The following is a 53709-nucleotide window of genomic DNA, read 5'->3' as shown; positions in this document are numbered from 1 at the left end:
CGTGATAGTGGGCGCGGGGCAGGTTTCTTTTCAGGAAAAAATGAGTAGAATATAAGAAACCCGTCCATTCTGCTTATTTCCTGTGAGGAGCTCCACTGACGATGCGCCGCCGCTCTCTGCGTCTCGGTATTACGACGCTCCTGTCTGCCACCTTGCTCGGTGGCGCCACGCCGGCCGTGGCCTATGAGATGCAGCGTGATTCTGCCACCTCGTTGCGCATCATTTTGGATTCGGGCGAAAAGATTGAGCAGGATAACGCGGCTGCGGCCATCCTGGCTATTGCTACCCAGCGCAAGGAAGCATTGGTGGCCGATGGAATTTTGTCTCAGGAAAAGGCGGATGCCGCCTTCGAGTACTACTTTGGCAAAGCCCGGCTCAATACCGCGCGCACCGATGGCAATATTTATTCCACTCCACTGGACTTCCCGTGGGAGCCAGAGGAGCGGACGCAATCCCTAGACGGCAAGGAGTACACCGAAGCGGCCGTATTGGATTACCTCGACATGCTGGGCGCCAACTATGCCCAGGCGGTAATTCGCGCCGAGCTGGGCGAGTTTACCAAGGACTTGCCGCAGGCCCCCGCCGGCAACGCGGCTACCTCTCAAAGTAGCCAGCTGCCGACCCTCGGGGAAACTGGCTCCGCCTTCCCGGATGAGTTCCCTTCCTATGCGGCGGCGCTGTGCGATATTGTCACCATCACCAAGCAGGTCAATGCACCCTTGGAGCAGGCCGCCGTCTCGCACCGTGATGCGGGAACCGTGCCTGAGGAGGCGACGGCGAACGAGCATTCCGGTCTATCCGCCTTTGAAGGCGGCCTCCTAGCCACCGGTTTGGCGGCGTTGACCAGCGCCGCCGGATTCGGATGGTCCGCACTCGACTGGTCCGAAATCCTTTCTCACCTGGGCCAGTTCTTTTCCTAGGCGTTAAGCCCTGCCCGCTGGGTTAGAGCAAGCGGAATGACGTTAAACCGGTGGGGCTCGCCGAGCCCGTAAATGCATGCTGCTGTTGGCCTATGTAGGCGGAGCCAAAGTACTCGCCATTGGGCCGTGCGTGCAGGCTGGTTAATTGCAGTCTGTCCGTGGCATAGGGGCTTGTGCGACGGCGCACCCACGATCCAATGTGCAGGCGGATGGCATCCGAATAGCGCGGGGAATTGAGATGGGCTAGCGGGCGATAGCCGGCGGCTACCTCCAGCGCGAAGACTACCCAGCCTTGGATGCGGTGCTGGGCGGCGACTTCCGCGGACGTCGGCAAGCGGCCATAGTGCACGCGGTGGGGTGCAATGAAGAGTTTGAGGTGCGAGTAGCCGGGGATGGGCTCGTACATGGTGGGGAAGTAGTGCTCCTGAATAAGGGCAGGAGGCGGACGCGTGATAATTGTCTCATGCCCGCCCCAACCTCGCCATTTCTGAGGGTTTCCTGAAAGGGGTGGGCGCGAATGAGCGCGCGGTTCGCTATACTCTCGGGGAGTTAAAGAGAATCGTAACCAAAGGATTTAAGTACATGCGTGGTCTAATCGTTGACTATGTCGGCGTCCTTGACGGCACCGAAGAAGACAACCGCCGCTGGAAGGCGCTGCTGGCCGGCGCCAAGGCAAATGGCGCAGCAACCGCCATCCTGTCCAATGACCCAGGCGGACTAGGCGCGGAGCACATCCGCGAGTGGGAGTACCGCGGAAACGTCGACGCAGTTGTTCTCTCCGGCGAGGTGGGGGCGGAAAAGCCTGAGGTCGCAGCCTTCCAAGCGGCAGCGGATGCCCTAGAACTGCCGCTCAATGACTGTGTCATGGTTGATGATTCCATCCTCAACGTGCGCGCCGCCGTGGAATCCGGCATGGTGGGCTTTTTGTACACCAGCTTTGACCGCGTCTCCGTTGAAATCCAGGCAGTCTTCGATATTGAAGGTGAGTTTTAGTGGCTAAAGCCCGCGTTTACATCCCTGCGACCTACGCCATGCTGGCGGAACTGGAAGAAACCGGCTCGCTGTCCGCGCGCTCCGGCTGGGGCTTTATGGTGACCCCTGCGCTGCAGGAGTTCTATACCGAGGGCGATGAAGAAGAAATTGCCTACTCGGCCTTCCTCGAGGCCTCTATGGCCTCCATGCGCCTTTTGGCCATCGGCGATGAGGAGAAGTTCCCGCACCGCCGCGTGGTTATCTCGGTAGACTTGGATGATTCTGTCCTTACCCCGCGCCCGGATATGGGCGAGCCGGTGGTAGAGCTTAAGCCGGCACAGTTCAGCAAGGATGACCTAGCGTCCATCCACGTGGATATTGCGGAGTCCGAGGAAACCACCGCGAGGGCCATCGAGGCCATCGATACCGCAGACTTGGGCGATGAAGATGCGGAGCTGGCCGTGGGCGATGCACTGGATAAGTTCATGGCCTTTTATCACCCCACCGAACTCCCTTTCCTCGTAGAATTGCTCTAAAACTCAAGGAGAAAACATGACTCAGCGTTTCAAGAACCTCGCTGCGGCCACCGTTACCGCGGGCGCAGCCCTCATCGCCGCGCCTGCCGCACTGGCAGATACCACCCCAGCTGCAGATGCGGCTGCCGACGCCGTGCCCACCACCCCGTGGCTGGCGCTGCTAGAGACCTCGTCCCAGGGCACCTGGGGCCAGATCCTCGATGTATTCTTCGGCATCGTGGATGCCATTTTGGGAGTTATGGCCGATACCGGCTTCCACCTCTAATTTTCCCACTCCACGTTGGTGCGCAGGGCCTCGAGTAGGCCGCGCACCGCGTCGCGCCGCCGCGCACTGGCGGTATCAGGGGAGATAAGCGCAGGATCATCGAGGCCGCATTCTGGGTCCGCAGGCGGGCCCATATGCGTACAACCGCGGGGGCAGTCCTCGATGGCGGCGGCAAGGTCTTCAAAGACGCCAAGCACGTCATCGGCATCCACGTGTGCGAGGCCAAAGGAACGAATGCCGGGGGTATCGATAATCCAGCCGCCGGTGAATGCATCCTCGGCGGGGAGGGGGAGCGCCACAGATTGGGTGGAGGTATGCCTGCCTTTGCCGACGCCCGATACTTCCCCTGTCTCCCTATCCGCATCCGGTACCAGCCGGTTGACCAGGGTGGATTTACCCACGCCGGAATGTCCGATGAGTGCGGTGACGTGGCCGTCGATGTGCTGGCGCACCGCCTCGAGCCCGTCGTCGACGCCGGCTTCCACCACCGTGACATCGAGATCGGCGAACTCCGCCGCGAAGGGAGCAGGGTCCGTGAGATCGGTCTTGGTCAAGCACAGGATGGGGTGGATATTGCCCACGAATGCAGCAATCAGGGCGCGCTCAACAAATCCGGAGCGCGGCGGCGGATCGGCCACGGCGGTGACGATGAGCATCTGGTCCGCATTCGCCACCACGATGCGCTCATAAGGGTCGGTGTCATCGGCCGTGCGCCGGAGGACGGAGGTGCGCTCTTCCAGCTTCACAATGCGCGCCAGGGTGTCTTTCTTGCCGGAGGTATCGCCCACGACGCCCACGCGGTCGCCCACCTCGATGGCGGTGCGGCCCAGCTCGCGGGCGCGCATGGCGGTGACCCGCGGGCCGTCGTCTAGCGCTACGCCCCAGCGTCCGCGGTCCTTGGTGATGACCATGCCGAACTTGGCATTTTTGTGCTTGGGGCGGTCCTTGGTACGCGGCCGCGAGCCTTTGCCGGGGCGCACGCGCACGTCGGATTCATCGAAAGAACCGAAACGCCTAGCCATTGCTCTCCTGTTGCTCGGGGTCCACCATCGTCTCCCACATGCGGTCGAAGCCAGGCAGGGTCTTCGCGGTGGTGGAAATGTCTTCTACCTCTACGCCCGGTACCCGCAGGCCGATAATCGCACCCGCGGTGGCCATGCGGTGATCGGCGTAGCACGGCCACTCGCCGCCGTGGAGAGGGGCGGGGTCGATATGCAGGCCGTCGGCAAGCTCGGTGACCTTGCCGCCGAGGGCGTTGATATTATCCGCCAGCGCCTTTAAACGGTCAGTCTCGTGCCCGCGCAGGTGCGCAATGCCGGTGAGGGTAGAGGGGGTCTCCGCCAGGGCGCACAACGCCGCGACGGTGGGGGTGAGCTCGCCGATATCGCCCATATTGCGCTCGATGCCCTGCAGCGCGCCGTCCTTGGCGCCCTTGGCAGTGACAAAGCCCGGCTCTTGGGTGACCATGACGCCCATATCCACCAGAATATGGCGAATGGCGTCGCCCGGCTGGGTGGTATTGGCAGGCCAGCGCTTAATGGTCACGCGGCCGCCGGTGACGGCAGCGGCGGCAAGGAAGGGCGTGGCATTGGAGAGATCCGGCTCGATTGCCCATTCCCGCCCGGCAATCGGGCCAGGGTGCACGGTCCACGTATTCTCGCCGGAATCCACGCGTACGCCGGCTTGGCGCAGCATGCCTACGGTCATCTCCACGTGCGGCATGGACGGCAGGGGGCCGCCCTCGTGGGTGACGGAAATGCCCCTTTTAAAGCGCGCGCCGGCCAGCAGGAGTCCGGAGACGAACTGCGAGGAACCAGAGGCGTCGATAGTGACCTCACCGCCTTCCGGTACCCCGTGCGAGCGCACACTAAAGGGCAGGCTATCGCCGTCCACCTCGACGCCGAGCTGGCGCAGTGCATCCAGGGTGGTGGACATGGGGCGGGCGTAGGCCTGCTCGTCGCCGTCGACAAGCACGGCGCCGTCCGCCAGGGCCGCAACCGGCGGGATAAAGCGCATGACCGTGCCGGCCAGGCCGCAGTCCACCGTGGCACCCTTAAGCGGGCCGGGGGTGACGTGGATATCCTCGCCTTCGTGCTCGAAGCGCACGCCCATAGATTCCAGGGCCTTTTCCATCAGCTGCGAATCGCGGGAGACCAGCGGCGCGCGCAGGGTAGAAGGGCCATCGGCCAACGCTGCAAGAATGAAGGCGCGGTTGGTAATAGACTTCGAGCCCGGCACGTGCTGGGCCCACGTAATGGGGCCTGCCGCTTGCGGGGCGGACCAAGGTTGAGACATATCGTCCATAATAGAGGGCATGTGCGGAAGATTCGTTCTTTTTACCGAGTCCCTTCTCGATGAAGTGGGCGCACTGCCCGGAGTTACTGAGGTCCACGCCCCACAAGGTACCCCAGGCCCGCGCTACAATATTGCGCCCACCCAGCCGGTGGCGATGGTGCGCGTGCACGAAAGCCTCGCCCAAGTCGACCCTGCGCGGTGGGCGCTGCTGCCGCACTGGAAGAAGGACCTGGACGGCCCGCCGCTGTTTAACGCCCGGGCGGAGACGGTGGCCACCAAACCCTCCTTCCGGCATGCCTTTAAGGGGCAGCGCTGCCTTATCCCCATGAACGGCTACTACGAATGGCACCAGGAAGAAGGCGGCAAGCAGTCCTATTACGTCCGCGCGGAGGAGGGCCTGTTGTGGGCGGCGGGCCTATGGGACACCGGCCTGGACCGCCTGTCCGCCACGATTGTCACCACCGCCGCCACGGAAGAAATGGAGTGGCTGCACCACCGCCTGCCACGCTTCTTGGCGGCCGAAGAAATGCGTACCTGGCTGGAGGGCAGCCCCGAGGAAGCCGCTGAGCTGCTCTTGCCGACGCCCCTGCGTGGCTTCCACACTCACCCCGCCGACAAGGCTGTGGGCAGCGTATCCAACGATTATCCGGAGCTACTCGGCGAGTAGATCAGCAAAGCTAGCAGAGCACAGCTCTGCGAGGTCCTCCGCATTGAGCTCGATATCCAGCCCGCGGCGCCCGCCGGAGATGAAGACAGTATCGAAAAGGACGGCGGTTTCCTCAACGACCGTGGGCAGCGGGTTCTTCTGTCCCAGCGGGGAAATGCCGCCCGGGATGTATCCGGAGGACTTGGACGCGTCATGCGGATCCGCCATGGCGGCCTTAGCAACGCCGTGGGCGGCCGCGGCCTTCTTGAGGCTCAGGTGGTGGGTGGTAGGGATGACGCACACCGCCAACTGCCGCTTGGACCCTTTGCCCGCCGTTAAATCGATGACCAGGGTTTTGAGCACGCGTTCCGGCTCTACCTCGAGGGCCGCGGCGGCGTGATCGCCGAAGTGATCCTTGCCCGCCTCGAAGGTGTAGACGTGGTGGTCTACGCCGGCATCTTCCACGACTTTGAGCGCTGGGGTGGCTGCATGCGGGGACTTTTTAGACATGACTGGGATCCTAACGCTACGCGTTAGGATAGAAATTGTGGCTAAAGAAACAATCAGCGAAAAGGAGCTGCAGCGCCGCTTCGAAGCGGAAGCGCTGCCCCTGCTAGACCAGCTCTACGGCGGTGCCCTGCGCATGACGCGCAATCCGCAAGATGCTGAGGACCTCGTGCAGGAGACCTACCTCAAGGCCTATAAGTCCTTTCATTCCTTCAAGCAAGGTACAAACCTTAAGGCGTGGCTGTATCGCATCATGACCAATAACTACATCAACTCCTACCGCAAGGCGAAGCGCCGCCCCACGGAGTCCTCGGCCGATGACCTAAGCGATTTTCAGCTGTATACCACTGCTGGGCACGATTCCACCGGCCTGGAATCCGCCGAAGTATCAGCGCTTAAAGAAATGCCGGACGCCACCATTTCAGAGGCCATGAATGACCTGCCCGATGACTACCGGATGGTGGTGTACTACGCGGATGTAGAGGGCTTGGCGTATAAAGAAATTGCAGAAATCATGGATACTCCGCTGGGCACGGTGATGTCCCGGTTGCACCGGGGAAGAAAATTGCTCCGGAAAGCGTTGAAAGACGTGGCACGAGAACAAGGCATTGGATTAGAACACCCAGACATGGAGGAGAAGTAATGGACCGCGCAACGGAACACAACTGTGGTGCGTGTAGCTCCCCAGAGGTACAGGCCCTCCTGTGCGAGCTTCTCGATGAATCCACCACCTATGCCCGCGCACTCGCCATCCGCGAGCACATTGCCCAGTGCGATTTCTGTCAACAGCGCCTCGAGAGCGAGGAGATTATCCGCTCTCTGGTGCGTAACTGCTGTAATGGCCAAGCCAAGGCGCCGCAGGCGCTGCGCCGCCGCATTTCGGTAGAGATCACGCGCATCGACACGGCGTGGTAGGCACTGTTGCTCACCCGCTGTCGTGGGGTCATGGTCTCCTGATCTTCCAACTTTTTGCTTGAGTCCATACTGATCGGGCCGAATTGAGGGCGGAAGGGCCGAATTGAGACCCCAATGTGTTCAATTCGGCCCGATCACATTGGACTTAAGGCACGGAGAGGTCAAGCGGGGGGCTAGGAGACGACATCGATGTGCGTCTGACATAGCAAAAGCCCGGTTCTACGGTCGAAGTGACCGAGGGAACCGGGCTTTGAGTAATGCTGTGCGTTATGCGCCAGGACGCTTGCCGTGATTAGCGGACTTCTTGCGGCGATCCTTGCGCTTGCGACCACGCTTGCTCATTGCGCACTCCTTCGTTGAGGGTATCTGAACTTTATTCAACTGTAGCGGCTAAGGGCGCCGAAACGAAAATTGGGGGCTGCTTATTAAGCGGAAACACGAGCGCGGCCACGGCCGCGGTTGCGGCGACGCTTGAGGGCGCGGCGCTCCTCTTCAGACAGGCCGCCCCAGACGCCGGCGTCCAGGCCGGACTCCAGTGCCCACTTCAGGCAGGAAGTGGCAACGGGGCAACGGTTGCAGACCAGCTTGGCCTTAGCGATTTGGGTAAGTGCAGGACCAGAATTGCCTACTGGGAAGAACAGCTCGGGGTCTTCGTCGCGGCAAACAGCTTCGTGGCGCCAATCCATGATTGATATCTCCTAACAAAAATTCGACAGCAGTAAGCACAAGTGCTTTTCATGAGAAATGAAAAGCAACCAATGCCAGGGTGGGTGGTTGTGTGAACTGGTCTGCGTGCAGTGGGGCCCGGTCTCGAGGTCGGGCCAGCGTCGCCGCCGCCAATGGTTCACATTGTGGTTACTTGAAGTTTCCTTCAAGTTAAGAAGAGGTTTACGTCCTCTTTCTTTTTGCTACCCCAGAATCATGACATGTTTACTCAGACTCCGCTAGGGGTAGAGGCGAAATTGTGGTCAACCTCACGTGAATGAAACTAGTGTGGGGGTCATTTAGGTCGACGTATGAGTTGAAAGAAGCCTGTGAGAAACGCGCTGAACTGGTGCATTGTCCAAAAAACATTGAGTGCGGTGACTGAAGAAGCGTCAAATCTACCCGGCTAACCCCTGCCCCCGCGAAACCTGAGTGGCGCACAAGGAAATGGCCTCGACCGGTGAGTAGACTGTTGGTTTGTGTCTAAGCAGAAGAAAAAGCAGGTAAACAAAAAGCAAAGTGTTTCCTCCGCGCAGCCGGCGCGTGAGGAGAAGGCCCAGCAGGGCGCGCCACAGCCGGTCCTCGTGGCCGCAGCGCTCGCCGTGGTTCAGTCCATCGCCGTCATCTGCTTCGGTATCTTCCTGATTGTGCGCGAGGTGACCGGCGCAGAAAATGGTTCCATGGTGTCGGACTCGGGCTCCGGAAGCTTTGTGGGGCTGGGCACCGCGCTATTTATCTTTATCGTCTTTGGCTTTGTCATCGTCGGTGCTTGGGCCATGGTCAAAGGAAAGCGCTGGGGTAGGGGAGCCATTATCTTGGTGGAGCTCATCTTGGCAGCGAGCTCCTTCCAGATGTTTAGCGGCGGATCGCCGCTACTTGGTGCGGTGACCTTGGCGAGCGCCGCAGTAGTCATCTTCCTGCTGATGTTCGTTCGTGCTTCCACCGAGTGGGCGGCAGCAAACTTCTAAATTCGCTGCCACGCACACTAAGGGCCGCGCCCCGGGTAAATCCGGAAGGCGCGGCCCTTTCTGTAGCGGAGGGTGTTAATCGGCGCTTAGGCCCACGACCTGATCGCCGCGGGTTTCCACGATGGTGTCGCCCGCCAAGGTGAGGTAGACGGGGCCGTGGTAGCCGCCGCGATCAACCGGTATGGTTCGCAGGGTTTTGCCGGTGGACCAATCCATGACAGCAATGCCTGCTTGGGTAGGCACCAACATGTGCTCGTCGACGGCGATGGGGGTGCCGATGGCATCTTCTACCACGTGATCCACTGCGAGGTCGCTCGGCTTGAAGAGATAGAGCCGGGAGCCATCAAACCAGGTCATATGGTGCGGCAGGTCCGCGGTTGCCGGGGCGAACGGCGAGGCGCCTGCATCGATGTCTGGAGAGGGCTCTGCCGAAGTAGAGTCCAGCTTTTCGCCCTTATTGTCATAGGACTCGATCGTGGGGTGCGGTCCTGGGCGGTAGACGGCGGCGGCCTTTTGTCCCACAGCGACAAGCCGGGCGCCGTCGGTGGCTATGTCCACATCGGCAGCGATATCGGGCTCACGGGAATCATCAGGGGTGGTGTCTTGGAAACGCAACCAAGTGGCGCCCGGTTTATCGGGGCAGGACTCGGTCAGTGCCAAATTCTCGGTACGGGTAAGGGCGGAGCTAATGGTGCAGTCTTCATGCGGTTGCTTGTCTGGCTCCTGCTTAGCTTCCACGTCACCGTATTCCACGGTGCGCACCATATCGGAGCGCCACAGATCAATCCGGTCGGTGGAGACCGTTCCTACCCGGTCATTGGAGGAAACGGGTACTACTTTCTCTGAGTTGACGGCGCTGCGGGTGCTGTCATACTCGCCAGTTGCGGCATCGATCGCCACGGTATCCCCGCAGCCCACGCCGGTTTTATACGACGCCACGATTTTGCCCCACGCAGTAGACAGCGAGCACAGATCCGCGTCCGTGCGCTCATAAGTCCAAGCCTCGGAGCCGTCCGGGTTGGTGGCGGTGAGCGTGTGATCGGCGTGCGTGATGGTCAGGCCGTGTGCCGAAACCGCCCGGTATTGGCCGGGTACTGGTTCGTTGGGGAGGTTGAAGGACTCGTGGAGGGCCTCGGGGACGTCGGCAAGCGCGGGTGCATCCTTATCCCCAGGAACGGCCGCTTGGCTGAGATGCGCTTGATTAATATTGGCGGTAATAGCCGCCCCGCCGACCGCGATGGCGCAGACCACGGCAATAACGCCGGTAGCCTTCCAATCGGCGGGGGTCGAGCGCAAAATGGGGGCTTTAGTCATCGGCGGCCTCCTCGTCGGCGCCGGGAGCTGCCGCGGCGCGCGGTGGTACGGGTAGGGGATTTCTCGCGGACAGGCACCTGGCCCACGACCTTGGTCTCAGGGCCGACAGTTTCCTCTACATCCGCGGGGATGTCTAGAGCCTGGGCCAGCTCCGGGGACGTGGAGAACCACTGCGGCGGATTCGGCTCACCCAAATCCAGCTCATCATTAATAACCTGCCATTTGCCCAGCTCATCATAGCCCACCATGGTGATAGCGGTGCCCGTATGGCCGGCGCGACCCGTGCGGCCAATGCGATGGACAAAGGTCATCGGATCATCCGGAACCTGATAGTTGATGACGTGGGTGACATCATCAACGTCGATGCCGCGGGCGGCAATATCAGTGGCGACCAAGATATCCACCTGGCCGGTGCGGAAGGCATGGAGCGACTTCTCGCGCGACTTTTGTCCCAGATCGCCGTGGACCGCGCCCACGTGGAAGCCGCGCCGGGCAAGGTCATCGGCCAACTGGGCGGCCGCGCGCTTGGTGCGGGCGAAGATGATGGTGCGCCCGCGGTCGGAGGCCTGCAGGGCGTGGGCGACGACGGCAATCTTATCCATGCGGTGGGCTTGGAAGGTGACCTTGCGAGTGGAGGAATGGGTGAAATCCTGCTCGCTGGATTCGGCGCGGATATGGATGGGTTTTTCCATAAACCGGCGGGCGAGCGTCAAAATTGCGCCCGGCATCGTGGCGGAAAAGAGCATGGTTTGGTGGGCATTGCCATCGAGTGTCTTGAGGATAGCCTCCACCGAGGGCAAAAAGCCCAGATCCAGCATCTCGTCGGCCTCATCGAGCACCAAGATAGCCACGCGATCTAGCTGCAGTTCGCCGCGTTCGTGGAGATCGATCAATCGGCCAGGCGTGCCAATGATGACATCTACGCCCTTGTTGAGCTTTTTGATCTGTTCCTCGTAGGGACGGCCGCCGTAAATGGAGGCTAAGCGCACGGGCAGGTGGGCGGCAGCCACCTGCAGGTCCTCGGTGACCTGTTGGGCAAGCTCACGGGTGGGGACCACCACGAGGGCGCGCGGGGTGCCATCGAGCTCGTCGATATCGGCGTCATCAAAAACGCGGTCCAAAAGCGGCACGCCAAAGCCATAGGTCTTGCCCATGCCAGTGCGCGCTTGGCCTATCAAGTCCTGGCCGGATAGCGCGATGGGCAGGGTTAATTCCTGGATTGCAAAAGTACGCGTGATGCCACGAGTGGCGAGACCATCGCAGATTTCGGCCGCAACGCCGAGTTCCGCGAAGCTCGGTGGCTGGGATTTTATGTCAGACACACCTTGATAGTAGCCGGGATGGTTATAGTGGGGCCATTGACAATAAAACTCTAGTTAGAGGAGGAATCTTCATGGATATCAAGTTTGGCTTCGCGGATACCGCTCGCGAGCTGGTCATTAGTGCTGCAGGTGACCAAGCCGAGCTGACGCAGAAGATCAACAGTGCCCTGGCGGATAACTCCACCCTGGAATTGGAAGATGACAAGGGCCGCAAATACCTCGTGCGCACTGACCGCGTCGTCTACGTCGAGGTCGGCATTGCAAAGAAGCACGCCGTGGGATTCGCCGGCGCCTAAGGCGAGCGCATAGGGCTGCTGATTCAGCTTTTTTAAATACAAACGGGTAACCTAAGGCCCCATGGAAAAAAGGGAGACTCGCCACGCTCACCGGAGCCAGGGCCACGCACCGGACCACCCCAATGCGGTGGTCCGGTTTGCGCGTCAATATGGCTGGTGGCGCGTGGTGGCTATCCCCCTCATGATCGCGCTGACCATTTGGTTCATCGTCGATATCGCCACCAACTCTTCCTCTGAAGAAAAGGCGGAAGCCACTAGCGAGGCTGCCCCAACGAGTACGGAGAAGATGGGCCCTGACCCTGCCGATGCTGCAGCGGTGAAGCGGGAAATCAGCGAGATGCCGCCCGGTGGCTCCTATACCAAGCAGGGCAAGGGCACCTTCCACGAGGTAGGCGAGCCTGGCGCCGTCGCGGGTAAGGGTGGCGAGCACAAGGTGCGCTATTCCATCGAGGTAGAAGATGGCCTGAACACCGCACCGTATGGGGGCGATGAGTCTTTTGCCGCCATGGTGGAGGCCACCTTGTCTGATCCGCGCGGCTGGACCGCGCATAAGGACTTTGAGTTCGAGCACGTGGCCGCTGATGCGGAACCGGATACCCGCATCCAGCTGACTTCGCTCGGCACCGCCGCAGAGCGCTGTGGCGAGAAGATTGAAACGGAAACCTCCTGCCACACCACCATTACGGGCGAGTCCACCACCATTATCAACGAGGCCCGCTGGGTACGCGGCGCCACGCCTTTTGAAGGCGATATGGGCAATTATCGCCAGTACGTCATCAACCATGAGTTGGGTCATGCCATTGGCTATACGGCCCACCAGCCGTGTGGCGGCCAAGGCAAGCTGGCGCCGGTCATGATGCAGCAGACCTTGGACCTTAACAACAAGAAATTGCACGATCGCAATCCCAGCGAGGTCTATCCTGATGAGGACGTGACCTGCTCACCGAACCCGTGGCCTTATCCGAATCCGGATAATAAGGATCCCCACCAACCCGAATAGGAGTTAAGGATGCCGCTTCCCCCAGAGCATGTTTTAAGCGCCTTCCACGCGGAAACCGGTGCCACTGGTACCCGCCGCGCGCAGGGCGATCAATTGGGTCCGGTGTGGGATAACGGCATCAAGGTGGGTGACGTGGTCTATTCCCAGGCCGGTCCGTTTGCCGCCTGGTCCGCTAAGGTGCGCGAGCGCCTCAGCGTGCAGGGGGCCCGCGTTTCCCGGCCGGTACTGTCTAGCGATGGTCGGCACACGGCCGCAGGGTGGAAGGCTACCCAGTTTATTCCGGGCCATGTTCGCGGGCGCATTGATGAAACCGCACAGATGGCGTTGCGCTTGGATACGGCTCTGGCCGAGGTGCCCATTCCCAACGGGCAGCGCAGCGATGCCTTCGCTCGCGCCGAGCGCGCCGCCTGGGAGGAAACGGGCGAGGCTTATCGCCCAGCCCTGCTTGCCGACGTCCCCCTTATCCCCGCCCACACCGCTCTTCTCACCACCACGGTTTACCACGGCGCTAACCCGCCGGGCATTGTGGACATTGTGCCGAGTGAATCCCCGCGCCCAGCCGGCTGGACGGCCGCTTTGGTCATTGTGGATGGGCTCATTGGCCAGGCTGTTGATGATGGGATTTGCCAGCGCTTCAGTCACGTACCCGGTATGCAGGAATTGCTGTTGCGCGCGGTGTCATATCGCCGTCATGTCAATGACCTGCACTCCGCATCGCGTTCAAACACGCGTTCGCACATAGAGCGGGTGGAGCAGCATCTGGTGTCGCGGGCATCTGCCATACTGGAGCGGTGAGTTACGACCCCCATTCCACCGCGCGTGCGGGAGTGGTCCTTCCACCGTCCCCGCAGGTGCGCCTCGTTCCCCGTACCCAGTCCGCCACGACCCGCAGTTGGCCTGTTGACCTGCCCGAATCCGGTACCTGGAAGGTAACCGGTGCCGCCGGCACCGGTGTGTCCAGCTTCCTTATCGATACCGTCATTCATACCTTGGATAAAGCCCGGCAGACCGGCGCGGATCCCTCCGGCATCCTCGTTATCGCTCCCTCGAAGGAATCCGGCGCCCGGCTGCGCCGCGAGCTTTCCGAACGCCTCGAGGATTACGCCGCACAAACTTCCATGGTGCGTTCCGTACACTCCCTCGCATTCGCGTTGCTGCGCACAGCGGCCGAGGAGGAGCTGCGCCTTATTACCGGTGCGGAGCAAGACGCCGTTATCCGCGAGCTGCTCACGGGCCAAGCAGAAGACGGACATGGCTCGTGGCCCGCGGAGATGCGCCCCGCGCTGGAATATGTGGGCTTCGCCCGGCAGCTGCGCGATTTCCTTTTGCGTTCCATTGAACGCGGCCTGGGACCGGGTGACCTAGAGAGCCTCGGTGCCGAGCACGGCCGCCCCATGTGGTCTGCGGCGGGTGAATTCCTGCGCGAGTACGAACGCGTGCAGCTTCTTTCCCGCGCCCATTCCTATTCCGCTGCGGAATTGGTTACCGCAGTTCTTCAGCGCCCCCAGCTACTGCGCGAGCACCCCTTCCACACCATCATTGTCGATGATGCGCAATTGCTCGATCCCACTGCGGGCAAGCTCATTCGCGAAATGGCCCCGCAGGCGGATCTCGTGGTGGTAGGTGGCGATGCCGATCAATCCGTCTTTGCCTTCCGCGGTGCTAGCTCGCGTTTCCTGCGGGACTTCCCAGCTGACCACGACATCGAGCTCACCGAGCCTCACCGCACACCCTCTCCGGCGTGCATCTCCATTGTGGATTCGGACGGCAGGCTGCGTGACGTCGTAGCCAATACCGTGCGCCGCCGCCACTTAGAAGACGGCGTGCCCTGGCGCGATATCGCCGTCATCGTTCGTTCAACCGGTGATATCGGGCAGATGCGCCGCACCCTGTTGGCCGCCGGCGTGCCCGTGCACATTAGCCCTACCGACGTCGTCTTGGCCGAACAGCGTTTGGTTTCCGCCGTGCTGCTCGCCCTGCGTGCCTTGGAGGAAGACCTATCAAACTCGGAGTTGGAAGAATTGCTCACCGGCCCCGTGGGTGGTGCCGATCCCGTCACCCTGCGCCGCCTTATCCGTGGTCTGCGGCGCTGGGATTCCACCACCCGGGGCATCGATAGCCTCCGCGGTCTTCTCTATGGTGAGCTCCCAGATTTTAATGGACAACTCACTGAGCGCGAATACTCCATTCTGGAGCGTGTACGCGCGGTTCTGAGCGCCGGCCGGAACGCACTCGCCTCCGGGGACTCTGTGGAGGAAGTTCTCTGGGCTGTATGGAGCGCAACCGAGCTCGATAGCCGCCTCCAGGCTTCGGCGCTGCGCGGAGGTGCGACCGGCTCGCAGGCCGACCGCGACTTGGATGCAATGATGGCGCTTTTTGACGCCGCAGGCGACTACGTCGAGCGCCGCCCTGATTCCTCGCTACGCACCTTCCTGACGCATGTCACCGAACAGGAACTTCCCACCGGTGTGCGTGACCGCCGCACCGCTATTCCGCAGGCAGTAGAGATCCTGACTGCACACGGCGCCGTGGGCCGCGAATGGGATACCGTCATCGTGGCCGGCGCACAGGAAGGAAGCTGGCCTTCGCTAGGGGAGACCGGCTCCATCTTTGGTCAAGAAGATCTCATCGATCTCCTCGACCACGATATTGATCCCGATACCCCCGTCAGCCACGTTGCCTCCCGTTTGGCAGAGGAGCGTCGACTCTTCCATGTCGCTACCACGCGCCACCGACAGCGCCTGCTCATTGCCGCTGTGGAGAACCCGGAAGGCGATACGGTCTCTGAGCCTTCGCGCTTCATCAGCGAATTCGCCGGCCGGGGAGTGGACGTGCCTGGTCAAGCTGCGCGTCGGCAAGCAAAGCGGGCGCTGCGCCGCACCCAACTCCCGCGCGAGCTGGGCCTCGATGTGCCCGAACCCGCACCCGTGTCAGTGCGCGATGGGCTCGAGGTGGATCCCCTCGATGTGGCGGTGCTGTCCGTGCCGGCCTTTGTTGCACAATTGCGCCGCGTGGTTACCAATCCGGAATCCGGTGAGGTTGAGCGCAAACAAGCAGCGCGCCAGCTCGCCCGCTTAGCGACAGCCGATATCCCTGGCGCCCACCCGGAGCAGTGGTGGTCTGCGCGCTCCGTTGCGGCTGAACTGCCGCTGCATACCAGCGGCAGTTTGTCACCATCCCGTGTGGAAGCATTGCTCAACTGTCCACTCAAGGCCGTGCTCGGCAATGTGGCCGAGGACCCAAGCACCGAGGAACACCTGCTCCGCGGTACTTTGGCGCACGCCTTCTTTGAAGCCATCGGCCGCGGCATGGATGCGGAAAAGGCCAAGCTATTGGTGATGGAAGCTTTCGAGCGCATTCAGGATGTGCCGCAGTGGCAATTGCGATTTAAGCTCGATGAGTTTTCCACCCTGTTGGACCGCGCTCAGGAATGGGCGCGCCAATCCGAGGTCAATCAAGAGCTTGCCGGTGTGGAAATCCCCGTAGGCGTACGCGTCAGCGAGGAGGTGCGCATCGGCGGCTATATGGACCGTCTGCTTCGCGATGGAGAGGGAAATTACTTGGTGGTGGACCTCAAGACGGGGAGAAGCAAGCCGGCTAAGAAAGAGGGCGAGGACCATGTGCAGCTGATGACCTATCAGCTCGCGCTTGCCCACGGCGCATTTGACGGCCACCAAGTTCACGACGGCGAAGGCATGCCGCGCCAGGGCGGTGTGCTGGTGTATCCGGGTGCGACCACCAAAAAGATTGGTGAGCTTTGGCAAAGCGATAAGTCGCCGGAAGCCCTGGAAGAATTCGCCGCACTTCTGCCCCCGCTGGTGGAGGAGATGCGTGGCCCGCGCATCACTGCGCGCACCAATAAAGACTGCGATAAATGCCCAATTCGCTCCATCTGCCCCGTGCAGGAAGAAGGAAGGATGACCACCGATGCCTAAGAGCAATTTTTCCCCACAGCAGATCGCTGCCGCCTTGGGCAAGGACTTTCCGCCTACCGAGGAACAAGCCCATGTCATCGAAGGCCCCTTTAGCCCCAAACTCGTGGTTGCCGGCGCTGGTGCCGGCAAGACAGAAACTATGGCCTCGCGCGTGGTGTACCTGGTGGCCAATGGCTATGTGCGCCCGGAGCAGGTTCTCGGCCTGACCTTCACCCGTAAGGCGGCGCAACAGCTGGAGCAACGTATCCGCCGGCAGCTGATTAAATTGCGCGATTCCGGCCTCATCCCACCAGGCGGTGAGGTGACAGAAGCGCTAGAAAACATTGCGCCGAAGGTAGCTACCTATGACTCCTATGCGGGAGAACTCGTTCGCGAATACGGGCTCTTGGTTCCGGTGGAGCCCACCGCACGCATCATCACCGAGGCCGAGCGTTATTCCTTGGCCTACGATGTGGTGCGCAATTACACCGGCCAGCTGGAAGACGATCGCGCCCTAGCCACGATTACCGAGACCCTGCTGAAATTCAGCCAAGATATCGATAATGGGCTGAAAGGCACCGAACACATAGCGCAGCACGCCCGAGACTTCCGCGCGGATATCGATAACCTGGAAAAGACCCCAAAAAATGGACCTGAGTACAGCAATGACCTATTAAAATACCTAGCCACGCAGGACCGTCGCGTGCAGTACGTGCCGCTGCTGGAGGCCCTCCACAAGGAACAAACTGAGCGACAAGTCATCACCTTTGGCGAGCAGATGGCCGTCGCTGCCCGCGTAGCGCGCGACCATCCTGTGGTGGGCAAGCAACAATCCCAGCGCTATAAGGTCGTCATGCTAGACGAGTACCAAGACACCTCCTATGCCCAGCGTGTGCTGCTGCGCAGCCTCTTTGGTGGCGAGCAAGAAGGACTATCCGTTACCGCTGTGGGTGATCCCATGCAGGCCATCTACGGGTGGCGTGGTGCGACCTCTGAAAACCTCACTGCCTTCGTGGAGGACTTCCCGGTCGCGCCGGGCACACCCGCTCCGAAGGACCAGTTGACCACCTCTTGGCGCAACCCCTCTGGCGCGCTGGATTTGGCAAACTTAGTGGCTGAGGGGGTATTCGAGGGAGGTGAACGCCCCGTAGATGCGCTCTCAGCCGCACCGCACAAGGGCGAAGGTGAGATTCAGCTGGCTTACTTTGACAGCGAAGCTCGCGAGCGCGAATTCGTAGCCGAACATCTTAGGAAACAGTGGGAAAAGCGCGAAGGCGATATCTTCAGCGCAGCGGTTCTGGTGCGGAAGAACAAACAATCCGCAGCAATTGCGGCGGCTTTAGACAAAGCGGGCGTACCCAATGAAATCATCGGTCTCGGTGGCCTGCTGTGGCAGCCAGAAATCCAGGACCTTGTAGCTATTGCCACTATGCTCGTGCGACCAGAAGACTTGCCTGCGGCCGTGCGCGTGCTCGCGGGCCCCATTTGTGGCCTGGGAATTAGCGATATTCAAGCACTTGCTTCCCGCCAACGAAACCTGGCCGGCGCGAGGGAGGAGCGCTTGCGCTGGGAACCGGGAATGGACCCGGAAGAATACCTGCGCGCGCAGCTGGAAGATGTCACCGCTGAGGAGCCAGATCAGCGCGTCGGCCTTGCCGACGCCCTGGCCGACCTAGGTGAGAGGGACCGCTATACCCCGCAAGGCCTCGCCCGTATGGAAGAGGTTTCTGCCAAACTGCGACACCTGCGCACCTATTCTCTTTCCAAACCGCTGGTGGATATCTTCGCCGATATTGAAGCATTGTTTAATATCCGCACCGAGGTCCTTGCCCGAGGTAGCGCAGGTGGTGCTACGCACTTGGACAAATTTGCCGATATTGTTGCTAGCTTCCATGGTGATTCCCTCTTTGCGCTCCTGGACTATTTCGCGCTAGCGCTAGAAAAGGAAGACGGTCTGGAACTCGGTGAGGTTCCTGCCGCTACCGACCGCGTGCAAATTATGACCGTGCATAAGGCAAAAGGCCTGGAATGGGAGCATGTGTGCGTAGTGCATGCAGATTCTTCGAGCTATAAAGCGCAAGCCGATACCTTCCTAAGAAGCGTGGATAAAGTCCCAGGCGATGATGACTACATCGAGCTGCCAGAAGATGCGGTGAAACGGTCGGATTTCAATAAGGCCTGCAAGGCCTTCGAAGCAGAGGATCGGGCTATTAAGGCTGAAGAATCGGCGCGCCTTTTCTACGTGGCTTTGACACGCACCGAATCCACCCTGACGGTGACAGGGTCGGGAACCAACAGGGTAGCTAATAGTTCGAAGAAGCGCCCTTATGAGTATTTGGAGCGCCTGAAAGAGCGATTCCCGCCGTACGTGGTGGAGTGGTCCGTCCCCGACGAGCCGTCCGAGGATGATCATGGGGAGAGCGCACAGTTCCCAGCGCTGCAGGCCAGCCCAGAAGCAGTTGCCGGTGCGGACCTAGTCCTTGCAGCAATGGAGGAACTCCCAGATTTGAGCCGGGGTGAAACCTTTGAGTTATGGGAGCAGGAAGCTGGCGCTCTCATTGAGGAGTACAAGGCCCTGCAACAGCCGGTGGTAGACGTTGAGCTACCCAGCGAGCTGACCGCCTCTGACATGGTTGCGCTGCGGGCAGACCCGCTTCAGTTTGCCCGCAGGCAACGCCGCCCCGTGCCGTTTAAGCCAAATTCCTATGCCAAGCGCGGTACCGCCTTCCACGCGTGGTTGGAGGACCGCTTCGGCAGCCCGGCGCTATTGGGCGAGGAAGAACTTCCGGGCATCGATGAACCGGAGGACTTCGATTTGGAAGAGCTCAAGCAGGCCTTCCTGAACTCCGAGTGGGCCGAGCGTCAACCGGAGCACGTGGAGGCGCCCTTTGAAATCACTATTGGTGAGTCTGTGGTGCGCGGGCGCATGGATGCGGTATTCCGCTTGGAGGATGGCACCTGGATGGTGGTGGACTGGAAGACCGGCCGCCCACCTCAGGGAGAAGCCATGGATGCTGCCAAGATACAGCTAGCGGTGTATGCAGAGGCCTGGCGCCGCATCCACGGCGGGGAGAAGATTCGTGCAGCGTTCTATTATGTGCACGATGGATATACCTTCGAGCCTGCCCGCCTGCCGCGTGGGGCAGAGCTGAAGAAACTCCTTGAATCGTCAGTTGAGTACCACAAGGGCTAAGGTATGTGGGCGGTTGCGTAAGCGCGCAATCTCTTGAGCAATCATTCGAGACTAGAAAAGAAGGCTGGGCTAGTGGCCAAAAAACGTGCGCAGGCAATGAAGTCACGCTTTAGAAGTCGCTTCTTGCCGCAGGTCGAGCTGTCCTCGCAGCCGGACCACGCGCTCATTGATGTCATTACGGTGCCGGGGGATGAAAATTCCAGCCCGTGGCGTCAGTTGGGCAAGCGTGTGCTGTGGGCATTTGTCATCGTTGTCTTCGTGACCACCGTGGTCTACTTGGACGGCGGTGGGTATAGCGAGGACATGTCGCTATTAGACTCCGCCTACTATGCGGCGGTGTCCCTGACCACCGTGGGGTATGGCGATATCGTGCCCGTGTCCCCGCAGGCCAGGTTCATTAACTTAACGCTTATTACCCCGGCCCGCCTGATCTTCCTTGTTTTATTGGTTGGCGCGACCTTGTCCGTGTTGACGGATAAGGCCCGCCGTACTTTCCAAATCCAGAACTGGAGAAAGCAATTGCGTAACCACACCGTCGTTATCGGATATGGCACCAAGGGCGCCGGAGCCGTGGCCGCGCTGCTGGCCGATGATGTTCCGTCGTCCCAGATCGTGGTCATCGATACCAACCGTGCGTCCCTCGCACACGCCGAGCACCACGGGCTGGTCACCATCTTTGGTTCCGGCACCAAGCAGGACGTGCTGAAGATCGCTGGGGTAGAGAATGCCAGCTCCATCGTCGTTACCCCATCTTCGGACGATACCGCGGTGCTGTGTTGCCTCTCCGTGCGAGAGCTTGCGCCCAAGGCCAAGATCGTGGCGTCGGTGCGCGAGTCCGAGAACCGTCACCTCTTGCTTCAATCCGGAGCGGATTCCGTGGTCACTTCTGCGGAGACGGCTGGTCGACTGCTGGGCCTGGCCACCGTCACCCCGACGGTGGTGGAGATGATGGAAGACCTGCTCTCACCCAACGAGGGTTTCTCCGTAGCCGAGCGCGCTGTGCGCGAATTCGAGGTGGGCTCCAACCCCCGCCACCTGGCAGATATCGTGCTGGCCGTCCTGCGCAATAACGAGCTGCACCGCGTGGATACTGCGGATGCCTCCGCGCTGAAGCCGGGCGACCGCCTGCTCTACATCAAGCATGAGATGGAGCAACCCATCGAGGTCATGGACGATGATGACGAGGATTAAATGTTCCTCCCAGTAACCCCTCATGGCCAGGTACCGGTTACGGCAGCGGGGGAGCCGGTGCTGGTGGAGAAGGTTCCCGGGGGCGTCGGCAAGCACGCAGTAGTGGACCTAGGTACCCTGCAGGCGTGCGCATATCCGGAGGACGGTGCTAGCGAGCTGGGCCGGCTAGAAAGCGCGACGTTCTTTGCGGACCAGCCGGTGATTTTGCAAGCCATTGCGCTGATCCGCAATCGGCGCGAGCAGCGCTTTGATCCGCGGACCGGCCACAAGCTGGACTACCCAGCACCGGGAATCGTGGGGCGCGATCCTGTGGACGAGCGCCGGATGGTTTTCCCACGCCTGGATCCTGCCGTCATCGGGCTTATTCGCCTCAGCGGAACCGACCGGATTTTGCTGGCGCGCAATCGTCGCCGCACTAGCTTTTTCTCCCTGATCGCCGGCTACGTTGAGCCGGGCGAGACCGCGGAGGCTGCTTTTGCACGCGAGGCCCTGGAAGAAACCGGGCGCAGGGTGGACGATATTCGCTATTGGGGCTCGCAGGCGTGGCCACCGAGTGGTTCTCTTATGCTGGGCTTTTGTGCAAGCACGGCTGATGTCCACCCCACCTGCCATACTGATGGGGAATTGGAAGAAATCCGGTGGGTGGAGCGCGCCGAGCTGCCTGAGCTTAAGCTTCCACGTCCGGGTTCAATTGCACACACGATGATTATGGAGTGGTACCACGGTGACTAAGCCGGATTTGTCCCTGCTGGATGAAGATCAGCTGCGCGCGGCCACGGCGCCGCGCGGGCCCGTGTGCATCTTGGCCGGCGCGGGTACGGGCAAGACCCGCACTATTACCTATCGCATTGCCAACTTGGTGGACCAGGGTTTTGTGAGCCCGCAGCGCGTGCTTGCGGTGACCTTCACGGCGCGAGCGGCCGGAGAAATGCGCGACCGCCTGCGCACCATGGGCGTGGCCGGCGTGCAGGCGCAGACCTTCCACGCGGCGGCGCGCCGCCAGTTGAAGTACTTCTGGCCGCAGGTAGCAGGAGATCTTCCGTGGCAGCTGCTGGATAATAAATTCCCCCTAGTTGCCCGCGCGGTGCGCTCGGTGGGGCTGGATAATTCCAAGGACATGATTCGAGACGTCTTGGCGGAAATCGAGTGGGCTAAGTCCGCGCTGGTCAGCGCCGAGGATTATGAGTCCGTGATCGCCAATACGGACCGCAGTGCGCCGGCCGATCCGGCCAAGGTGGCAGAGGCCTTCCGCCGCTATGAGCAGGCCAAGGCCACGCCGGACATGATGCACTTGGACTTCGATGACCTCCTCATGCACATCGCAGGTGCCATCGAGAATGTGCCGGCGATTGCGGAGACCTTCCGCGAGCAGTACCGCACCTTTGTCGTCGACGAGTACCAAGACGTTACCCCGCTGCAACAGCGGGTGCTCAACGCCTGGTTGGGCGAGCGCGATGACCTTACCGTGGTGGGCGATGCTAACCAGACCATCTATTCCTTCAACGGCGCCTCCCCGGACTATCTGCTCAATTTCTCCCGCACGTACCCGGATGGCACCGTGGTCAAGCTGCAGCGCGACTACCGCTCTACGCCGCAGGTAACGGACCTGGCCAACCGGGTCATCGGCAAGGCCACCGGCCGCGCGGCGGGCACGCGCTTGGAGCTGCAGGGCATGCGCGAGCCCGGCCCAGAGCCCACCTTCAAGGCCTATGAGTCCGAAGAGATTGAGGCCCAGGAGGTGGCCGGCCAGGTCCTTACTCTGCTGGATCAGGGTGTGCCGGCCTCCGAGATTGCCATCCTGTACCGCATCAATGCCCAGTCGGAGCAGTTTGAGCAGGCGCTTGCCGACGCCGGAGTGGTCTACCAAGTCCGCGGCGGCGAGGGCTTTTTCCGCCGCCCGGAAATCCTGGAGGCTATCCGCGTGCTTATCGCTGCGACCCGCCGCGAGGACCTGCCGGATGACCCGGTGGCGATTGCCCGGGCCGCGTTTGTCGAGCTGGGCTTGAGCTCCACCGAGCCGCAGGGTGCCCAGGCCCGCGAGCGCTGGCAGTCCCTCAACGCACTGGTAGGGCTTATTGAAAAGATTGTGGAATCGACTCCTGGCATTGATCTCAACGGGGTGCTGGGGGAGTTGCGCCGGCGCTCCACCGATAAGCAGGCCCCAGCTATGGAAGGCGTGACGCTGGCTACCGTCCACGCCGCCAAAGGCTTGGAATGGGACGCGGTATTTCTCGTGGGGCTAACGGAAAAGCTCATGCCCATCAACCACGCCATCAAGGCTGGCGACGAACAGGTAGAAGAGGAGCGTCGCCTGTTTTACGTGGGCATTACCCGCGCTCGTGAACATCTGGCGCTGTCGTGGGCGCTGGCGAAGACTACCGGCTCGCGGGCTTCGCGCGAGCGCACCCGCTTCCTCGACGGCATCGTCCCGGCGCCCGAAGATGCCTCCGGTGGTGGGTCTCGCTCGCGCCGCCCAAAGCGCTGCCGCGTGTGCTCTGGCCCGCTGGGAACACCGGCGGAAAAGGTCATTGGCCGCCATGAAGATTGTGAAGGCGGCGGCGATGAAGAGGTCTTTGCCGCCTTGCGCTCGTGGCGCTCCCAGGTAGCGCGCCAGGAAAAGGTGCCGGCTTATGTCATCTTTTCCGATGCCACCCTGCAAGCGATTTCGGAGGAACTACCCTCCGATGAGGCAGAGATGCTCTCCATCTCCGGCGTAGGCCCTAGCAAGCTGGAGCGCTACGGCGCCCAGGTACTAGAGGTTATTCGTTCGGTTCGCAGCTAGCTAGGTTGGTCTTGCCGCCGAAGCACACCGGGCAGCGTGGATGCGCAATGACGGTGCGCTGCTGATGGTGTCCGTAGATATCGACCTCCCATTGCTGTCCGGGGCGCGGCTTAGGGGTTGGCGCGCCTGGCGGCAGCGGACGCCCCATCAGCCGCCGGATGATCACCTGCGAATGCGCCGCAACCGCATCGAGCACCACGGCTTCTGGCGTGCGGCGCACGCGGGTGAGCTGGGTACTGATGATATTCCAGAGTGGGTCCATATCCACGCGCGCCAAGTGCGCACACAAGGGGCAGGGGCCTTGGCCCTGGATGCGTACCGGCCCGATGACGCCACGATTGTCCAGCAAAGATACCGGAATCCACGTGGTTGCTGTGCCCGCCAGTGCATTCGCGCAATCCAGCGGGCAGTGCAGCTGGTCCACGGCGAGGACCGGATACATGCCGTCCAGGTCGTGGATATAGGAAAAGGCATTGTCTTCCTCCAGCGGGATGCGCACCTGGAAGCCATCCTCCTCAAGGCGTGCGCGAAGGTTGTATGCCAGGGTGGATTCGCCCATGAGGACAATGGTGTCTGTCTTTTCGGCGGACTCCCTGTGCGGCCAGAGGATGCCATAGTCCAGCGCGTCTTCAATGAGGCTCAGCGCCGCCGCTTCCTCAAGTCCTGCGGCACGCAGCCGGTGGGACAAGTCCTCCGGGGTCACTGGCTCGCGAGCGGTGTTGAAAGCCGTCGCGACGGCGAGCGCGCTTCCTGTTTCCGCAACCCCGACGCGGGTGGCATCCATGCCAAATTGGATTACCGTTTCCTCGCGGCAAAACACCGCGCTGCCGGGTGCTAAGACCACCTGGGTGGCAGAAATCCCCACGCCTTTAACCCCTTCCCCCGAAGTATGTGGTCTCCATTGCACCACAGGTACAATCACCTGTCATGTCGAGCATGCAGCCTACCGCACCGCAGCCCCCAGAGATCAAAGTCATTCGCTCTGCCAAGCGGACGAAAACCGTGCAGGCGCGCATGGTGTCCGGGGTACTCGAGGTACGCATTCCCGCGTGGATGTCCGCGCGCGATGAGCGCGAAGCCGTAGCGGATATGTTGGCGCGGGTGGAAAAGAAGCAGGGCAGTGGCCGCCGCACGGACGCCCAGCTCGAAGAACGTGCGCGGCGGCTCAACGCGGCGTATTTAGATGGCCGCGCGACCATTGGCTCTATTCGGTGGGTGAGCAATCAAAATACGCGGTGGGGTAGCTGTACTACCTCCACCGCGGATATTCGGCTGAGCGACCGGCTGCAACACGTGCCGGACTATGTGCTGGATTCAGTGATTATTCACGAGCTCACCCACACCTTCATCCCGCGCCATGGGCGGGATTTTTGGCAGTGGGCGGACAGGGCGCCCCACGCCGAGCGGGCGAAGGGCTATCTTGAGGCCTATCAGCGCTGGGGCTGCTAGTTCTCCTCGTCCTCGTTGCCCTTGTCTTTCTTCTCGTCCTTGGCTTCTGGATTCTCGGACTCCTTGGACTCGTCGCCCTGCGCGGCAGAGGAATCCTCGCCGTTCTTCAGCATTTCCTCCAGCTTGGCAAACTCTTCTTCAAAGCCTTCATCCGGGCCTTCGTCCAGCAGGGAGTCGATAAAGGCGGCCGGGTTATCGAGGTGCTCTGCAGTGGGCAGGAAGTCTGGGTGATCCCAGGCCTTATCGCGCTTCTCGGCACCCACGGCGACGGTGGCGCGGCGCCATAGCTCAGCGGCCTCAGAGACCTTAGGCGCATTGAGTTCGATGCCGACGACCTTGCTAAAGGCGTTCTCGGCGGAACCGCCGGTGCTGCGGCGGTGTGCCCATGCCTGGGTCAGCTTCGAGGTCGACGGGATGCGCTCGCCCAGTGCCTCAGTAACGACGTGCTCGGCCCAGCCTTCCACCAGCGCCAAGAGGGTCTCGAGGCGGGATGCGGCCGCAGTGTTCTTGGACGTAATGCGCGGGGAGAGGTCCATGCCCTGCAACTTGCTCATTGCGTCCTGGATCGCCTGTGGATCGCCGGACTCGAGGTTGAGCTCGCGGGTGACTTCCTCCAGGTGGGAGGTATCAATAACCAGGCCGATGGCATATTCCTCCACGGAGGAGACGATGCGCTCTACCAGCCACGGCACGTGCTTGAACAGGCGCTGGCGCGCAGCTTCGCGTGCGGCAATATAAACCAGCACCTCCTGGCCAGGAACATTAAGCTCGCGGGCGACCTTCTGGATGGTCTGTGGCAACAGTGCCACGGTATTAGCTGGGGCGATGGGCAGGCCAAAATCGGAGCCGGTCAGCGCCTGGGAGGCCAAATCGCCCAAGGCGTGGCCGAGCTGCATGCCAAAGTTCATGCCAGACATCTGGTTCATCATCTTGGTCATGGGGCCCATCATCTCGCGGGCCTCTTCCGGCATGGAGTCCAGCTGAGCATCATTCATGTGCTCTGCCACTGGGGTGACCATGCGCTGCCACGCCGGCATGGTCTCTTCCAACCACTGCTTGGAATCCCAGGCTTTGGCCGTGCCAGAGGCGGTGGGCAAATAAGTGGCGTCATCAAGCCAGAGCTCCGCCAAACGGACGGATTCCTCCACTGCCTTGGTATCGTCCGTGCTTACCGCCTTGGACTGCGAGATCTGCTGCAGGGCGATGCGCTTGGCCATGTCGTAATTGACTGGGCCGGAGTTTTCCGGCGAGTTCATGGAAGAGCCCATGCCGGACAGCATCTGACCGAACTGGTTCAGCATGTCACCCAGGCCGCCACCATTAGCGCCGCCGAATGCGCCGAACGGGTTCTGGTCACGACGTCCGTCATTATCGTCGTCATCGTTATTGGGGAAAGAAAAACCGAATCCGTTGCTCATGCGTCCTAATCTACCGGCACCATCCGGCTACTTTCCATGATCCCCGCTACGCTGACAGCGAACACTACGGCAAAGGTTGTAGGGTATTGATCCGTGAATTCTCCTGCTAGCCGTCGCGTCCGCACCATCGCCTGGGGTGCCATCCCCGTCGTCCTCACCGGTGCGTTGGTATCGCTTGACCATATCCCCGGCACCGATGTGTCTTTGACCGTGCCTTATGCCGCCGAGGGCCCAGGACCCACGGTGGACACATTGGGTGAGGTCGACGGCACCCAGGTGGTAGATGTTAAGGCGCCGAAAACCTATGACACCGACGGCCACCTCAACATGACCACGGTCTCCGTGCGCACCAATATGACCCTGGCGCAGGCGCTGGGCCGCTGGATGATGACCGATGACACCATCGTGCCCATCGATACCGTCATTCCGCAGAATATGAGCGATAAAGAGGTAGAAGAGTCCAATAAGCAGGCCTTTACCCAGTCCGAGTCTGCAGCCACCGTGGCGGCCATGGATTACCTGCACCTGCCGGTAAAGATCACCATCGCGGAAGTTTTGGATGAGGGCGCGGCGCAGGGCACGCTGAAAAAGGACGATGTCATTACCGCAGTAGACGGCAAGGAGGTCTCGGAGCCGGGCGAGGTCCAAGACGTCATCAAACAGAAAAGCCCTGGCGATAAGGTCACGCTGACCGTCCAGCGGGGCGGCACGGAGCAAGAAGAAGAAATAGAGCTAGGGGAGAACCCCCAGCAGAAGGGGCAGGCAATGCTGGGCATCGCCATGCTCTCAGTCCCGCAAGACGATATTAAGGTCAAATACAACCTGCAGGATATTGGCGGTCCCTCCGCCGGCATGATGTTTACCCTGGCGGTCATCGATAAGCTCAACGAGGAAGACCTCAGCGGCGGCAAGTTCGTGGCCGGCACTGGCACCATTCAGGAAGATGGCAAAGTAGGCCCCATTGGCGGCATCCAACATAAAATCGCCGCAGCACACGAGGCGGGCGCGGAGCTCTTCCTCGCGCCGAAGGATAATTGCTCCGAGGCTGCCGCGAGCGACCACGGCGATATGCCCATCGCGGAAGTTTCCACCTTGGATGAGGCGGTGGCCACGATGAAGGACTTCGCGGACGGCAAGGATATTAAAACCTGCCAGTAGTCGGCCTACTTAGCTAGGCCCAGCTCCTTAATCTTCTCTTCCGGGTCTTCCTGGTCGGAGGAGATCATCTGCTGCATAACCATGCCTTCTTTATTGTCCACCACGGTGATGACCGCGGTGGTTCCCAAGGTGGACCAGCCTACGACGCGGTCGCCGTCATCCTCAATGACCTGCGAGCTGCGCAGCTCGGTGAGCACCTGCGTGGTTTGCTTGGCCTTGGAGTGCGAGCGGAAGAACTGGAACTGGCCTACCTCCGGACCAGAGCAGTTATAGGAATCGTCCCCGCCCGTGGAATCGCAGCGGTCAAAGAGAGCGAAAAGCTCCTTGGGCGCTACCGGAGCAAAGATGTCATAGGCCTTGGCCACCGACTTTTCCAATTTTTCGTTGCCGGGCTCCTTGCTTGCCGACGCCCCCTCAGACGCCTCCGAGCTTTCCGCCGCGCTCGATTCAACGCTGGACTCAGCGGTGGAAGGAGAGCTGGAGGCGGTGCTGGTTTCCTCATCGGTATCCGCCGCAGGGGCGGTGGACTCGGCGCCGGCGGTGGTGGTCTCCACGGAGGCGTCGGCAGGCGCGGCATCGTCCGAGGAACAAGCGGCAGTGCTCACGCCTACACCCAGCAGAAGCGCTGCTGCGGTGGCGCGGGTGGCGGTCAGGCGAGTGAGAGTAATGCGTCGCACGGTAGGAAAATGCTCCTTAGTCGCAGGCGAGAATTGTCACTTCAGTCTAATCTAGCTCATCCGGGTCTTGGCTCAGCCCATAGCGCAAGGCCGCAATAACCCCCGGAGCCACCTGGGGGCCGCCGCGCAGCTGGATGTCATCTTCCGCGAACGGTCCGGCCGCTTCCAACTCCTCCTCGGTGGGGCGCAGCTGCAGCAACGTGGTTTCGATGCCATCCTCGCGCAGCGCACCGGAATAAAGGCGCGCCGGGCGAGGGGAGGGGTCCTCGCTGGAGGTATCGCGGAACTTAATTTCTTGGGCCAAGATGACGCCGGCGACCTCGCGCGGCCAGGCCAGGCGGGAGACATAATCGGCCAGCTGCTCTGAACCGGGCTCGATGTTTTCGGGCACATTATCCTGCACGATGAGGGTAAGCGGTGCGGCGTCCTCTTCATCGAGTGCGGCAAGCTGATCGGCTACCAAGTGGGTGGGAACCAGCGCGAAGATGGTGGGGCGGGCGTCCCAGCCTTCGGCGTGGACGAATTCCACGGCTTCGGTCATCGCGCGGTTTAAAGCTGGCTGTGATAATTCGGGGGAACTCATGAACATCCTTATTCGTTATCTGTGTATTGCTTCCTTAAGCTGGAAGAAGTCTACAGGTTTTAAATTCGCACTAGTTGATTGGAGCTGGCGTTGTCCTTAGGGTCATCCACACCAGCCGCCCCGTTGAAGCGGCCCCCGCGGGTCGCGACAATCATTGCGGCCATCATTGCCGTCCTCTTGTTCTTCGGCCCCATGCTCGTGGGCATGTACACGGATTGGAGGTGGTTTGGTGCGATTGAATACCGGAACGTCTTCACCACCGCGATTATTGCGCGGATAGTCCTCTTTATCATCTTCGGTCTTGTGGCCGCTGCAGTGGTGTGGGCCGCCGGCTACTTTGCCTGGCGCGGGCGCCCGGATTCGCTCGACCTTGGGGACCTGAACTCGCCGGTGTATCAGTACCGCAAGTCCATTGAGAAGTCCATGGGCGTCTTCTTCAAGGTCATCCCCGCCGTCGTGGGCGTCATCGCCGGTTTTATCGGCCAGTCCAATTGGCGCACGGTACTGCTCTTCCTCAACGGCCAGGAATTCGGCGAACAAGACGCCCAGTTCCACCACGACCTAGGTTTTTATGCCTTCACCTTGCCGGTTCTAAAGATGGTGGTCAGCACCCTGTCCATCTTGTTGATCCTGGCCTTCCTCATCGCGCTTTTCGGCCACTACGTGCTGGGAGGCATCCGCATTGGCAATAAAGCCGCCGGTGTGCGCGGCTCCATCTCCCACCCCGCCCGCCTGCAACTGGCGATTACCGCCGGATTGTGGATGGTAGCCCAGGTCATTGGCTACTGGTTGGAGCGCTATGAGCTGCTTAATACCCAGCACGACCTCTTTACCGGTGGTTCCTATACCGATATTCACGCCTACCTGCCGGCGAAGATTATCTTGATGATCATTGGTGTCTTTGTGGCCGTGGCCCTGTTTATGGCCGTTGTCATCAAGGACCTGCGCATCCCCGGCCTGGCCGTGGTGCTGATGCTGCTGTCCTCGCTGGTCATTGGCCAGGCATGGCCGCTGCTGATGGAACGCTTTTCCGTACAGCCCAACCGCCAGGCGAAGGAAGAAGAATCCATCGCCCGCAATATCGAGGCCACGCGCTATGCCTATGGGCTTACGGATGAACACGTCACCTATGAAGACAACTGGGGCGGGGAGGAAGTCTCCGATGACAAGGTGGCCTCTGATAACGCCACCATCAATAACCTCCGCCTGCTGGATCCGGAGATCCTTTCTCCTACCTTTACGCAGATGCAGCAGCTGAAGAACTTCTACGGCTTCCCAGAGACGCTGTCGATGGACCGCTACGAGATCGACGGCAAGAAGCGCGACTTCGTCGTCGCCGCTCGCGAGTTAGATCCGAACGAGCTGCGGGAGAATCAGTCGGACTGGATTAACCGCCACACCGTCTACACCCACGGCAACGGTTTTGTGGCAGCCCAGGCCAATAAGGTCGACGAGGTAGCCCGCGATGCAGGTTCTGCCCGCGGTGGCTTCCCCATCTTTACCGTGTCTGACCTGCAGACCCAGGCCGGCGAGTCCGAGGGCGAAGGCGAGACCCAGGACGCCGAGAAGTCCCTTGGCATTAAGGTAGACCAGCCGCGCATCTACTACGGCCCGGTCATTGCCGGCGCGGCCGATGGCATGGATTATGCGATTACCGGCAAGACCGGCGATAACCCGGTCGAGTACGACACCGATAGCTCCACCTATACCTATGACGGCAAGGGCGGCGTTGGCATTGGCAATATCTTTGATCGCACCATGTATGCCGCCAAGTATCGCGAGCTGAACTTCCTGCTCTCGGACCGCGTTGGCAGCGAGTCCAAGCTGCTGTATGACCGCGATCCGCGCGAGCGCGTAGAGAAGGTTGCTCCGTGGTTGACCACCGATTCCGCTACTTACCCGGCCGTGGTTGATGGCCGCCTGAAGTGGATTGTGGATGGCTATACCACCCTGGAATCCTTGCCTTACTCCCAGCGTGCCTCGCTTTCCGACGCCACCCAGGACACCCTCAATCCCGATGGCACCACCCAGCGCTTGGTCAATGACAAGGTCGGCTATATTCGCAACTCGGTCAAGGCCACCGTCGATGCCTATGACGGCACTGTGGACCTCTACGAGTTCGACAAGAATGACCCAGTGCTCAAGGCCTGGCAGGGCGTCTTCCCGGACGTCGTTAAGCCTGAGGCGGAGATCTCCGATGAGCTGCGCCAGCACTTCCGCTACCCGGAGGATATGTTCAAGGTGCAGCGTGACCTCTTGGCGCGCTACCACGTGGATGACCCGAATGTCTTCTTCAATAACGACGCCTTCTGGTCCGTGCCGAACGACCCCACTGCGGAGGAATCCCGCCAGCTCAATCAGCCGCCGTACTACGTGATGGCCGCTGACCCGGAAACCGGCAAGCCGACCTTCCAGCTGACCACGTCTTACCGTGGCCTCAACCGCGAGTTCTTGTCTGCGCACATGGCCGTATCCTCCGAACCGGAAAACTACGGCGATATCACCGTGCGCGTGCTGCCCACCAATACACAGACCCAGGGCCCGAAGCAGGCACAGGATGCGATGATGTCCTCCGACCAGGTCGCCCGCGACCGCACCCTGTGGGAGGGCACCAATGACCTGCACAACGGCAACCTGCTAGCCCTGCCAGTAGGTGGCGGCGAAATCCTGTACCTCGAGCCGATTTACTCGCAGCGCAAGGACCAGGCTTCTGCCTTCCCGAAGCTGTTGCGCGTGCTCGTGTCCTATAAGGGCCGCGTGGGCTATGCCCCGACCATCGGCGATGCCCTCGAGCAGGTGGGAATCGACGCCAAGTCTGCCCAGAACATCGAGGAAGTTGACGGCGATTCCGAGGACAAGGACGGCGCCAAGGATGAGGAGAAGAAGAACGAGTCTAAGGACGATAAGCCTTCGGCCCCGGCTTCCGCTCCGTCTTCTTCCGACGAGGCGGGTGCCATCGATGACATCAACAAGGCCCTGAAGGGGCTTGAAGATGCGCGCGATGGCTCCTTCGAGGAATACGGCCGCGCCCTGGATGAGCTCGACAAGGCTGTGGAGTCTTATCAGAAGACGGACAAGTAGTTCCGGCTTATAATCGCGATCGATTAGGCACCTGCCCAGCGGATTTGGGTAGGTGCCTTTCCCTATGTATAGTTACATGAGTCGCCGGGACAGAGCGAATACACTTTGTGTTAACGCACTGTTCAAGCGCAGATGATGGAAGTCATCTCGACGCGGGGTGGAGCAGCTCGGTAGCTCGCTGGGCTCATAACCCAGAGGTCGTAGGTTCGAATCCTGCCCCCGCTACCAACTTCCAAGCCCCTACCAGGAGAAACACTGGTAGGGGCTTTAGTTATTTCTCTTAAGGCGCACGTCCTGGGACTCAAATCGGGACTTTAGCGATGGCATTTTGTCACTTAAGCCGGTTTGGAAGTGATGGGGTTAAGTGACAATTTTCGATTTTGTGACCTTGGATGACTGTGTCGTTTTGAGGAGTCGTCTGCACGGATTTCAGAAGTCCTCTGTACTATCGCCATCCACTCCGGAGAGGCCGCGGACGTTCGTCCACTTCATCTGGAACGCGATTCGACAGAGCGCATTCAATACGATGGTCTTTTTCTCCCTGCGAAGGATGGGGGCAGTTTAGGGTGCCAGGGTGTTGACCAGATCGAGGAATTCCTCAGCGTAGGCAATTTGCTTGCGTAGCTTTTCGTAGCGGGTGCGCGTCTCCTCACGAATGTCGGCAAGGGTGGCCTTGGCATTACTCCGTGCCTGCTGTGCGGTATCACTTTCCTGCCCGCCATCTGAACTATGAAGAATCTCCGCAGCTTCCAGGAATTCCCGCATCTGATCCAGAGTAAACCCCAGCGGTTTCATCCGTCGCACCAGCAAAACACGACGTACATCAGCTTCACTATAAAGCCTGAACCCACCAGGGCTACGCCCCGATGGGGTAATCAGGCCGACGTTGTCATAATAACGCAAGGTGGGAATCGACAACCCCGTCTGGTCAACGACCTCGCCGATCTTGAAATTACTGTTTTGCATTGCCTGTTCTCCTTCACGGTGATGTTGCCCACAGGTTCCTGTGCCTGGGTTGGCGGTTGAGTAAAACTCCCGCTACCATGACTACCATCACCAAACCTAAAGTTACTAGAGGGTTGGATTCCTTTCGGGCGTTCGCCCAGTTACCTATCCCCTCAAAGATTGGACATCTATGACTGAAACTAGCACGGCGGCCCCCCGCCCCCTCCTGAGTCCAGACGGCGCTGATGCCCCTACCGGGATCATCGCATCCTTCCGTTACGCATTTTCTTCCCCCGCCCGTATCCGTATAGAGATTCTGGCCGGACTGGCGGTATCCCTGGCGCTGATCCCTGAGGCCATTGCCTTTTCCATCCTTGCCGGTGTTGACCCAGCCATGGGTCTGTTTTCCTCGGTAGTCATGGCCATTGCGATCGCCTTTACCGGTGGCCGCCCGGCAATGACCACCGGCGCCACCGGGGCTATTGCCCTAGTCATTGCTCCTGTGGCGCGTGGTTACGGGATGGATTATTTCATCGCCACCGTCCTGTTGGGCGGTGTCCTACAAATCGTGCTCGGCGCCCTCGGTGTGGCGAAACTTCAGCGTTTTATCCCCCGATCGGTGATGCTGGGTTTCGTCAATGCACTGGGCATTATGATTTTCACCGCCCAACTCGAACACCTCATTGATGTGCCTTGGATAGTCTACCCACTCGTCGGCTTGGGTGTGGTGATCATGATTTTCTTCCCCAAGCTCACCAGTGTGATCCCCGCCCCGCTGGTCACGATTATCGTGCTCACCGGTTTGGTCATTGCCGCCGGTTTGACTGTCCCGACGGTCTCGGACATGGGCAAGATGCCGGAGACCTTACCGTCCCTGTTTATTCCGAACGTGCCGTGGACGTTGGAGACCCTGCAGATCATCGCGCCTTATGCCCTGGCCATGGCCGTGGTCGGTCTCATGGAATCGTTGATGACCGCCAAGCTCGTCGATGACATCACCGACACTCATTCCGATAAAACTCGTGAATCCTGGGGACAGGGGGTGGCTAATATTGCCTCCGGTTTCTTCGGCGGCATGGGTGGCTGCGCGATGATCGGTCAAACCATGATCAACGTCCGCGAATCCGGGGCACGTACCCGCCTATCCACCCTGTTAGCCGGTGTGTTCCTGCTGGTCCTGGTCCTGGCACTGGGCGACATCGTTGGCATGATCCCGATGGCTGCGCTGGTGGCAATCATGATCATGGTCTCGGTCGGCACCATCGACTGGCACTCGGTGCATCCACGCACCCTTAAACTCATGCCGGTCTCTGAGACCATTGTTATGGCCGTGACGATTATTGCCACCCTAGCCACCAGCAACCTGGCCATTGGTGTGGTGTTGGGTGTGGTCACCGCGATGATCATGTTCGCCCGTCGGATGGCACATATCGCTTCCATTGAAAAGGTCTCCGAGATCGACGGCGACGGCGATGGCGAGATTGATACTCGTACCTACCGGGTGCATGGCCAGTTGTTTTGGGCATCAAGCAATGACCTGGTTTATCGCTTTGATTACACCGATTCTGCCCGTCATATCACTATTGATCTCACTGAGGCGGAGATCTGGGATGCCTCCACGGTCGCGACCTTTGACGCGATTACGCAGAAGTTCCAGGACAGAGGCAAAACCGTGTCCATTATCGGGCTCGACGGTCCCAGTCAGGACCGGCTGAACCGCCTGTCTGGCCGGCTTGGCACCGGCCACTAACATCCCCCGACTCGAGCTCATCGACTTGGCGCCCCAACTTATAACCGGGGCGCCAGTTTATTGGTGCTGTTGCAAAGTTGGGGCATAGGAAGAGCATAAAAGAAGCGTAGCGGTTAACCGCTACGCTGTGTTGTGGGGATTTTTACTTTTTACGGTGCACGTGTTCTAGTTAGTGGTTCGTTTCTTTCCTCGGGTGATTGCGACGGTATTCCTCGACTAAGTGAGCAATACCCGGCGCAGCCTGGGACAACATCCAGGTCATAAGCGCTATAAGAACCCCTATGACGATAAGTGTTAACGCCAACCAGCCCAGTGTTGGGCCGATGCCGTTGGCCTCCTGGACGTGACCCCACAAGGCAGACACGCCGTCGGGTATGCCGAGCATACTTAGCAGCCCGTTCCCCAAGGCTCCGACAGCAACGAGTGCGATAGCAACGAAGAGAACACTGGCTGCAATCCACGAGGCAGACATGCAGGCCTTAATAAAGTTCGTGTTCGACTTTTCCATGTCGTCGTTGTACTTTTTGCGCTCTGCACGTATCTTCTCCAGCAGCTTTTCGTTGGACTCCTTCTCCTGGAGCAGGGCGCTGCGAGCCTTCTTAGATGCTTCTGCTGCCTTGTGCAGGCTTTCGGACTCTTTCGACATTGCCTCAGATACAGCTACTTCTACCAGCGGTTCCAGGCTAGAAGTCAGGCTCGAAGTCATCTGAGCGTTCAGGCTCTGGGCTACTGCTTGGCTGGAATCCTTGTCGAGATGGATGGGGCTTTCGGCTGCTTTGAGTACCAGCTGTTGCATCCTTGTCAGACGCGACATCTGCTCGCTTATCTCGATTAGGTACCCTTTTACCCCCTCCAGGCCGTTGGGCAGATCCTCGATGTTCCTTATCAGCCCGGTGATCATCTGCTGCACTTCCATCATCGTTACTTGGAAGTGACTGCTGCTCACGTAGTTCTTGTTTGCGGCGAGATTGCTTTTTACGTTCCTTAATTCGCTTTCCGCTTGCGTCAACCTCGTCGAGAAGTCGCTGGGCAGAGAACTGAGAATGTCCCCTGTATTCTCCGGCAGACTCTTCAGTTTCTCCTGCAGCGTCTTGATAGCCTTCTCCGCCTTGTCCAGGCGTGGGCTGAGAACCTTCAAGACGCTGTCCATCTTGCCTTTCGCCGCTGCTTGGGCTAGCTTCGTCATCTCGGTCACTGACACCATGATTGAATACCTCCTGGTTGTTATAGTTTTCTTCCTCCTCGTCATCGAGAAGGCTGGAGCCGTATTTCGCCTCCAGGTCGTCATCGGTTGAATTGGCTTGAAGTGCTGCAAGCTGCCGCGCAAGAAGGGCTGATTGGGCCTCGTTAACGCGTTCGGTCACACCCTCTAGCGAGTAGCTGCGGCCCAATTTTGAGCCAGCTTTAGCTGCTTTACGCTTTCGAGTACGTCCGGCCTTCGTGGTGTTCGTGAAGTAGGCATCCTCGCCGTCGTCGTCGACCAGGGCCACGGTTAGCGACTCACCCTCGGTTTTTGAGTTGGGCTGCACTTTTAGAGACAGGTTGTATTTGCCAGCAATCTCTACTGCCTTCGCCAGTGGGTCGTCAGCATCTGCCACCTGTTTATCCGCGCACAGCTCATTCATGCGCTTGCGGGCAAAATCAGCCCACGTGGCTGCGGTCAGCTCATCCACGCCCAGGCCCGTCGAGTCTGTGGACTTGCCCTCCTTGCGTGCCCTGCGCTCAGCAGGAAGCAGCGATATTTCCGGCTCTCGCTCCAGGACACGCATCCCCAAATCGCGCATCAGCTCGTCGTTGATATTGCGCAGCTTGTACCAGTTGCGCATATCCCGAGGTGCAGCCTTCTTTGTCTGCGTATCGTGGTTGGCAAAGACGATATGGTTGTGGACACAGCCGCTTTTACTGTCGGTGTGCGTAGCCACGGTAAACGGAACTCCCGTGCCCTGCGTCAGCCGCATCGCCAGCTCTGAGCCAGCCGCATTAGCCCGAGCTACATCGGCCGGGTTATCCTTATCCAGCTCGTCTTTAGCCCACGATTGGATATAAATAATTGCTTCGTCAGTGCGCTGAGCCGGAGCATATCGCTCCATTTCTTCCACACTGGCTTCCATGAAGTCCACACCCGACCAACGGCCAGCCGTAGCCTCCGGAGAAAACGATTCAGCGTTAGGTTGAACCGTGCATAAAACATCGGCTCGCACCTCACCCTTGCGGGCATTGTCTGCCGTTCCATAGACGGCGTAGACCGTTGCCGCGCGGATATTCTGGCTGTAGTTAATCTTGATTGTGGACAAAGTCCTTCACCTCTTTGCGAAGAGAAGAAACCTCGGAGCCAATGCTTTCTACAGCCTCAGACACGGGGGCCACGCCGTCGATATTCGCGCGGCGAGCCAACTGGTTTAGATTGACGCCAATCCGCCGCAGTTGGTCGTTCATCTCGTCCAGGCGGCGCAGCGTGTCCGGGGCCAAACGCTTTTGCGTCAGCACGCTCTCCTCCTCCGCGAGGACATAGAGAGCTTCCCGGAACACGACGGCCTTTTGCACCCCTACGACCCGTGCGACCTCCTCGACAAATCGGTCTAAATCCTTATCGAGGCGCACGGTTGTACGCGAATATGTCGAGAACTTGTCTCGCATATCCACCTCCTACTTATCGTGCTTACTGTGGCAGGGTGGCCCCGACTGCTGATGCAGCCAGGGCCACAGTCTGTTTGTAAGGGTCACGCTTCTCTGAACTGCTCCCCATTAGTTGGACTGAGAAATCAGTTTCCGATTAGTGGGGAGTAGTTTTCATTGAGAGCCCGAAGTTTGGTGAGTGAGCATCAGCGGGAGCAGTTGGTTGAACTATTTGAGCAAGGCATAGGCTATCGTGCCGCTGCTACTGCTCTTGGTGTCTCCAAATACGCCGCCCGTATGCTCTATCGTCGGTTTAAACTGCATGGCAGACTATGTCTTGTGGAAAAACCGACTAAGCAGCAGTATTCGTTCGAAATCAAGAAGGAAGTTGTCCAACGCCACCTTTCTGGTGAGACAGCGATGAATCTTGCGCGCGAGTTTGGCCTGTCATCAGAGAAGCTGGTCAGCGGATGGTCGAGGAAATGGCGTAATGGTGGCGATGAGGCACTAAAACCGAAGCCGAAGGGCAGGCCCAAGGGCTCGGTCACGCCGAAGCCGCTCTCGGAGGAAGCGAAGCTGCGTCGCCAGATCGCGCGGTTGGAAGCGGAAAACGCATATCTAAAAAAATTGCGGGACTTGAGGAATCAGGGACACGCCTGAAAGTTCAGGCGATTGTCATCCTCAAGTCACGGCATCGTCTGCAATACCTTTTGGATGCGGCAGGCATGCCGAGAGCAACGTTCTTCTACCACCAGAAACGACTCAGCGAGCCGGATAAGCACGCTGCGCTCAAAGACGCGATCTTAGAAAGCTTCGAGCGTAACAAGCATCGCTACGGCTACCGACGAGTGCTACTTGACCTGCGCAACCAGGGGTGGGTGGTCAACCACAAGCTCGTCTACAAACTCATGAGCGAAATGGGGCTTCGAGCCAAGGTCCGCCGGCGCAGGCCATATGTTTCTTATAACGGGACGATCAGCCACATTGCCGACAACACGCTTGACCGCAAGTTCACCCCAGATAAGCCAAATACCGTCTTTGTTAGCGACGTCACCGAGTTCAGGGTCGCAGGCCGCAAGGTCTACCTGTCACCGGTGATGGATCTGTTCGACCGTTCAATCGTTGCCCACACCGTGGCTACATCGCCGTCGACAGCGTTTACCGCCGATTCTTTAACTAAGACAATTAAAACGTGTACGCCTGAGCCTGGGTGGATGATGCATACCGATCAAGGTTTCCAGTACCAGCATTCGTCCTGGCGCAACCTGATTCATGACAACGGTGGTGTTCAGTCAATGTCGCGTAAAGCCAACTGTTACGACAACGCGGTCATGGAGAATTTCTTCGGGCACTTGAAAACCGAGATGTACCACGGAGAAGTCTTCGACACCGTCGCAGAGTTCAACCAGGCCATCGACGAGTACATCCAGTGGTACAACACCGAACGCATCCAACAACGACTCAAGGGTCTGACCCCGATGCAATATCGAAATCAGACCCTTGAAGCCCTAACCGCCTAGAATTAAACCAGTCCAACTTTCGGGGGCCAGTTCATTCGCCGGTGAGGGCCATTTTTTATTTTTGCTTACTGGGCGGAATCTAGTGAACGTGCGGCGACATGGTCTGTAGCGGGAAAGTAGCAATCAGGCTCTAGACAGCAAACCCTTACCTAGGTAAGGTAAGCCTATGCAAAAGAAAGACTTCATGAATGTGCGTGCAGTTATCGCACTCGTAGCCACTCTAGCCCTAGGCGCAGGCCTTGTTGCGTGTTCTTCTGATTCTTCTTCTAAGGAAGGAAACGGAGAAAAGAAGATCGAGCGAGTTGTGGCGCTTGATTGGCGCTACGAGGAAATTCTCAAGGCCCTCGATGTGGACCCAGTGGGAATCGTGGAAATCGGTAAGTCGGAGGCACCGACCACTTTGAAAGGGCAGCTGGGTCAGGCGACCTCTGTGGGCCAGGCCAAGCAGCCGAATCTAGAGGTTATCCAGTCCTTGGAGCCGGATCTGATCCTGGCTAGCCCTACCCGTCAAGCCGATATCATGCCGCAGTTGGAAGAGATTGGGCAGACCGAATCCTACCCAGATGAGACTTACTTGGACGTGCTGGACTCGATGGATGAGATCGCGGCCAAGCTAGGTAAAGAGGAAAAGGCCAAAGAAGTCCGTCAGCGCATCGAGGACAAGATTGCTCATACCAAGGATGCGGTAAAGCCGGGGAGCCGTGCGGTCGTGGCTGGCTGGTCCAGTGAGATGCTCTATACCTGGGTCAACCCTTCCTTCCCCCAGTCGCTACTAAGTGAGGTGGGCTATGACTATGCCTTCGAAGGTGAGAAGTCATCCATCGAATCTAAGACTGATGTAGCGGAACTGACCGGCGATAAGCTCCCTGGTATGAAGGCTGACCTAGTCTTTATGTACAAGGACGTCGATGCGTTTAAAAAGACGCCCTATGCCAAGGGTAGCGGCGACATTGTAGAGGTGGACCAAGATATCTGGTCGCGCGCCCGCGGGCCGCTTTCCGCCGAGCATATGCTCGATGACATCATCGCCGCTGAAGAGTAGTGGCACCTCGAACTAAAACCAGCGCCTGCCTGGTCCTTGCAACCGCTGCCGTCGCCTTCGTGTGGTGGTGGCGGCTTCGCCATGTTCAGGTGCCAGCTGATACCCCGTGGCTGGAAGAAGAGCTGCATAGCGTGGCCTTTGACCGTCTCCTTGCCACCACGGTCGTCGGTATCGCATTAGGGGTAGGCGGGTTATTGCTGCGGACGGCAACTGCGAATCCGCTAGCCGATCCGTCCATCACTGGTGTGAACTCCGGTGCGGCACTCGGCGCAGTCGCAACAGCAATGTTTATAGGAAGCGAAACCTCGAGTGTTGACCAGTTGCCCGGTGCGCTGTTGGGTGCGGGGATTGCTGTGGGGGTGACGGTGGGCGTCGGTAAGAGCGGTGCCATTCAGCGCATGGTGCTTGTTGGCGTTGCCGTTTCCGCGCTGTGTAGCGCCTTGACCTCCATTTTCTTGGTGATAGATGAAGCTCAACTGGCTACGGTGATGTCATGGCTTTCTGGTCGGCTTGCCGGTGTGCGCCTAAGCGGTATCATACCGGCGCTGATTGCCGTGCTGGTCGTGGTTCCCTTGACCTTAGTCGGTGCAAAAACGCTGGACTTGCTCGTAGCAGGCGATGCCGTGGCTGGTGCTGTCGGCGCGAAGCCGGAGCGCATTCGGTTGGCAGCCATTGTGGCGGCGGTAGTGCTTATTGCTCCGGCCGTAGCTGCAACTGGGCCGATTGGCTTCTTGGGGTTGATGGCCGCGGCCGTAGCGTGGCGGGTGTGCGGCTCACACCACCGCATGGGGCTGTGCGTGGCTGGAATTGTTGGAGCAGCGGTGCTTTTGGTGGCCGATTCGGTTGGCCAGGCAATCTGGGCGCCAGCCGAGACCCCAGTGGGCATCGTGACTTCTTTGGCTGGCATGCCATTAGTGTTGTGGGCCGTCCATGCGCTGGGGAGGAGGAAGCATGCGGCATAAGAGATTTGTTGGGGTGCTAGTAGGACTCATCCTGGCGTTGGCGTTGAGCGCAATCATCGGCATGGGCGTCGGTGCGGTGATGAAACCGCCGGGCGAGGTGATCACCGCCTTCGTTACCGGAGAGCCGCTCATCTGGAAGTACCGCGCCCCGCGGATCTTGGTGGGAATCTGCGCTGGTATTGCCATGGCCGTCTCTGGCTGTCTATTGCAGTCCGCGCTACGCAATCCTTTGGCCGCACCAGATACGGTGGGTATTACCTCCGGCGGCGGACTCGCGGCCGTTGCGGTACTCATGGGATCAGGCGCCCTGCCGGCCCACCTGCTGACTTTCATAGCCTTTATTGGAGCGTTGGCTGGAACTGGGCTGGTTCTTCTCCTCGCCGGACGCGGGGCAAGTGATCCGGTGCGCCTGCCGCTTACCGGGGTGGCGGTATCCTTTGGGCTGGGCGCCATCACCGAATTGCTCTTGGTGCGGGCCGCCCCAGAGGCAGGAGCGGCCATGACATGGTTGAAAGGTTCGCTTTACGCCCGCTCGCTTGGCGATGCCACCATTGTCGCCCCCTTTATCCTTCTCGCCCTAACCGTCTCGATGGTGGTGGCAAGACACCTGGATATGCTCGCGCTGGATGACTCGACCATGGCCGGCATCGGCGTGAGCACCAAGATGTTGCGCCTAATAGCAGTAGCATTAGCCGTCATCCTCGGCGCCGCGGGAGTCGCCGCGGCCGGGGTCTTGGGCTTCGCCGGACTCATCGTCCCACATGCTGCTCGCTTGGTTGTTGGCGCGAACCTGCGCCGGCAAATACCCGTGGCGGCCCTGGGCGGCGCGGTCCTTGTGACCGCATGCGATACGCTCGGTCGCTGGGCCTTCGCCCCCACGGAACTCCCCGTTGGCGCGCTCATCGCGCTGATCGGTGCACCGTATTTCATTTTCCTATTGACTCGGCTGACCCGAGTGCGAAACGGAGGCTAGACATGACCCTGACGTGTAGCGAATTAACCGTGGGCTACGGTGGCCCCGATGTGGTCAAGGATGTAAATCTTCACTTATCCAGTGGTCAAGTAACCGCTCTGATCGGGCCGAATGGCTGCGGCAAGTCGACGCTTCTCAAGACATTGGGCCGCCAGCTTACGCCCAGCGCAGGCGCGGTGTACCTCTCGGGCCAAAATATCAGCAAGTATTCCTCGCGTGCCTTTGCCCGTGAAGTTTCTTTTCTGCCACAACATCCCGTGGCTCCGGAAGGGGTATTAGTGCGTGACGTCATCGGTTACGGCCGCTATCCCTATACAGGGGCGCTAGCGACGATGCGGGCCGGAGATCATGCAGCGGTTGAGCGTGCTGCCTCGCGTGCTGGGGTGAGCGCGCTTCTCGACGCCCCCGCGGCAGATCTTTCCGGTGGTCAGCGCCAGCGCGTCTTCCTCGCTATGACTTTGGCCCAAGAAACGCCAATTACCTTGCTTGACGAGCCGACTACTTACCTCGACCCCGCGCACCAATTGTCCATTTTGGATCTGGTTCGAGACCTCAATGGCGCTGGGACCACAGTGGTCATGGTGGTCCACGATATGGTCCATGCCGCGCGTTATGCCGATCGAATCGTAGCCATGCGTGAGGGACGCATTGTGGCCGAAGGGCCTACCGAGGAGGTAATGACCGCTGAACTCGTACGCGAAACCTTCTATGTTGAGTGTTTAGAGATGACTGATCCATCCACCGGTCGACGCTTTCCCATACCCATTTCCGTGCACGCTCCTGAACTTTCTGGAACCCTAGAGGGGAGAAGATAAATCTATTTAAAGGAGTACGAAGCAATGGCGAATAACCTAGGCCACGAAGTCGACCTGGACCGCAACGAATACAAGTACCTGGCATCTGAAGACTCCGTGTCTTCGGCAGCTAAGTCTGGCACCTCCGCTCAGTCCGGTGCGGCTGCAGCGGGTGCAGGCGCTGCAGCGGCAGGCGCCGCGGGCGCTGCCGGCCTATCCACGCCGGTAGGCAAGCAGGCTGCAGATAATGCAGAATCGACCGCCAGCAAGTACGAGCCGCAAAACCACGTCGTCGCTGGTGCCGACGAAGAGCATGTAGGCTCCGCGCCGCAGCAGCCGGACCTGCAGGAGAAGTTGGACGAGGGTAACTCGGACTACGCACCGAGCCAGCACATCGTGGGTGGCGCGCAGGAAGAGCACATCGGCTCCGCGCCGCAGCAGCCAGATCTGCAGGAAAAGTTGGACGAGGGTAACTCGGACTACGCACCGAGCCAGCACATCGTAGGCGAAGCAAACGAAGAGCGTGTTGCTACTGCGCCGAACCAGGACAACGTCAATGGGCAGCAGTCCTCTGAGCGCCTGGATCAGCTAAAGGGCAAGGCATCCGAGGCTGGTAGCGCCGTCGGGGATGCTTTCCAGCGCGCTAAGGGCTTCGTGGAGGACAAGGCACACGAGTACCAAGAGGAGTCCACGAAGAAGGGCGGCTTCTTTGACCGCGTCAAGGGCGCTGTCCGCGATGCTCGCGAGTCTATTGAGGACAAGCGCAAGAACTAACCAGCGCTGAGATTGAGCCGCTTTCCCGGGTTCGGGGAGGCGGCTTTTGTCGTGTATGCAATCCTGCTAATCGTCCAAGGTGCGGAGGTAGAGTCGGCTAATCAGCAGGCGTCTTGGCACGTCCACAAGTGGGCGCAGGAAGGGGAGGAAGGGCTCGGAGGCGGCGTCGATAAGCAGCAGCGTGCGACCATCGCGCAGGCGCTCAAGGGTGAAGGTTTCCTCGCCGCGCTCGAGGTGTCCGGGGAGGGTGCCGTAGGTGAACCCGCAGCGGCCGTCTTCGTGGAAGACATCGACCACGCGACAGCAAAAATCCCATGGGCCGAGGCCCATGGTGACCTCCGCGCCGAGCTCCACAACGTCATGGGTGGGGCGCACGCGGAAAAGGCCGCTGCGTTGGATTGACCAGCGGAAAAGCCGGTGCGCGGCGGTATCAAAATCAGCGTCGATGACTCGTGACATGTGCAGCTGCGGGAAGCCAGAAGTATCGGAATAAGACAGCGGTGTGACCATGCGCCCAATGATAGGGGAGGGGTGATTACCCCCGAATTCTGGAAGAAATATAACGGCTTGGACACAGTCACAGGAGTTTGCTGATTCCACAAATTTTTCGTGCCAGTATCGAGCTTGCACGATGTTGACAACTGAAAGTAGGTACCTTGATGCTTCGCATTCCGCACCTTAAGAAAGTCCTGGTGGGCTCGGCTTTCGCTGGTGCGTTTTTCCTGGGATCCCCGGCCGCAGGCGCCCAGGAATTGCCCCAACCGGATTTCGATTCCGCAGGGATTATTGACCAGGTCCGAGATGGCCTGGCTGGGGTAGGCATCCAAACCCCGCAGGTGGATAAGAACGTCACCGACGCCGTGGATTCCTCTGTGCGCAACGCGCAGCAAGCCGTGCAGCACACGGCGCAGCAGGCACAGTACGCGGAGCCGATGACCAACCCGAATCCCATCGGCCTAGCGGAACAGGCCACCCAGCCGGAGTTTAAACCGCAGGGAACCAATCCAAACTATAAGTGGAAAAATGATGGATTTTCCAAGGTAGCTGCGGGCAAGCCACAGGCTGACTACGTGCTGCACCGCGTGCCGGGCTCGTTCTTTGATGCCCCACGCATTCCAGAAGAATCTGTTGCGGCCATGAATGAGGGCGAGTCGCTTTATGGCCCCGGCACCCCGGTTTATGTCGATGAGAAGATGATGTGCACCCTGACTGTGGCGGGCAACGATAATGCTGGCCGCAAGGTTGGGCTTACCGCTGCGCACTGCGGCAACGTGGGGGATTCGGTCACCTCCGCCGATTCGGAGCAGATTGGCCCGACGGGCACCGTGGTGTCCAAGAATGAGGACCTGGATTACGCCGTCATTGAGTTCGGCTCTAAGGCCAAGGTCTCCCGCTCCTACAATGGCGTAACCGTCAATGAGTTGGGCGGCGGCGTTAAGCCGGGCCAGCAGGTGTGCAAGCAGGGCGTTGCCACCGGAAAGACCTGCGGTGTGACCTATCAGCAGGCAAAGAAGATCCAGGTTAACCAGGTATGCGCCATGATGGGCGATTCCGGTGCACCGCTGTTTGCCAACGGCCGCCTCATTGGCTCGATTACCGGCGGTTTCCTGCCGGTGAATTTCCCGTGCCGCACCCCGCTGCAGGGGCCGGTTCATAACCCAACCGCCGCAAACACCATGGATGCAGCCTTGGCGGATATGAACCGCCGCGGTGGCGTAGGTGCTGGTTTTACATTGCCTGAGGACTAGCCTCGCCAAACCTTTGCCCGCTTTCCCAGCCTGGGGGGAGCGGGCTTTGTGCATCTTTGGCTGGTGCTAAAACCACAGCCAATCGGGTATAGCGTGAATTACTTGCGAGCCATATCCAGAAGCCAGTCAGAGAGCCGCGCGATAGTGCAGCCGTCCTTATTGACACGCACCCGCCGCTAACCCGGATGCGAAACTCTGGGCGACAGGTGCGTGTTACGCCAGCTGCGGAGAAATCCCTAGCGCTGCAGTGCGGCTAGGGCGTGCTTGTGGAGCAGGCCGTTGGAGGCGACGCCAGATCCGCCGTGTGGGCCGGGGTTTCCGTCCAGATCCGTGAACGTGCCACCGGCCTCGGTCACGATGAGGGAGGGCGCGGCGAGGTCCCACAAGGACACCTCGGGTTCGGCGGCGATGTCTACCGCGCCTTCGGCCACGAGGCAGTAGGACCAAAAATCACCATAGCCGCGCAGTCGCCAGGTCTTGTCCGTGAGCGCGAGGAATTGATCGCGCAGGCCGCGTTCGGCCCATCCGGTCAGCGAGCTCATGGCCAGCGAAGAATCGGCGAGCTTTTCCACGTGGGATACGCCCAAGCGCTTGGGCTCGCCGCCGAAAACGCGGAAGGTACCAGCGCCCTTGGCTGCGTACCAACGGCGGCGCAGGGCGGGTGCGGAAACCACCGAAACTACCGGTTCGCCATCTTCCAAAAGGGAGATGAGCGTGGCCCATACGGGGACGCCACGCACGAAGTTCTTGGTGCCGTCGATGGGATCGATGACCCACTGGCGGCCCTTATAGCAGGCCTCGCCGCCGTATTCCTCGCCTAGCACTTCATCGCGCGGGCGGGAGCGCTTGAGAGATTCGCGGATCTGCTTCTCACAGGTGAGATCTGCATCCGATACAGGAGACATATCCGGCTTTTCCTTGACAGAAAGATCGGCGGCCTCGAAACGATGCATGGTCACCACATCGGCATGGCCCGCCAGCTCGAGCGCGAGACCCAAGTCTTCTTTGAACTTACCCACGGAGCCAATCCTCCATCTGATCCACTACCTGTTTATTGCCGGCCAAGCACCATTCGACGCCGCCGGCCTCTACCTTGCGGGCAGCACCGCCGGCCGCCTCCACGAGGGCTTTGCCGGGGAACCAATCCCAATCCGCCACCGAATGCTGCATCCATGCGCCCCATGTGCCATCGGCCACGGAGGACAGGTCAACAGAACCGGCACCGAGCATACGGACTGTAGCAAAGTTTTCCGCCACGCGCTGCCATGCCCCGCGGATATCCGCATCCACCAGCGAGGTTGGGTGCAGATACGTGGATAGTGAAATCTGCTCGGCCGGCTTCTCCTCTAGACGAGCCACCTCTTTCCCGTCGAGGGAAGTGGGGTAGTCGCGGCCGCCGAACCAGGTATAGCCCATGGCGGGGCGGTGGACGGCGCCGAGGGTGATCCCGGTGGCGTCGGTAAGCGCGAGCGCAGAGCACCAATAGTCGGAGCCGGAAGAGAAATTGTAGGTGCCATCGACCGGGTCAATGACCCAGGTGCGGCCGGACTGGGACTCGCGGGCCGCACCCTCTTCGCCGAGGATGCCGTCTTCCGGACGCACGGCCTCGAGCACGCCCGCAACGAAGCGCTCGGCCGCCCGGTCCGCATCCGTAACAACGTCCGAGATAGAAGTCTTTTGCTCTACGTCGACGCCCATCTCGCGCAAGCGCCAGGCCAGGCGGCCGGCGTTATAGACAAGGGCCTGCGCAAGGTGCGCATCCCCGTCATCCGCGTGCGCGACAATGAAGGTCTTGATGACCGCGTCGATCATCTCCTGCAAGCTCGGCTTTTGATCCATGCCCACCATTGTCACCCTAAACGCGGCCGATGGCTAATTATGCCGGCCGGGTGGGTAGGATTGGGGCCTATGCGTCCCGAAGTAACAGCACGGCTCAAGCAATTGGAAACCACCCTGACCACCATCGAGAAGGTCATGGACCCGGAGGCTTTGGCTGCCCGCATTCGGGAACTAGAGGCCCAAGCCGGCGACCCATCCCTGTGGGATGACCCCGCCCACGCGCAACAGATCACCTCCGAGCTTTCCGCAGCGCAGGCCAAGGTCCGCAAGTTGGAATCGCTGCGCGGGCGCTTAGAGGACATGCCCGTGATGTACGAACTCGCGGAAGAAGAGGGCGATACCTCCCTGGCGGATGATGAGCTCGATTCCTTGGAGTCTGCCATCGAATCGCTGGAGGTCACCACCATGCTTTCTGGTGAGTATGACCCGCGTGAGGCGGTTATCAATATCCGCTCCGGTGCCGGCGGTGTGGACGCGGCCGACTGGGCCGAAATGCTCATGCGCATGTACACGCGCTGGGCGGAAAAGCACGGCCACAAGGTTGATGTCTATGACATCTCCTATGCGGAGGAGGCCGGTATCAAGTCCGCGACCTTTGTCGTCCACGGTGAATACATGTACGGTCAGCTCTCCGTGGAGCAGGGAGCGCACCGCCTGGTGCGCATCTCGCCCTTTGATAACCAAGGGCGGCGCCAGACCTCCTTCGCCGAGGTAGAGGTGCTTCCGGTGGTGGAGCAGACTGACTCGATTGAGGTGCCGGATTCAGAGGTGCGCGTCGATGTCTATCGTTCTTCTGGTCCGGGCGGCCAGTCTGTCAATACCACCGACTCGGCGGTGCGCCTGACCCACATTCCCACCGGCATTGTGGTGACCTGCCAGAACGAAAAGTCGCAGATTCAAAATAAGGCCTCGGCCATGCGCGTGCTGCAGGCAAAGCTACTGGAACGCAAGCGCCAAGAGGAACAAGCTGAGCTCGATGCGTTGGGCGCCGGTGGCAACGCCTCTTGGGGCAATCAGATGCGCTCCTACGTGCTGCACCCGTATCAGATGGTCAAAGACTTACGCACCAATTTTGAGGTGGGCGATCCCTCCAAGGTGCTCGATGGCGATATCGATGGCTTCCTTGAATCCGGTATCCGCTGGCGCATGCAGCAACAAGAAGATCAAGCTTAGGTCCATACTGATCGGGCTGAATTGAACGTGAAAAGGCCGAACTGAGGGGAGAAAATCCTCAGTTCGGCCTGATCTCTATGGACTTAACCCGCGTAGTCCATCGGCGCGCCCGGTCCCAGCGGGATGCCGATGAGGTACCAGATGACGAAGAAGGCGAACCAACCCACGATCATGCAGAGGGAATAGGGCAGCGCCAGCGACATCAAAGTACCCACACCCGCGTGCTTGTAGTAGCGCTGCAGGAAGGTCAACGCCAGCGCGAAGTAGGGCGACATTGGGGTGATGATATTCGTCGGAGAGTCACCGATACGGAAGAGCATCTGGGAAACCTCAGGCGAGACGCCCACATACATCATCATCGGCACGATGACCGGGGCCATCAGCGCCCACTGGGCGGAACCGGAGGTGATGAAGAGGTTAAGCAGCGCGACCATGGCCACCAGTGCGGCGAACATGACCAGCGGCGGCAGGGACCAGTGCTGGAGCAGCTCGGAGCCCTTGATGGCGGTCCATACGCCGAGGTTGGACCACTCGAACCAGGCGAGGAACTGAGCGACGGCGAAGAAGAGGACCAGCATGGGAACGAGGGTCTCGATGCCCTTGGCCATAAACTCCGGGACATCGGCAAAGGATTTCACGGTGCCAGCAGCCAAGCCGTAGACGATGCCGCATACCAAGAAAGCCAGGGCAATCGGCACCGCGATGGCGCTAATGAGCGGCGACTCCATGAAGCTATCCCCTTGGCTTGCCAGCGGGGAGCCGGGGATAAAGAGCAAGGCAAAGAAGGCGGCCAAGAAGAGCAGGAGCGCGATGCCGGAAGCAATCAAACCGCGCTGTTCGTTGGGCTTGATGCGCATCGCCTCTTCATCATCGGTGAAGTCGTACTCACCATCCTCTTCCGCGTCCGCGCCGGAACCACCAGCGGCCTTGGAGAAAGATACCTCTTCATAATTGATGTGGTCATGGTCCACGAGCTCGCGGGCCTTTTTGACCATGAGGAATTCCGTGACCGCGGTAATGATGAGGGAGAGCACCACGGCAGAAGGGATAACGAAGAATATATTGGCCAGCGGGCTGACCTCATATTCCGGGTCCACAAACTGTGCGGCCGGGGTAGAAATACCCGCCAGCAGGAGGTCAGTGATATTCAGAATCAGCGAGGCATTAAAGCCGGCAGACGATGCCGCAAAGGCCACCATCGCGCCCACGATGGGGGAGCGGCCCACGGCGTGGAAGGCCATTGCGCCCAGCGGGATCAGGATGACGTAGATGGCATCAGAGGCCACGGAGCCGGTCACGCCGGCCAGCGCCACCACGAAGGTCAGCATTTTGGCGCTGACCTTGGTCACCATCGCGCGCACCAACGCGGAAAGCAGGCCAGACTGCTCTGCCACAGCCACGCCGAGCATCACGGCAAGGATGACGCCGAGCGGCGGGAAGCTGGTGAAGTTCTCCACTGCATCAGTAACCATGCGTGAGATATTCTCGGTGGTCAGCAGGGATTCTACTTCGATGGTCTCGCCGGTCTTGGGGTCCTCAGCGGTCATGCCAATGAGGTGCCCCAGCCACGAGGTCACAGCGACTATGGCTGCGAGGATGACGAAGAGCCAGAATGGATCCGGCAGCTTATTGCCAATCTTTTCTACAGTGCCCAGGAAGCCGCTTGCAGAACGTGGTTTTTCTTTAGTTTCGGTTTCGGCCATTGTATCGGCACTTCCTGTCGATCGGTCGGAACAAATTAGTGTCTTAGACCACATTACTTAAATACAGTTCACAGCGTGGTGTCAACTTTAGTTGCTACAGTGATTCGCGTGATTAGATTCGACAACGTGACTAAGGCCTACTCCGCCGAGTCTCGCCCAGCGCTCGATGGGGTGTCTTTCGAGATCGCGGATGGTGAATTCGCCTTTCTCATCGGCCCGTCCGGCTCCGGTAAGTCCACTTTCCTGGAGCTCATGGTGCGCTATAGCAATGTGACCAAGGGCGATATTTATTTTGATGACTTCCACGTCAACAAGCTTTCCGGCAAGCAGATTAACGTGCTGCGCCAGTCCATTGGCTATGTTTTCCAGGACTTCCGCCTGCTGCCCAAGCTGACGGTGTACCAAAACGTGGCCTTTGCGTTGGAGGTTATTGGCAAGAGCAAGTACCGCATCTCCACCTCGGTCCCGCAGGTCTTGGATCTGGTTGGCCTAGAGGATCGCCGCGATGCGTATCCGCACGAGCTTTCCGGTGGCGAGCAGCAGCGCGTGGCCATTGCCCGCGCGGTGGTCAATCGGCCGAAGCTTTTGCTTGCCGACGAACCCACGGGCAACCTCGATCCCTCCACCGCCGACGAGATCATGGACTTGCTGCTGGGCATCAACCGCCGTGGCACCACAGTGGTGATGTCCACCCACAATGCCCGCGCCGTCAATGGGGCACGCAAGCGCGTGCTGGAGCTGCGCAATGGAGTCCTCGTGCGCGATGAGCACGAGGCGACGTACGAGGGGGAAGCATGAAGCTAGGTTTTATTTTCCGCGAGGCCACCAAGGGCCTTGGCCGCAACCTGACCATGACCATCGCCATGATCATCACCACCGCTATTGCGGTAGGCCTCGTTGTTGCCGGCATCATGGTGACCAACCTGACCAAGGACACCAAGGAGATCTACCTCGACCGCGTTGAGGTTATGGTCCAGCTTAACGAGGATATTTCCGCTGGTGACCAGGATTGCGTGACCCCGGCCTGCGCGGATCTCCAGGGACAGCTCGACGCGGATGATTCCGTCGAGTCCGTGGAATACCGCAACCGCGCGGAATCCTATGAGCGATTCAAGGAACTCTTCCAAGACACCGACCCCGTCATGGTGGAACAAACCTCGCCCGATGCGCTGCCGGCAGCGTTCCACGTGCGCCTGAAGGAACCAGAAGACGCTTCTGCGATCGATGCGATTAGGGATAACCCGGCGGTAGAGGATGTCGTCGACCAGCAGCAAGAAGTGCGCGATGCCGCAAGCAACCTGGACTCTATCCGCAATGCCACCTTTGTGCTGGCTATTGTGATGTCCGTGGCGGCCATCTTCTTGGTGGCCAATATGGTGCAGATCGCCGCGTTCCACCGCACCCGCGAAACGGAAATCATGCGCATGGTGGGCGCGAGCCGGTGGATGACGCAGGCGCCGTTCGTACTGGAAGCAGTGCTGGCCTCGCTCATCGGCGTGGTCTTGGGTGGCGCCGGGATTTTTCTGGGCAAATCCCAAGTGGTGGACCCATCCCTGCAAGGGCTGTATGAATCCCAGCTGCTCGCCCCCATGAAGTCTGGCGACCTCTGGATTGCCCTGCCTCTCGTGGGCTTGCTGGCGCTGGTGGTCACCGCCGTCACAGCACATATCGCCCTGCGGTCCTATGTGCGCAAATAGCCCGTTTGCTGGGCCGGCTAAAAGGGCACTACACTGCCATAATTATGGCTAAGAAGGGCAAGAAGAATAAGAAGGCGGCGTCCGGCGAAGCAACGCTCGCTACTAACCGCCGGGCCCGGCATGACTACAAGATCCTCGAGGAATACGAGTGCGGCATCGTCCTGCTCGGCACCGAGATCAAATCCCTGCGGGAGGGAAAAATCTCGCTTAATGATGCCTTCGCTACCATCGATGATGGCGAGGTGTACCTGCGCAACCTGCACATCCCGGAATATTCCATGGGCTCGTGGACGAACCACAGCCCGCGGCGCACTCGCAAGCTTTTGCTGCACCGCCGCGAGATCGACAAGCTTTACGGGCAGGTGCGCAACGGTAATAAGACCTTGGTCCCGCTCAAGGTCTACCTCAAGAATGGCTACGCGAAGCTTTCGCTCGCGCTGGCTCAAGGTAAGCAGGACTATGACAAGCGAGAGGATATTAAGCGTCGCGACCAAGACCGCGAAATTTCCCGCGAGCTCGGCCGCCGCGTGAAGGGCATCAATGTTTAAGACGGCGAAGGTTCACGATGTAGTCAAGGGCGAGGACACTATCGAAGGCACTGGGGTGCTGGTGGATCGGATGTGGCCCCGGGGCGTCGCCAAGAGCGACCTGGTCTACGACGAGTGGTTCAAGGACGTCGCGCCGAGCCCCGAGCTGCGCAAGTGGTGGAACCACGACGAGGATCGCTTCGACGAGTTTGCCCGCCGCTACAAGGCCGAGCTCGACGACAATGACTCCGACGAGCTCGCCCAGCTGCGTGCGCTTGCCGACGCCACCCTCCTCTTCGCCGCCGCCAACCGCACGGTCAACCATGCGGTAGTCCTCAAGGAATGGTTAGAGGAGCACTTGAGGAAATAAAAGTGGGTGGGGTAGTGTTGAACGAACCGTAGGGAAGATGCACTATCCCGTCCCTACAGCATGGGGTTGATTTGGTTTCGACTTCGTGCACTGCGCCAGGGGAAGCGTGCCGGTGCAGGCTAACGACCACCGTTTAAGCGTCGTAGCAACCAATAAACGCAGAGAAGAACTCTCAGCGTGACTACGCCCTCGCTGCCTAATTACAGCGACGCGTGTCTGTCAGCCTAGGTTTCGTTCCTGACCTAGAACCTGGCATCGACTAAGGAACTAGCCGGCTGGCCGGGTCATCAGGACCAGTCGGGACTTTTACTGGTGACTGGGCCCATCATCCGGACGCGTTCGCCCGATCCGGAGGGCCGAGCAGAGATTCTGTGCGGACTGCGCACGGAGAAGCCCTGGCAAGGTGACGAAGGACCCGGGTTCAATTCCCGGCAGCTCCACCAATAGGCCCCCGAGAAATCGGGGGCCTTTTTCCATGCAATGGCTTTTAGATCTGCGAACCCTCTCCTGCGGCATTGGGGGAAGGCAATCTCGCAGTGGAGTTGGGGCCTTCTATATGGCTTAAGTCGCCCACCGAATCCTGCCTTCTGGCGCGGAGTTGCTCTGGCATGTGGTGCGGGAAATCCGCACTGTGCTGGGGATTTGTCATTGTTGGAGGGGTTGGACTACATTAATCGAAGTCGCCGCGAGGTAGCCGGGAGGTTACTTTTGAGCGAATTTCGTGCGGACTTGGTTCAAGGATTTGACAGGGTTCATTGAGTTGAGTAAGTTTGTACGAGCCGCCAACGAGAGGTTAACGGTAGGTTAATTTTTTTGTGGTGTGCGGATGATGTTTGAGAACTCAATAGTGTGCCAATGTACTTTTTATTTTTTGTGTGCATGGTTGTGTGTTGATTGGTTTGTCTGCCAGCAGGCTTAGTGGTTTGTTGGTTGGTGTGTGCCGGTTGGGTATGTGGAACACGTACCTATTTGAATGCTGTTTGGTGTTTCGGCTGCATTGAGATGGATTGGTTGGCATGTGATTGTGTTCAACTTTTTGGTTTCCTCTTTTTTGACCCCGTCGGGTTGAGGGAACTGTATTTTTTCTTTGTAGTAATTTTTTGGACGCCAGCACAGGCTTTTGTGGTTTGTGGTGGTTTGTTTGTTTGTTGGGTTTCGGGCTTTTCACG

At 59.8% G+C, this 53709-nt stretch carries 52 protein-coding genes, 1 tRNA gene and 1 other RNA gene; 34 read left to right on the top strand and 20 right to left on the bottom strand.

All coding sequences use genetic code 11. The features are described from left to right. The first annotated feature begins 101 nt into the window (after positions 1-101). Positions 102-920: a hypothetical protein gene (locus MHY08_RS09550; protein ID WP_239236434.1), complete on the top strand. Its 819-nt coding sequence runs from the start codon at positions 102-104 to the stop codon at positions 918-920. A 22-nt stretch (positions 921-942) separates the two neighbouring features. On the opposite strand, the gene MHY08_RS09545 is transcribed toward MHY08_RS09550, so the two are convergent. Beyond that, entirely contained in the window at positions 943-1326 is a 384-nt protein-coding gene (locus MHY08_RS09545) for a hypothetical protein (RefSeq protein ID WP_005322397.1), read from the bottom strand. 176 nt (positions 1327-1502) lie between these two features. Between MHY08_RS09545 and MHY08_RS09540 the strand changes: the two genes are divergently transcribed. Genes MHY08_RS09540 through MHY08_RS09530 form a run of 3 tightly spaced genes read left to right on the top strand, consistent with a single transcriptional unit; the run spans position 1503 to position 2693 of the window. Further along, a complete protein-coding gene (locus MHY08_RS09540; RefSeq protein ID WP_239236432.1) occupies positions 1503-1913 on the top strand; it encodes an HAD-IA family hydrolase in 411 nt (136 codons plus the stop codon). Positions 1914-1951: 38 nt separating this feature from the next. Beyond that, the gene (locus tag MHY08_RS09535) at positions 1952-2428 is read left to right on the top strand and encodes a hypothetical protein (protein ID WP_204611462.1); all 477 of its coding nucleotides are present in this window, start codon (positions 1952-1954) and stop codon (positions 2426-2428) included. A 16-nt stretch (positions 2429-2444) separates the two neighbouring features. Further along, positions 2445-2693: a hypothetical protein gene (locus MHY08_RS09530; RefSeq protein WP_204609908.1), complete on the top strand. Its 249-nt coding sequence runs from the start codon at positions 2445-2447 to the stop codon at positions 2691-2693. Here the strand turns inward: MHY08_RS09530 and rsgA are convergent. Together rsgA and aroA are read right to left on the bottom strand one after the other, a co-directional pair. Further along, positions 2690-3715 carry a ribosome small subunit-dependent GTPase A gene (rsgA, locus tag MHY08_RS09525; protein ID WP_204609906.1) on the bottom strand — a complete coding sequence of 342 codons (1026 nt, stop codon included), beginning with the start codon at positions 3713-3715 and terminating at the stop codon, positions 2690-2692. The two genes, MHY08_RS09530 and rsgA, sit on opposite strands and share 4 nt — an antisense overlap. Beyond that, complete coding sequence (aroA, locus tag MHY08_RS09520) at positions 3708-5009, bottom strand: 3-phosphoshikimate 1-carboxyvinyltransferase (RefSeq protein ID WP_239230548.1); 1302 nt, start codon at positions 5007-5009, stop codon at positions 3708-3710. Before aroA ends, rsgA begins: the two co-directional genes overlap by 8 nt. Between aroA and MHY08_RS09515 the strand changes: the two genes are divergently transcribed. Further along, positions 5008-5655 (top strand): SOS response-associated peptidase, encoded by a 648-nt coding sequence (locus MHY08_RS09515; RefSeq protein WP_239236431.1) that lies wholly within the window; start codon positions 5008-5010, stop codon positions 5653-5655. The two genes, aroA and MHY08_RS09515, sit on opposite strands and share 2 nt — an antisense overlap. Here the strand turns inward: MHY08_RS09515 and ybaK are convergent. Next, positions 5641-6144 carry a Cys-tRNA(Pro) deacylase gene (ybaK, locus tag MHY08_RS09510; RefSeq protein WP_204609900.1) on the bottom strand — a complete coding sequence of 168 codons (504 nt, stop codon included), beginning with the start codon at positions 6142-6144 and terminating at the stop codon, positions 5641-5643. The genes MHY08_RS09515 and ybaK overlap by 15 nt on opposite strands. Positions 6145-6181: 37 nt before the next feature. Between ybaK and MHY08_RS09505 the strand changes: the two genes are divergently transcribed. Both MHY08_RS09505 and MHY08_RS09500 read left to right on the top strand, forming a co-directional pair. Further along, positions 6182-6784: a sigma-70 family RNA polymerase sigma factor gene (locus MHY08_RS09505; protein WP_301438125.1), complete on the top strand. Its 603-nt coding sequence runs from the start codon at positions 6182-6184 to the stop codon at positions 6782-6784. After that, entirely contained in the window at positions 6784-7056 is a 273-nt protein-coding gene (locus tag MHY08_RS09500) for an anti-sigma factor (RefSeq protein ID WP_005326557.1), read from the top strand. Before MHY08_RS09505 ends, MHY08_RS09500 begins: the two co-directional genes overlap by 1 nt. Before the next feature lie 267 nt (positions 7057-7323). Here the strand turns inward: MHY08_RS09500 and MHY08_RS11815 are convergent, their stop codons facing one another. Together MHY08_RS11815 and MHY08_RS09495 are read right to left on the bottom strand one after the other, a co-directional pair. Continuing rightward, on the bottom strand, positions 7324-7398 hold the full coding sequence (locus MHY08_RS11815; protein ID WP_100067784.1) for a 50S ribosomal protein bL37: 75 nt from the start codon (positions 7396-7398) through the stop codon (positions 7324-7326). Between the two features lie 83 nt (positions 7399-7481). After that, positions 7482-7742 carry a WhiB family transcriptional regulator gene (locus tag MHY08_RS09495; protein WP_204609890.1) on the bottom strand — a complete coding sequence of 87 codons (261 nt, stop codon included), beginning with the start codon at positions 7740-7742 and terminating at the stop codon, positions 7482-7484. A 498-nt stretch (positions 7743-8240) separates the two neighbouring features. Between MHY08_RS09495 and MHY08_RS09490 the strand changes: the two genes are divergently transcribed. After that, entirely contained in the window at positions 8241-8729 is a 489-nt protein-coding gene (locus tag MHY08_RS09490) for a hypothetical protein (RefSeq protein ID WP_239236426.1), read from the top strand. A 75-nt stretch (positions 8730-8804) separates the two neighbouring features. Here the strand turns inward: MHY08_RS09490 and MHY08_RS09485 are convergent, their stop codons facing one another. After that, positions 8805-10043 carry a hypothetical protein gene (locus MHY08_RS09485; protein WP_239236423.1) on the bottom strand — a complete coding sequence of 413 codons (1239 nt, stop codon included), beginning with the start codon at positions 10041-10043 and terminating at the stop codon, positions 8805-8807. Then, on the bottom strand, positions 10040-11365 hold the full coding sequence (locus MHY08_RS09480) for a DEAD/DEAH box helicase (protein WP_239236421.1): 1326 nt from the start codon (positions 11363-11365) through the stop codon (positions 10040-10042). The genes MHY08_RS09485 and MHY08_RS09480 overlap by 4 nt, the downstream gene beginning before the upstream one ends. Before the next feature lie 71 nt (positions 11366-11436). On the opposite strand from MHY08_RS09480, the gene MHY08_RS09475 reads away from it, so the two are divergent. The 8 genes from MHY08_RS09475 (at position 11437) to MHY08_RS09440 (ending at position 23741) form a co-directional block, all read left to right on the top strand. Next, positions 11437-11661, top strand: a complete 225-nt coding sequence (locus MHY08_RS09475; protein WP_005322370.1) for a DUF3107 domain-containing protein — start codon at positions 11437-11439, stop codon at positions 11659-11661. 61 nt (positions 11662-11722) lie between these two features. Next, a complete protein-coding gene (locus tag MHY08_RS09470) occupies positions 11723-12661 on the top strand; it encodes a DUF3152 domain-containing protein (protein ID WP_204609886.1) in 939 nt (312 codons plus the stop codon). Positions 12662-12670: 9 nt separating this feature from the next. After that, positions 12671-13456, top strand: a complete 786-nt coding sequence (locus tag MHY08_RS09465; protein WP_204609885.1) for a hypothetical protein — start codon at positions 12671-12673, stop codon at positions 13454-13456. Positions 13457-13488: 32 nt separating this feature from the next. Further along, complete coding sequence (locus MHY08_RS09460) at positions 13489-16596, top strand: ATP-dependent DNA helicase (RefSeq protein ID WP_239236437.1); 3108 nt, start codon at positions 13489-13491, stop codon at positions 16594-16596. Continuing rightward, positions 16589-19768 (top strand): ATP-dependent helicase, encoded by a 3180-nt coding sequence (locus MHY08_RS09455; RefSeq protein ID WP_239236419.1) that lies wholly within the window; start codon positions 16589-16591, stop codon positions 19766-19768. Before MHY08_RS09460 ends, MHY08_RS09455 begins: the two co-directional genes overlap by 8 nt. Before the next feature lie 72 nt (positions 19769-19840). Continuing rightward, positions 19841-20959 carry a TrkA family potassium uptake protein gene (locus MHY08_RS09450; RefSeq protein ID WP_239230535.1) on the top strand — a complete coding sequence of 373 codons (1119 nt, stop codon included), beginning with the start codon at positions 19841-19843 and terminating at the stop codon, positions 20957-20959. Next, positions 20960-21691 (top strand): NAD(+) diphosphatase, encoded by a 732-nt coding sequence (locus MHY08_RS09445; protein WP_239236416.1) that lies wholly within the window; start codon positions 20960-20962, stop codon positions 21689-21691. Continuing rightward, a complete protein-coding gene (locus MHY08_RS09440; RefSeq protein ID WP_239236414.1) occupies positions 21684-23741 on the top strand; it encodes an ATP-dependent DNA helicase UvrD2 in 2058 nt (685 codons plus the stop codon). The genes MHY08_RS09445 and MHY08_RS09440 overlap by 8 nt, the downstream gene beginning before the upstream one ends. On the opposite strand, the gene MHY08_RS09435 is transcribed toward MHY08_RS09440, so the two are convergent. Continuing rightward, the gene (locus MHY08_RS09435; RefSeq protein ID WP_239236412.1) at positions 23719-24606 is read right to left on the bottom strand and encodes a hypothetical protein; all 888 of its coding nucleotides are present in this window, start codon (positions 24604-24606) and stop codon (positions 23719-23721) included. The two genes, MHY08_RS09440 and MHY08_RS09435, sit on opposite strands and share 23 nt — an antisense overlap. Positions 24607-24668: 62 nt before the next feature. Between MHY08_RS09435 and MHY08_RS09430 the strand changes: the two genes are divergently transcribed. Continuing rightward, complete coding sequence (locus MHY08_RS09430) at positions 24669-25190, top strand: M48 family metallopeptidase (protein ID WP_005322354.1); 522 nt, start codon at positions 24669-24671, stop codon at positions 25188-25190. Here MHY08_RS09430 and MHY08_RS09425 read toward each other — a convergent pair. Next, complete coding sequence (locus tag MHY08_RS09425; protein WP_239236411.1) at positions 25187-26608, bottom strand: zinc-dependent metalloprotease; 1422 nt, start codon at positions 26606-26608, stop codon at positions 25187-25189. The genes MHY08_RS09430 and MHY08_RS09425 overlap by 4 nt on opposite strands. 93 nt (positions 26609-26701) lie before the next feature. Here MHY08_RS09425 and MHY08_RS09420 point away from each other — a divergent pair, with 93 nt between their 5' ends. Further along, positions 26702-27766, top strand: coding sequence for a PDZ domain-containing protein (locus MHY08_RS09420; protein ID WP_239236410.1), 1065 nt, complete (start codon positions 26702-26704; stop codon positions 27764-27766). Between the two features lie 5 nt (positions 27767-27771). On the opposite strand, the gene MHY08_RS09415 is transcribed toward MHY08_RS09420, so the two are convergent. Further along, positions 27772-28443, bottom strand: coding sequence for a beta-N-acetylglucosaminidase (locus tag MHY08_RS09415; RefSeq protein ID WP_239236409.1), 672 nt, complete (start codon positions 28441-28443; stop codon positions 27772-27774). Positions 28444-28489: 46 nt separating this feature from the next. Further along, positions 28490-29026, bottom strand: a complete 537-nt coding sequence (locus MHY08_RS09410; protein ID WP_239236408.1) for a PPA1309 family protein — start codon at positions 29024-29026, stop codon at positions 28490-28492. 123 nt (positions 29027-29149) lie between these two features. Here MHY08_RS09410 and MHY08_RS09405 point away from each other — a divergent pair, with 123 nt between their 5' ends. Next, positions 29150-32107, top strand: a complete 2958-nt coding sequence (locus MHY08_RS09405; protein ID WP_239194256.1) for a UPF0182 family protein — start codon at positions 29150-29152, stop codon at positions 32105-32107. Between the two features lie 151 nt (positions 32108-32258). After that, positions 32259-32335: transfer RNA gene (locus MHY08_RS09400), tRNA-Met, on the top strand. A 333-nt stretch (positions 32336-32668) separates the two neighbouring features. Here MHY08_RS09400 and MHY08_RS09395 read toward each other — a convergent pair. Then, positions 32669-33073: a MerR family transcriptional regulator gene (locus MHY08_RS09395; protein WP_034664654.1), complete on the bottom strand. Its 405-nt coding sequence runs from the start codon at positions 33071-33073 to the stop codon at positions 32669-32671. Positions 33074-33242: 169 nt separating this feature from the next. Here MHY08_RS09395 and MHY08_RS09390 point away from each other — a divergent pair, with 169 nt between their 5' ends. Continuing rightward, positions 33243-34802 (top strand): SulP family inorganic anion transporter, encoded by a 1560-nt coding sequence (locus MHY08_RS09390; RefSeq protein ID WP_063938611.1) that lies wholly within the window; start codon positions 33243-33245, stop codon positions 34800-34802. A gap of 169 nt (positions 34803-34971) precedes the next feature. Here MHY08_RS09390 and MHY08_RS09385 read toward each other — a convergent pair whose 3' ends face one another. The 3 genes from MHY08_RS09385 to MHY08_RS09375 are packed head-to-tail and all read right to left on the bottom strand — an operon-like array spanning position 34972 to position 37439. After that, positions 34972-35508: a hypothetical protein gene (locus MHY08_RS09385; protein ID WP_224783739.1), complete on the bottom strand. Its 537-nt coding sequence runs from the start codon at positions 35506-35508 to the stop codon at positions 34972-34974. Then, positions 35486-37096 (bottom strand): relaxase/mobilization nuclease domain-containing protein, encoded by a 1611-nt coding sequence (locus MHY08_RS09380; RefSeq protein WP_239236407.1) that lies wholly within the window; start codon positions 37094-37096, stop codon positions 35486-35488. The genes MHY08_RS09385 and MHY08_RS09380 overlap by 23 nt, the downstream gene beginning before the upstream one ends. Further along, entirely contained in the window at positions 37077-37439 is a 363-nt protein-coding gene (locus MHY08_RS09375; RefSeq protein WP_005293765.1) for a MobC family plasmid mobilization relaxosome protein, read from the bottom strand. The genes MHY08_RS09380 and MHY08_RS09375 overlap by 20 nt, the downstream gene beginning before the upstream one ends. A 156-nt stretch (positions 37440-37595) precedes the next feature. Between MHY08_RS09375 and MHY08_RS09370 the strand changes: the two genes are divergently transcribed. The 6 genes from MHY08_RS09370 (at position 37596) to MHY08_RS09345 (ending at position 43483) form a co-directional block, all read left to right on the top strand. Beyond that, positions 37596-38938, top strand: a protein-coding gene (locus MHY08_RS09370) for an IS3 family transposase (RefSeq protein WP_370658797.1) whose coding sequence is annotated in 2 segments (ribosomal slippage) — positions 37596-38037 and positions 38037-38938 — 1344 coding nt in all. Because the reading frame shifts where the segments join, the coding sequence is not laid out codon by codon here. A 166-nt stretch (positions 38939-39104) separates the two neighbouring features. Beyond that, positions 39105-39980 carry an ABC transporter substrate-binding protein gene (locus MHY08_RS09365; protein ID WP_049157735.1) on the top strand — a complete coding sequence of 292 codons (876 nt, stop codon included), beginning with the start codon at positions 39105-39107 and terminating at the stop codon, positions 39978-39980. Positions 39981-40009: 29 nt separating this feature from the next. Then, positions 40010-40942 (top strand): iron ABC transporter permease, encoded by a 933-nt coding sequence (locus tag MHY08_RS09360; RefSeq protein WP_255710473.1) that lies wholly within the window; start codon positions 40010-40012, stop codon positions 40940-40942. Next, on the top strand, positions 40932-41915 hold the full coding sequence (locus MHY08_RS09355; protein WP_239236405.1) for an iron ABC transporter permease: 984 nt from the start codon (positions 40932-40934) through the stop codon (positions 41913-41915). Before MHY08_RS09360 ends, MHY08_RS09355 begins: the two co-directional genes overlap by 11 nt. A 2-nt stretch (positions 41916-41917) precedes the next feature. Then, on the top strand, positions 41918-42730 hold the full coding sequence (locus MHY08_RS09350) for an ABC transporter ATP-binding protein (RefSeq protein ID WP_239236404.1): 813 nt from the start codon (positions 41918-41920) through the stop codon (positions 42728-42730). A 24-nt stretch (positions 42731-42754) separates the two neighbouring features. Further along, positions 42755-43483: a kinesin gene (locus tag MHY08_RS09345; RefSeq protein ID WP_239194216.1), complete on the top strand. Its 729-nt coding sequence runs from the start codon at positions 42755-42757 to the stop codon at positions 43481-43483. A gap of 66 nt (positions 43484-43549) precedes the next feature. Here MHY08_RS09345 and MHY08_RS09340 read toward each other — a convergent pair whose 3' ends face one another. Beyond that, complete coding sequence (locus tag MHY08_RS09340) at positions 43550-43993, bottom strand: DUF1990 family protein (protein WP_239194215.1); 444 nt, start codon at positions 43991-43993, stop codon at positions 43550-43552. Positions 43994-44142: 149 nt separating this feature from the next. Between MHY08_RS09340 and MHY08_RS09335 the strand changes: the two genes are divergently transcribed. Beyond that, positions 44143-45231: a S1 family peptidase gene (locus MHY08_RS09335; protein WP_239236402.1), complete on the top strand. Its 1089-nt coding sequence runs from the start codon at positions 44143-44145 to the stop codon at positions 45229-45231. 236 nt (positions 45232-45467) lie between these two features. Here the strand turns inward: MHY08_RS09335 and hisN are convergent, their stop codons facing one another. Both hisN and MHY08_RS09325 read right to left on the bottom strand, forming a co-directional pair. Continuing rightward, the gene (gene hisN / locus MHY08_RS09330) at positions 45468-46250 is read right to left on the bottom strand and encodes a histidinol-phosphatase (protein ID WP_239236400.1); all 783 of its coding nucleotides are present in this window, start codon (positions 46248-46250) and stop codon (positions 45468-45470) included. After that, entirely contained in the window at positions 46243-47079 is an 837-nt protein-coding gene (locus MHY08_RS09325; RefSeq protein ID WP_005322319.1) for an inositol monophosphatase family protein, read from the bottom strand. The genes hisN and MHY08_RS09325 overlap by 8 nt, the downstream gene beginning before the upstream one ends. A gap of 60 nt (positions 47080-47139) precedes the next feature. On the opposite strand from MHY08_RS09325, the gene prfB reads away from it, so the two are divergent. Further along, on the top strand, positions 47140-48243 hold the full coding sequence (gene prfB / locus MHY08_RS09320) for a peptide chain release factor 2 (RefSeq protein WP_204609865.1): 1104 nt from the start codon (positions 47140-47142) through the stop codon (positions 48241-48243). A gap of 83 nt (positions 48244-48326) precedes the next feature. Here the strand turns inward: prfB and MHY08_RS09315 are convergent, their stop codons facing one another. Beyond that, positions 48327-49946 (bottom strand): AbgT family transporter, encoded by a 1620-nt coding sequence (locus MHY08_RS09315; protein ID WP_239236398.1) that lies wholly within the window; start codon positions 49944-49946, stop codon positions 48327-48329. Positions 49947-50054: 108 nt separating this feature from the next. Here MHY08_RS09315 and ftsE point away from each other — a divergent pair, with 108 nt between their 5' ends. The 5 genes from ftsE to ssrA all read left to right on the top strand — a co-directional run bounded on the left by ftsE (position 50055) and on the right by ssrA (position 52983). Further along, positions 50055-50744, top strand: a complete 690-nt coding sequence (ftsE, locus tag MHY08_RS09310) for a cell division ATP-binding protein FtsE (RefSeq protein WP_204609863.1) — start codon at positions 50055-50057, stop codon at positions 50742-50744. Next, positions 50741-51643, top strand: coding sequence for a permease-like cell division protein FtsX (gene ftsX / locus MHY08_RS09305; RefSeq protein WP_239236395.1), 903 nt, complete (start codon positions 50741-50743; stop codon positions 51641-51643). The genes ftsE and ftsX overlap by 4 nt, the downstream gene beginning before the upstream one ends. A gap of 44 nt (positions 51644-51687) precedes the next feature. Beyond that, complete coding sequence (smpB, locus tag MHY08_RS09300; RefSeq protein ID WP_005322310.1) at positions 51688-52191, top strand: SsrA-binding protein SmpB; 504 nt, start codon at positions 51688-51690, stop codon at positions 52189-52191. After that, a complete protein-coding gene (locus MHY08_RS09295) occupies positions 52184-52540 on the top strand; it encodes a DUF488 domain-containing protein (RefSeq protein WP_239236391.1) in 357 nt (118 codons plus the stop codon). The genes smpB and MHY08_RS09295 overlap by 8 nt, the downstream gene beginning before the upstream one ends. A 62-nt stretch (positions 52541-52602) precedes the next feature. Next, positions 52603-52983, top strand: a transfer-messenger RNA (tmRNA) gene (ssrA, locus tag MHY08_RS09290). The last annotated feature ends 726 nt before the right edge of the window (positions 52984-53709 follow it).

The sequence above is a fragment of the Corynebacterium sp. ACRPJ genome, from assembly GCF_022347345.1.
Classification (GTDB): Bacteria; Actinomycetota; Actinomycetes; order Mycobacteriales; family Mycobacteriaceae; genus Corynebacterium; species Corynebacterium tuberculostearicum_D.
This window is presented reverse-complemented; position numbering and strand designations above follow the sequence as displayed.

Bases quoted from the DNA above. Each gene is read 5' to 3' on its own strand.
- MHY08_RS09325 (WP_005322319.1), bottom strand. From the start codon at position 47,079: ATGGTGGGCATGGATCAAAAGCCGAGCTTGCAGGAGATGATCGACGCG.
- MHY08_RS09485 (WP_239236423.1), bottom strand. From the start codon at position 10,043: ATGACTAAAGCCCCCATTTTGCGCTCGACCCCCGCCGATTGGAAGGCT.
- MHY08_RS09550 (WP_239236434.1), top strand. From the start codon at position 102: ATGCGCCGCCGCTCTCTGCGTCTCGGTATTACGACGCTCCTGTCTGCC.
- aroA (WP_239230548.1), bottom strand. From the start codon at position 5,009: ATGCCCTCTATTATGGACGATATGTCTCAACCTTGGTCCGCCCCGCAA.
- ybaK (WP_204609900.1), bottom strand. From the start codon at position 6,144: ATGTCTAAAAAGTCCCCGCATGCAGCCACCCCAGCGCTCAAAGTCGTG.
- smpB (WP_005322310.1), top strand. From the start codon at position 51,688: ATGGCTAAGAAGGGCAAGAAGAATAAGAAGGCGGCGTCCGGCGAAGCA.
- MHY08_RS09335 (WP_239236402.1), top strand. From the start codon at position 44,143: ATGCTTCGCATTCCGCACCTTAAGAAAGTCCTGGTGGGCTCGGCTTTC.
- MHY08_RS09465 (WP_204609885.1), top strand. From the start codon at position 12,671: ATGCCGCTTCCCCCAGAGCATGTTTTAAGCGCCTTCCACGCGGAAACC.
- prfB (WP_204609865.1), top strand. From the start codon at position 47,140: ATGCGTCCCGAAGTAACAGCACGGCTCAAGCAATTGGAAACCACCCTG.
- MHY08_RS09515 (WP_239236431.1), top strand. From the start codon at position 5,008: ATGTGCGGAAGATTCGTTCTTTTTACCGAGTCCCTTCTCGATGAAGTG.
- MHY08_RS09375 (WP_005293765.1), bottom strand. From the start codon at position 37,439: ATGCGAGACAAGTTCTCGACATATTCGCGTACAACCGTGCGCCTCGAT.
- MHY08_RS09495 (WP_204609890.1), bottom strand. From the start codon at position 7,742: ATGGATTGGCGCCACGAAGCTGTTTGCCGCGACGAAGACCCCGAGCTG.
- MHY08_RS09355 (WP_239236405.1), top strand. From the start codon at position 40,932: ATGCGGCATAAGAGATTTGTTGGGGTGCTAGTAGGACTCATCCTGGCG.
- MHY08_RS09410 (WP_239236408.1), bottom strand. From the start codon at position 29,026: ATGAGTTCCCCCGAATTATCACAGCCAGCTTTAAACCGCGCGATGACC.
- ftsX (WP_239236395.1), top strand. From the start codon at position 50,741: ATGAAGCTAGGTTTTATTTTCCGCGAGGCCACCAAGGGCCTTGGCCGC.
- MHY08_RS09315 (WP_239236398.1), bottom strand. From the start codon at position 49,946: ATGGCCGAAACCGAAACTAAAGAAAAACCACGTTCTGCAAGCGGCTTC.
- MHY08_RS09455 (WP_239236419.1), top strand. From the start codon at position 16,589: ATGCCTAAGAGCAATTTTTCCCCACAGCAGATCGCTGCCGCCTTGGGC.
- MHY08_RS09475 (WP_005322370.1), top strand. From the start codon at position 11,437: ATGGATATCAAGTTTGGCTTCGCGGATACCGCTCGCGAGCTGGTCATT.
- MHY08_RS09340 (WP_239194215.1), bottom strand. From the start codon at position 43,993: ATGGTCACACCGCTGTCTTATTCCGATACTTCTGGCTTCCCGCAGCTG.
- MHY08_RS09295 (WP_239236391.1), top strand. From the start codon at position 52,184: ATGTTTAAGACGGCGAAGGTTCACGATGTAGTCAAGGGCGAGGACACT.
- MHY08_RS09500 (WP_005326557.1), top strand. From the start codon at position 6,784: ATGGACCGCGCAACGGAACACAACTGTGGTGCGTGTAGCTCCCCAGAG.
- MHY08_RS09545 (WP_005322397.1), bottom strand. From the start codon at position 1,326: ATGTACGAGCCCATCCCCGGCTACTCGCACCTCAAACTCTTCATTGCA.
- MHY08_RS09385 (WP_224783739.1), bottom strand. From the start codon at position 35,508: ATGACTTCGAGCCTGACTTCTAGCCTGGAACCGCTGGTAGAAGTAGCT.
- MHY08_RS09470 (WP_204609886.1), top strand. From the start codon at position 11,723: ATGGAAAAAAGGGAGACTCGCCACGCTCACCGGAGCCAGGGCCACGCA.
- MHY08_RS09345 (WP_239194216.1), top strand. From the start codon at position 42,755: ATGGCGAATAACCTAGGCCACGAAGTCGACCTGGACCGCAACGAATAC.
- MHY08_RS09350 (WP_239236404.1), top strand. From the start codon at position 41,918: ATGACCCTGACGTGTAGCGAATTAACCGTGGGCTACGGTGGCCCCGAT.
- MHY08_RS09535 (WP_204611462.1), top strand. From the start codon at position 1,952: ATGCTGGCGGAACTGGAAGAAACCGGCTCGCTGTCCGCGCGCTCCGGC.
- MHY08_RS09395 (WP_034664654.1), bottom strand. From the start codon at position 33,073: ATGCAAAACAGTAATTTCAAGATCGGCGAGGTCGTTGACCAGACGGGG.
- MHY08_RS09430 (WP_005322354.1), top strand. From the start codon at position 24,669: ATGTCGAGCATGCAGCCTACCGCACCGCAGCCCCCAGAGATCAAAGTC.
- MHY08_RS09425 (WP_239236411.1), bottom strand. From the start codon at position 26,608: ATGAGCAACGGATTCGGTTTTTCTTTCCCCAATAACGATGACGACGAT.
- MHY08_RS09390 (WP_063938611.1), top strand. From the start codon at position 33,243: ATGACTGAAACTAGCACGGCGGCCCCCCGCCCCCTCCTGAGTCCAGAC.
- MHY08_RS09540 (WP_239236432.1), top strand. From the start codon at position 1,503: ATGCGTGGTCTAATCGTTGACTATGTCGGCGTCCTTGACGGCACCGAA.
- rsgA (WP_204609906.1), bottom strand. From the start codon at position 3,715: ATGGCTAGGCGTTTCGGTTCTTTCGATGAATCCGACGTGCGCGTGCGC.
- MHY08_RS09445 (WP_239236416.1), top strand. From the start codon at position 20,960: ATGTTCCTCCCAGTAACCCCTCATGGCCAGGTACCGGTTACGGCAGCG.
- MHY08_RS09530 (WP_204609908.1), top strand. From the start codon at position 2,445: ATGACTCAGCGTTTCAAGAACCTCGCTGCGGCCACCGTTACCGCGGGC.
- MHY08_RS09365 (WP_049157735.1), top strand. From the start codon at position 39,105: ATGCAAAAGAAAGACTTCATGAATGTGCGTGCAGTTATCGCACTCGTA.